The organism is Arthrobacter sp. NPDC056727 (assembly GCF_042790555.1).
Taxonomy (GTDB): domain Bacteria; phylum Actinomycetota; class Actinomycetes; order Actinomycetales; family Micrococcaceae; genus Arthrobacter.
In genome coordinates this window covers 171454-215585 of the sequence record NZ_JBHTZA010000008.1, presented here as the reverse complement: position 1 = coordinate 215585, position 44132 = coordinate 171454, and the positions used below count along the sequence as shown (strand labels likewise).

At 65.7% G+C, this 44132-nt stretch carries 36 protein-coding genes, 2 tRNA genes and 1 riboswitch (1 of these 39 running past the window's edge); of the genes, 28 read left to right on the top strand and 10 right to left on the bottom strand.

Annotated features, from left to right (window positions below):
• Positions 1–173 precede the first annotated feature (173 nt).
• Positions 174–854 carry a vitamin K epoxide reductase family protein gene (locus ACFRAH_RS10770; protein WP_377990870.1) on the bottom strand — a complete coding sequence of 227 codons (681 nt, stop codon included), beginning with the start codon at positions 852–854 and terminating at the stop codon, positions 174–176.
• 458 nt (positions 855–1312) lie between these two features.
• On the opposite strand from ACFRAH_RS10770, the gene ACFRAH_RS10765 reads away from it, so the two are divergent.
• The 18 genes from ACFRAH_RS10765 (at position 1313) to ACFRAH_RS10680 (ending at position 20590) form a co-directional block, all read left to right on the top strand.
• Positions 1313–4612, top strand: a complete 3300-nt coding sequence (locus ACFRAH_RS10765; RefSeq protein ID WP_377990869.1) for an Rne/Rng family ribonuclease — start codon at positions 1313–1315, stop codon at positions 4610–4612.
• Positions 4613–4800: 188 nt separating this feature from the next.
• Positions 4801–4897: riboswitch (TPP riboswitch) on the top strand.
• Positions 4898–4987: 90 nt separating this feature from the next.
• Entirely contained in the window at positions 4988–6457 is a 1470-nt protein-coding gene (locus ACFRAH_RS10760) for a bifunctional hydroxymethylpyrimidine kinase/phosphomethylpyrimidine kinase (protein ID WP_377990877.1), read from the top strand.
• 326 nt (positions 6458–6783) lie between these two features.
• Positions 6784–7092 carry a 50S ribosomal protein L21 gene (rplU, locus tag ACFRAH_RS10755; RefSeq protein ID WP_003803420.1) on the top strand — a complete coding sequence of 103 codons (309 nt, stop codon included), beginning with the start codon at positions 6784–6786 and terminating at the stop codon, positions 7090–7092.
• Between the two features lie 59 nt (positions 7093–7151).
• On the top strand, positions 7152–7415 hold the full coding sequence (rpmA, locus tag ACFRAH_RS10750) for a 50S ribosomal protein L27 (RefSeq protein WP_003803426.1): 264 nt from the start codon (positions 7152–7154) through the stop codon (positions 7413–7415).
• 117 nt (positions 7416–7532) lie between these two features.
• A complete protein-coding gene (obgE, locus tag ACFRAH_RS10745; protein ID WP_377990868.1) occupies positions 7533–9122 on the top strand; it encodes a GTPase ObgE in 1590 nt (529 codons plus the stop codon).
• A 64-nt stretch (positions 9123–9186) separates the two neighbouring features.
• Positions 9187–10284 carry a glutamate 5-kinase gene (gene proB / locus ACFRAH_RS10740; protein WP_076803855.1) on the top strand — a complete coding sequence of 366 codons (1098 nt, stop codon included), beginning with the start codon at positions 9187–9189 and terminating at the stop codon, positions 10282–10284.
• A gap of 26 nt (positions 10285–10310) precedes the next feature.
• Positions 10311–11660 carry a glutamate-5-semialdehyde dehydrogenase gene (locus ACFRAH_RS10735; protein WP_377990867.1) on the top strand — a complete coding sequence of 450 codons (1350 nt, stop codon included), beginning with the start codon at positions 10311–10313 and terminating at the stop codon, positions 11658–11660.
• Positions 11661–11738: 78 nt separating this feature from the next.
• Positions 11739–11963, top strand: a complete 225-nt coding sequence (locus ACFRAH_RS10730) for a hypothetical protein (protein WP_377990866.1) — start codon at positions 11739–11741, stop codon at positions 11961–11963.
• Positions 11964–11976: 13 nt separating this feature from the next.
• Positions 11977–12633, top strand: a complete 657-nt coding sequence (nadD, locus tag ACFRAH_RS10725; protein ID WP_377990876.1) for a nicotinate-nucleotide adenylyltransferase — start codon at positions 11977–11979, stop codon at positions 12631–12633.
• Positions 12634–12640: 7 nt separating this feature from the next.
• Positions 12641–13978 carry a hypothetical protein gene (locus ACFRAH_RS10720; protein ID WP_377990865.1) on the top strand — a complete coding sequence of 446 codons (1338 nt, stop codon included), beginning with the start codon at positions 12641–12643 and terminating at the stop codon, positions 13976–13978.
• Positions 13979–14026: 48 nt separating this feature from the next.
• A complete protein-coding gene (gene rsfS, locus ACFRAH_RS10715; RefSeq protein ID WP_236803635.1) occupies positions 14027–14428 on the top strand; it encodes a ribosome silencing factor in 402 nt (133 codons plus the stop codon).
• A gap of 132 nt (positions 14429–14560) precedes the next feature.
• Positions 14561–14636 (top strand) — tRNA-Ala (locus ACFRAH_RS10710).
• A gap of 555 nt (positions 14637–15191) precedes the next feature.
• Positions 15192–15267: transfer RNA gene (locus ACFRAH_RS10705), tRNA-Ala, on the top strand.
• A 136-nt stretch (positions 15268–15403) separates the two neighbouring features.
• Positions 15404–15931 carry a hypothetical protein gene (locus ACFRAH_RS10700; RefSeq protein WP_377990864.1) on the top strand — a complete coding sequence of 176 codons (528 nt, stop codon included), beginning with the start codon at positions 15404–15406 and terminating at the stop codon, positions 15929–15931.
• A gap of 217 nt (positions 15932–16148) precedes the next feature.
• Positions 16149–16700 (top strand): hypothetical protein, encoded by a 552-nt coding sequence (locus ACFRAH_RS10695; protein WP_377990863.1) that lies wholly within the window; start codon positions 16149–16151, stop codon positions 16698–16700.
• 122 nt (positions 16701–16822) lie between these two features.
• Entirely contained in the window at positions 16823–17977 is a 1155-nt protein-coding gene (locus ACFRAH_RS10690; RefSeq protein ID WP_377990862.1) for an FAD-dependent oxidoreductase, read from the top strand.
• A gap of 71 nt (positions 17978–18048) precedes the next feature.
• On the top strand, positions 18049–19197 hold the full coding sequence (locus ACFRAH_RS10685; RefSeq protein ID WP_377990861.1) for a class I SAM-dependent methyltransferase: 1149 nt from the start codon (positions 18049–18051) through the stop codon (positions 19195–19197).
• A 139-nt stretch (positions 19198–19336) separates the two neighbouring features.
• Positions 19337–20590, top strand: coding sequence for an ROK family transcriptional regulator (locus ACFRAH_RS10680; protein ID WP_377990860.1), 1254 nt, complete (start codon positions 19337–19339; stop codon positions 20588–20590).
• A 23-nt stretch (positions 20591–20613) separates the two neighbouring features.
• Here the strand turns inward: ACFRAH_RS10680 and ACFRAH_RS10675 are convergent, their stop codons facing one another.
• Entirely contained in the window at positions 20614–20811 is a 198-nt protein-coding gene (locus tag ACFRAH_RS10675) for a hypothetical protein (RefSeq protein WP_377990859.1), read from the bottom strand.
• A gap of 84 nt (positions 20812–20895) precedes the next feature.
• Positions 20896–21990 carry a hypothetical protein gene (locus tag ACFRAH_RS10670; RefSeq protein ID WP_377990858.1) on the bottom strand — a complete coding sequence of 365 codons (1095 nt, stop codon included), beginning with the start codon at positions 21988–21990 and terminating at the stop codon, positions 20896–20898.
• A gap of 679 nt (positions 21991–22669) precedes the next feature.
• Here ACFRAH_RS10670 and ACFRAH_RS10665 point away from each other — a divergent pair.
• Positions 22670–23635, top strand: a complete 966-nt coding sequence (locus ACFRAH_RS10665; protein ID WP_377990857.1) for a methylenetetrahydrofolate reductase — start codon at positions 22670–22672, stop codon at positions 23633–23635.
• A gap of 53 nt (positions 23636–23688) precedes the next feature.
• Positions 23689–26034, top strand: coding sequence for a 5-methyltetrahydropteroyltriglutamate--homocysteine S-methyltransferase (gene metE, locus ACFRAH_RS10660; protein WP_377990856.1), 2346 nt, complete (start codon positions 23689–23691; stop codon positions 26032–26034).
• Between the two features lie 71 nt (positions 26035–26105).
• On the opposite strand, the gene ACFRAH_RS10655 is transcribed toward metE, so the two are convergent.
• Together ACFRAH_RS10655 and ACFRAH_RS10650 are read right to left on the bottom strand one after the other, a co-directional pair.
• Positions 26106–26615, bottom strand: coding sequence for a DUF2004 domain-containing protein (locus ACFRAH_RS10655; RefSeq protein WP_377990855.1), 510 nt, complete (start codon positions 26613–26615; stop codon positions 26106–26108).
• Between the two features lie 45 nt (positions 26616–26660).
• On the bottom strand, positions 26661–27578 hold the full coding sequence (locus ACFRAH_RS10650; RefSeq protein ID WP_377990854.1) for a LysR family transcriptional regulator: 918 nt from the start codon (positions 27576–27578) through the stop codon (positions 26661–26663).
• A gap of 130 nt (positions 27579–27708) precedes the next feature.
• On the opposite strand from ACFRAH_RS10650, the gene ACFRAH_RS10645 reads away from it, so the two are divergent.
• The 8 genes from ACFRAH_RS10645 to ACFRAH_RS10610 all read left to right on the top strand — a co-directional run bounded on the left by ACFRAH_RS10645 (position 27709) and on the right by ACFRAH_RS10610 (position 37183).
• Positions 27709–29106, top strand: coding sequence for an NAD(P)/FAD-dependent oxidoreductase (locus ACFRAH_RS10645; protein ID WP_377990853.1), 1398 nt, complete (start codon positions 27709–27711; stop codon positions 29104–29106).
• A complete protein-coding gene (locus tag ACFRAH_RS10640; protein ID WP_377990852.1) occupies positions 29103–29828 on the top strand; it encodes a DUF1365 domain-containing protein in 726 nt (241 codons plus the stop codon). Before ACFRAH_RS10645 ends, ACFRAH_RS10640 begins: the two co-directional genes overlap by 4 nt.
• A gap of 80 nt (positions 29829–29908) precedes the next feature.
• A complete protein-coding gene (locus ACFRAH_RS10635) occupies positions 29909–31183 on the top strand; it encodes a class I SAM-dependent methyltransferase (RefSeq protein ID WP_377990875.1) in 1275 nt (424 codons plus the stop codon).
• A 463-nt stretch (positions 31184–31646) separates the two neighbouring features.
• Positions 31647–31892: a glutaredoxin-like protein NrdH gene (gene nrdH / locus ACFRAH_RS10630; RefSeq protein WP_076802586.1), complete on the top strand. Its 246-nt coding sequence runs from the start codon at positions 31647–31649 to the stop codon at positions 31890–31892.
• Between the two features lie 55 nt (positions 31893–31947).
• Positions 31948–32454, top strand: a complete 507-nt coding sequence (gene nrdI, locus ACFRAH_RS10625) for a class Ib ribonucleoside-diphosphate reductase assembly flavoprotein NrdI (RefSeq protein WP_377990851.1) — start codon at positions 31948–31950, stop codon at positions 32452–32454.
• 26 nt (positions 32455–32480) lie between these two features.
• The gene (gene nrdE / locus ACFRAH_RS10620) at positions 32481–34637 is read left to right on the top strand and encodes a class 1b ribonucleoside-diphosphate reductase subunit alpha (RefSeq protein ID WP_377990850.1); all 2157 of its coding nucleotides are present in this window, start codon (positions 32481–32483) and stop codon (positions 34635–34637) included.
• A 90-nt stretch (positions 34638–34727) separates the two neighbouring features.
• Entirely contained in the window at positions 34728–35702 is a 975-nt protein-coding gene (gene nrdF, locus ACFRAH_RS10615) for a class 1b ribonucleoside-diphosphate reductase subunit beta (protein WP_003801014.1), read from the top strand.
• A gap of 542 nt (positions 35703–36244) precedes the next feature.
• Complete coding sequence (locus ACFRAH_RS10610) at positions 36245–37183, top strand: MinD/ParA family protein (protein WP_377990849.1); 939 nt, start codon at positions 36245–36247, stop codon at positions 37181–37183.
• 5 nt (positions 37184–37188) lie between these two features.
• On the opposite strand, the gene ACFRAH_RS10605 is transcribed toward ACFRAH_RS10610, so the two are convergent.
• The 5 genes in view from ACFRAH_RS10605 to eccD are tightly spaced (at most 4 nt apart) and all read right to left on the bottom strand, a layout consistent with a single transcriptional unit that may run on beyond the window.
• Positions 37189–38121, bottom strand: coding sequence for a DUF6177 family protein (locus tag ACFRAH_RS10605; protein ID WP_377990848.1), 933 nt, complete (start codon positions 38119–38121; stop codon positions 37189–37191).
• Positions 38118–38498, bottom strand: coding sequence for a hypothetical protein (locus tag ACFRAH_RS10600; RefSeq protein ID WP_377990847.1), 381 nt, complete (start codon positions 38496–38498; stop codon positions 38118–38120). The genes ACFRAH_RS10605 and ACFRAH_RS10600 overlap by 4 nt, the downstream gene beginning before the upstream one ends.
• Positions 38488–42447, bottom strand: coding sequence for a type VII secretion protein EccCa (gene eccCa / locus ACFRAH_RS10595; protein WP_377990846.1), 3960 nt, complete (start codon positions 42445–42447; stop codon positions 38488–38490). The genes ACFRAH_RS10600 and eccCa overlap by 11 nt, the downstream gene beginning before the upstream one ends.
• A 4-nt stretch (positions 42448–42451) precedes the next feature.
• Positions 42452–43528 carry a hypothetical protein gene (locus ACFRAH_RS10590; protein ID WP_377990845.1) on the bottom strand — a complete coding sequence of 359 codons (1077 nt, stop codon included), beginning with the start codon at positions 43526–43528 and terminating at the stop codon, positions 42452–42454.
• Positions 43521–44132, bottom strand: partial view of a type VII secretion integral membrane protein EccD gene (eccD, locus tag ACFRAH_RS10585; RefSeq protein WP_377990844.1) — the final stretch only. The gene runs 735 nt beyond the window's last position; the window shows 612 of its 1347 coding nt (coding positions 736–1347); the start codon falls outside the window, past its right edge; it ends in the stop codon at positions 43521–43523. Before eccD ends, ACFRAH_RS10590 begins: the two co-directional genes overlap by 8 nt.

The following is a 44132-nucleotide window of genomic DNA, read 5'->3' as shown; positions in this document are numbered from 1 at the left end:
CAAAACACGACCTGCTCCCAGCCCAAACCCTCCCCCCCCCTGCGCGCCACCGACCTGTTGTGGCCCCTCACTCCGCGGAGTCAGGGGCCACAACTGTACGTTCGCGCTGTTTGAAACCTTCGCTGTCAGAAACCTGCGCTGTCAGAAACCTGCGCTGTCAGAAACCTGCGCTGTCAGAAGCCTGAGGTGCCGACGAAGACCTGGATGAAGGCGAAGAAGATCGTCGCGATCACGGCCACATAGAGCAGCGCCGTGACGATCCAGCCGGACTCGCCCACGATGCGGGCCAGGCCAGCCGGGGCGGGAATGGCCCCGTGGACGACGTTGCGGACAGTCACCCAGACGAAGAGCGGGATCATGGCCGCCCAGACAATCATGCAGAACGGGCACAGGATATGGATCGAATAGAGAGCCTGTGACCACAGCCAGACCACAAAGATGAAACCGAGGGTGATCCCGGCCTGCAGGCCGAGCCAGTACCAGCGGGCGAACCGGGCACCTGACAGCAGGGCCATGCCCACGGTGATGGTGACGGCGAAGGCCACGATGCCAATGAACATGTTGGGGAAGCCGAACACCGAACTCTGCCACGTCTGCATGACCTGGCCGCAGGAAATCCAGGGGTTCACGTCGCAGACGGTGGTGTGTTTGGGATCCTTGAGGACCTCGAGTTTCTCCAACACCAGGGTTCCGGACGCGAGCCAGCCGATGACTCCGGTGATGACCAGCAGCCAGCCGAACGGACGGTCGCGAGTCATGGCCGGTACGGCGGCACCGGCGGATGCCGCGGGCGCGGGACCGTCCCCGTGGTCCTGTTCGTAGTCCGTGCCCGTGGAAGGCGAAATGCGTGGCATGGGATGGCGTCCTTTGTCTGGGGGTGCTCCTGCCCAGATTGTATCGCCGCCAGCTTGCGGCAGCCTGTACCCGCAGGCCGCGGGCGCATTGACCGGCGTTGTCACACATTTACCGCGTATTTGAACAGCAATATGAGAGAATGAACGTGGCTGGAGCGCGAACCACATTCGAACTCCAGTCCGGTGGCTTGTTCCCAAGACCGCCAATGAGCAGTGGTGCAGGCTTTGGAAAGAAGATCCAGCCTCCCGCGTTCCATTGGACGGCACCTGGTTGTGGATGTCAGAAACAACGGGTTCCAGTAACAATCCCGCCGGCCTGTCAGGCCTGCCGCACCCCACTGCCGGTGCGAGCCTGCTGGTATCCAATTGACTTCTGTCAATGCCTGCGGGTTTTGACAATATGTGCCCCAATGGGTGCCGAATGTGGCGGCATGTCAGGGGCAGGAGTGTCGCCACATATGGATAATGACCAGGTCATAGCAGTTAACGAAGATCCGGCTGCCGCCGACGAGGCCGCCGAGGCTCCCAAGAAGGCCACCAGGACCCGGCGGAAGGCTGCCCCGAAGGCTAAGGCAGCGGACGCTGAGTCCGGGGCGCCGGAAGCCGCAGCGCCTGAAACTGCGACGCCGGAAGCCTTGACCGACGGCGCTGCGGCTGAAGCCGTTGCGCCCGAGGCTGCCGCCGCGGACGCCGGAGAAGCCCCGGCGAAGGCCCCGGTGCGCCGGACCCGCGCCCGGAAGAAGGTTGCCGAGGAGCCGTTGCCCGCGTTTGCCGAGGGCGCCGGGGCCGAAGTTGTTGTTCAGGAAGTTGGTGCGGGGGCAGCCGCCACAGCACCGGCTGCCGAGGCTGCAGCAGGGGAGCCGGTAGCCGAATCCAAGCCTGTGCGCCGCCGCCGGGCAACGAAGCCGAAAGCCTCGGAGCCGGCCGAAAGCCCGGCAGAATCACCGGAGTCCGCAGAGGCCCCCGCGGCAGGCACCCCTGCGGCAGCCCAGGCAGCGCCTGAAACCCAGGTTGCCCCTGAAAACCAGGCAACCCCTGAAAGCCAGGCAGCACCGGCAGAAGCGGCCGCCGCTGAACCCGTGGCTGCGCCGGAAGCCGCCGTCGAGGAAGAAGCCGAAGAAGAGGCTGCCGGGCAGTCGCCCGTCGGCTCGCTTTTCCTGGAGCCCGCCTCCGTTACATCGATCATCTTCCAGGCACCTGACCTGAACACCGTCATCCGCCCCGCCGCCGCCAAGGAAGAGGCGGCCGACGAGGAGGGCGAGGACGAGCTGGAGGACGAGGGCGGCCGTCGCCGCCGGCGCAGCCGCGGACGCCGTGGCCGCAGCCGTTCCGACCGTGAGATCACCGACGGCGATGAGGGGACAGACGTTTCCGACGAAGCCGCCGAGGACGAGGAAGCGCAGCCGGAAGACGGCGTGACCTCCCGCCGCCGCCGTCGCCGCCGCCGCGGCGACCAGGACCTGGAACTGACCGGCGGGGGAGAAGACGATCCCCCCAACACGGTCACCCGCGTCCGCGCCCCCCGGACCATCAGCGAGGCGCCGGCGAGCAACCGCGTGACCAGCGTCAAGGGGTCCACCCGCCTGGAGGCCAAGAAGCAGCGCCGCCGCGAATCGCGGGACACCGGCCGCCGCCGCACGGTGATCACCGAGGCCGAGTTCCTGGCCCGCCGGGAATCCGTGGACCGCCAGATGATCGTCCGCCAGCGCGACGACAGAATCCAGATCGGCGTCCTGGAGGACGGCGTCCTGGCGGAGCATTTCGTCTCCAAGACACAGCAGGATTCCCTGATCGGCAACGTCTACCTGGGCAAGGTGCAGAACGTTCTGCCGTCCATGGAGGCCGCCTTCGTCGACATCGGACGCGGGCGCAACGCCGTACTGTACGCCGGTGAGGTCAACTGGGATGCAGCCACCCTCGAGGGCAAGCAGCGCCGGATCGAGAACGCGCTGAAGTCCGGCGATTCCGTCCTGGTCCAGGTCACCAAGGACCCGGTGGGCCACAAGGGTGCACGGCTGACCAGCCAGATCTCCCTGCCCGGCCGGTACCTCGTGTACGTCCCCGGCGGGTCCATGACGGGCATCTCCCGCAAGCTGCCCGACGTCGAACGCAACAGGCTGAAGCGGATCCTCAAGGACCGACTCCCAGAGGACGCAGGCGTCATTGTCCGCACCGCTGCCGAAGGCGCCTCCGAGGAGGAACTGACCCATGACATCAACCGCCTCCGCGCCCAGTGGGAGGGGATTGAAAGCCAGGCCAAGTCCACCAAGGTCCTCGCCCCCGAGCTGCTCTACGGCGAACCGGACCTGACCATCAAGGTTGTGCGCGACGTCTTCAACGAGGACTTCTCCAAGCTGATCGTGTCCGGCGACGAAGCCTGGGACACCATCGAGGCGTACGTCACCTACGTTGCCCCGGACCTGGTGGGCCGGCTCGAAAAGTGGACCAAGGACGAGGACATCTTCTCGGCCTGGCGCATCGACGAGCAGATCCACAAGGCGCTGGACCGCAAGGTGTTCCTGCCATCCGGCGGCTCCCTGGTCATTGACCGGACCGAGGCCATGACGGTGGTTGACGTTAACACCGGCAAGTTCACCGGCAGCGGCGGCAACCTCGAAGAGACCGTCACCAAGAACAACCTCGAGGCTGCCGAGGAAGTTGTCCGCCAGCTGCGGCTGCGCGACATCGGCGGCATCATCGTCATCGACTTCATCGACATGGTGCTGGAGTCCAACCGCGACCTGGTCCTGCGCCGGCTGGTGGAGTGCCTCGGCCGCGACCGGACCAAGCACCAGGTTGCCGAGGTCACCTCGCTGGGGCTCGTGCAGATGACCCGCAAGCGCATGGGCACCGGCCTCCTGGAAGTCTTCGGCGAGCAGTGCGAGGCGTGTGCGGGCCGGGGCGTCGTTACCCATGACGAGCCCGTTGAGCACCGCCGCGCCAACACCGTGGCCGCAGAGCACCACGTACACCGCGCGGAGGTTCAGCCCCCCGCCCGGCCGGAGCGGAAACGCCGCCGCGGCAAGGGCGGACAGCCGTCAGAGTCTGCGCCGGCCGTCCCCGCGGCGCTGCACCACCCCGAACCGTCGGAAGCCGAGCGCCACGCGAAGGCAGAAGCGACGCGCGCTGCCCTCGCCAACATCGCAGCAGCCGCGCACGCCGCACACCTGCACGAGGAGGCAGCGCACAGCGCCGCAGCGCCAGGGGAAGCCACGCGCCCGGCCGCACCTGCGGCCGCCGCGCCGGAAAGCCCTGTGGTGCACCGTGCCCCGGAAACGGAGAGCGTCTCCGGGCGTCCCGGAGCCGTCCTGACGTTCGGCGGCGAGAAAGTGATTCTTCCGTTTGTGGATCACAGCGAAGAGCCGGCCAAGGAAGCGCCGGCCCTGACGCTGGACCGCCTGGAGGAGGCCTTCGCGCACCTCGGCAGCCCGGTTGCCCCCGCCGAGAAGGAAGAAGCGCCGGTACAGCCGGCAACTCAACTGCCGCCGGCCCGGCAGCCGGAAAGCCAGCCTGCCGAAAGCTCCGCCGTGCCGTCCCGCGGGCGACGTCCGCGCCGCAACCGCAGCGCCAGCCGCCCCCAGGGTGCAGCCAACGAAACATCCGTGGAGCACCACGAGGTTGCTCCGGCAGCCGCCGCCGGGCACTCGCACGAGGCCAAGGCACCCGAGGCGGGCGATTCGCACGCGGCCAAGGCGGCTACGCGGCCGGCCGGCGAGCCGATCATTCTGGGGGTCGGTGTTCCCGCCTCCGAACTCTGAGCCGGCCGGGGTCCGGAATGACTGACCCCTGAGTCCACAAGGAAGGTCCGGCGCCGCCGTTGCGGTGCCGGACCTTTCGTGTACCAGGCCTTTCGTGTTCCGGGACTTTTCGGCTCCTTGCCTTCTGGCCGCCGGTCTGTCGCAAACACGAAATTCGGTGCCTTGTGCCGGACGACCGGCTAGGCTGGAGGACTGACACGGGGTGCCGCGCACGGGCCGGCTGAGATCCAAACCCGTTGAACCTGTCCGGTTAGCACCGGCGAAGGGATGTCTTCTTTGTCAACAGCACTGTCATCAGCATCGCTCCTGCCCGCACCCGCGGCCGCCGCCAATTCACTGCTGGAAACCGCGGCACCGGTCGTTCCGGCCTCCCGCATGGTTCCCCGGGTCCTTGCGATCGCAGGCTCGGACCCGTCCGGCGGCGCAGGCATCCAGGCCGACCTGAAGAGCATCGCTGCCCACGGCGGCTACGGGATGGCGGCGATAACCGCCCTGACCGCCCAAAACACCACCGGCGTGAGCGGCGTGCACGTTCCGCCGGCCTCATTCCTCTCAGCCCAGCTGGACGCTGTCAGCGACGACATCCGGGTGGACGCCGTAAAGATCGGCATGCTGGGCGATGACAAGGTGATCGGCGCTGTCCGCAGCTGGCTCGAAAAGGTGCGGCCCGGCGTCGTGGTTCTGGACCCGGTGATGGTGGCCACCAGCGGTGACCGGCTTTTGCAGGAGTCCGCGGAGGCTGCCCTCCGGCAGCTGCTGCCGCTCGCGGACCTGATCACCCCCAACCTTCCCGAACTGGCCATGCTGCTCGGGGAACCGGAAGCCGCGGACTGGGCCGCCGCCCTCGACCAGGGCAGGCGCCTCGCGGACCAGACAGGTGCCACGGTGCTCGTCAAGGGCGGGCACCTGAACGGCTCAACCTGCCCTGACGCCCTCGTCAACACCGCCGGGCTTCTGTCCGCGGAGGTGGTGGAGGTTGCGGGCGAGCGGATCCCCACGCGGAACAGCCACGGCACCGGATGCTCACTCTCGTCGGCCATGGCCACCGCGCAGGCACGGCTGGGTGACTGGGAGGCGTCACTGCGTGCAGTTAAGCCATGGCTCGCCGGGGCGCTCCGCACATCCGGGCTGCTGGAGGTCGGTGCCGGCAACGGACCGATCAACCATTTCCACCATCTGGCCCAGCCCGAACGGAGGGGCGCGTTCGCAGAACAGCTGCGTGGCGAGACCTTGGCCGATCTGGAAGCCATCTACGGCCTGGGCTTCATCCGCGGGCTTGCCGAGGGCACTCTTGCAGAGAAGGAATTCGCCTACTACCTCGCCCAGGATGCCATCTACCTCAACGGCTACTCCCGCGTCCTCGCCCGGGCCAGCGCCCTGGCCCCGACCGAGGCCGAGCAGCTGTTCTGGGCACGGTCGTCCCAGCAATGCCTGGAAGTTGAATCGGAACTGCACCGCAACTGGCTCAGCACGCGCACAGTGCAGACGGAGCTGGGACCGGTCACGAAGGCCTATGTCGACCATCTCCTGGCGGCCTCGGCGGGCGGCAGCTACGCCGTGCTGGTGGCCGCGGTCCTGCCCTGCTTCTGGCTGTACGCCGAAGTGGGGGAGACGCTGCAAGCGGAGTACGTGGCCGCCGGGGCGCATGCCGGGCATCCGTACGCCGAGTGGCTGCGGACATATGCCGATGAGGACTTCGCTGCGGCCACCCTGCGGGCCATAGAAATAGCCGACGACGCCGGCCGCGCCGCGTCGGCGGGGGAGCGGAACGCGATGATCACCGCCTTCCGGCAGTCATGCCGGTTCGAAGTGGAGTTCTTCGACGCGCCGACCCGGCACAGCTGAACGAAAGCGGGTCCTCCTACGGGTAGGATAGTCGCGCACGGCACCGGATGTCCGGAACGGCGGCCTCTGTGGCGCCTATCACGGGCAACCCGCCGGTGCCAGCCTCATTTGCGGCCGACGACGGAATTAGCGTATTCTGGATCTTCGGTGCTTACGCCAACACTTGGGTTATGACCCGGGACGTCCAGTCGGACTTGTTCCTGGGATAGCTCACGGGTTCCCCCGGGAAATCCACGGCGTTGAGGCACAGCGAGAACCAGGCCAATTCCGGACCCGGGTTCCGCACGCAAATTTAGTAATAAACGTCGAGAGAAGTGAGTTCCCAAGTGGTGTACGCGATTGTCCGCGCAGGCGGCCGCCAAGAGAAGGTTTCTGTTGGAGACTTCGTTACCCTGAACCGCGTCGCCGGTGGAGCTGGCAGCACCATTGAGCTGCCCGCGCTGCTCCTGGTAGACGGTGACAAGGTCACGTCCGCAGCTGCTGACCTGGCCAAGGTGACTGTTACGGCTGAGATCCTCCAGGACCTCCGTGGTCCGAAGATCGTCATCCAGAAGTTCAAGAACAAGACCGGTTACAAGAAGCGCCAGGGTCACCGCCAGGAACTGACCAAGGTCAAGATCACCGGCATCAAGTAACCACCGGTTACTGAACAGGCTCCCAGCAGTTTCACCAGAATTAAAGGCAGGCATTTCAAATGGCACACAAAAAAGGCGCGAGCTCCACTCGCAACGGTCGTGACTCCAACGCCCAGTACCTCGGCGTCAAGCGCTTCGGCGGCCAGGTAGTTTCCGCTGGCGAGATCATCGTCCGCCAGCGCGGCACCCACTTCCACCCCGGTGCGGGCGTTGGCCGTGGCGGCGACGACACCCTGTTCGCACTGCAGGCAGGTGCCGTTGAATTCGGCACACGCCGCGGCCGTCGGGTCGTCAACATCGTTGCTGCTGCAGCTGCAGAGTAACAACAAGTTCTGAACCGGTGGAGCGGGCCATGATGGCTCGCTCCACTGTTCTTTTAACCGCATTACAATCGATTTGGACGTCCAGGGCGGCCGGATTCAGCAACAGAGGAGATTCACGTGGCGAGCTTTGTAGACCGGGTAGTACTGCACGTATCCGGCGGTACCGGCGGCCACGGCTGTGTCTCCGTTCACCGTGAGAAGTTCAAGCCGCTCGGCGGACCCGACGGCGGCAACGGCGGCGACGGGGGCGACGTCATCCTTCGCGTTGATTCGCAGACCACCACGCTGCTGGACTACCACCACGCCCCGCACCGGCACGCCACGAACGGCGGCCCCGGCATGGGCGACTGGCGCGGCGGCAAGAACGGCGAAACCCTGGTGCTCCCGGTACCCGAGGGCACCGTCGTCAAGACTAAAGACGGAAAGGTCCTGGCTGACCTCGTCGGCGAAGGCACCGAGTTCATCGCGGCCTCCGGCGGCCAAGGCGGCCTGGGCAACGCCGCGCTGTCCTCGCAGAAGCGCCGGGCGCCAGGTTTCGCGCTGCTCGGCATCGAGGGTGACGCCAGTGACATCGTCCTGGAGCTGAAGTCGATCGCGGACATTGCCCTGGTGGGTTTCCCCTCCGCCGGCAAGTCCAGCCTGATCGCGGCCATGTCCGCCGCCCGTCCGAAGATCGCCGATTACCCCTTCACCACCCTCATCCCCAACCTGGGCGTGGTCCAGGCCGGCGACGTCCGTTTCACCATTGCCGACGTTCCGGGACTCATCGAGGGCGCAAGCGAAGGCAAGGGCCTGGGCCACAACTTCCTCCGCCACGTCGAGCGCTGCGCGGCTTTGGTGCACGTTTTGGACTGCGGTACGCTGGAATCTGACCGAGATCCGCTCTCCGACCTCGCAATTATCGAAACCGAACTCGAAAAATATGCGGTGGACTCGAGCTACGCCGGCACGAACGGCGAAGTTGTCCCGCTCAACCACCGCCCCCGGCTCGTGGCACTCAACAAGGTGGACCTGCCGGACGGCAAGGACATGGCCGAGTTCGTCCGGCCGGAGCTGGAGTCCCGCGGCTACCGTGTATTCGAAATTTCAGCCACGAGCCATGAAGGCCTTCGCCAGCTCGGCTTCGCCATGGCAGAGATCGTCAAGGCCGCCCGTGACACCGTGGAAGCCGCACCACCGAAGGTACATGCCCCGGTACTGCGGCCCCGCGCCGTCAACGAGACCGGCTTCCGGATCCGCCGCGAGGAAAAGAACCTGGAGCCGCTGTTCCGCGTCCTGGGCGAGAAGCCCGTGCGCTGGGTCAAGCAGACGGACTTTACCAACGAGGAAGCCATTGGTTACCTCGCTGACCGCCTGGCCAGGCTCGGCGTCGAAACCGAGCTGTTCAAGCAGGGCGCCAAGCCCGGCGACACCGTGGTGATCGGCGAGGACGACGGCGTGGTGTTCGACTGGGAGCCCACCATGATGGCAGGCGCCGAGCTGCTCGCCTCGCCGCGCGGCACGGACGTCCGGTTCGCTGACATCGGTGACCGTCCCACCCGCAGCCAGAAGCGCGAGGAACAGATCGAACGGCGCGAGGCGAAGGCGGCGGCACGGGCAGAGCTGGAAGCCGAACGCAAAGCCGGCATCTGGACCGAGTCCGTCAGCGCCCGCCGGGCTGCCCAGCCCCTCAAGGAGAGCGGGCTGAACACCGAACATGAGGAGTGAACCCGCACACGTGACCGATTCTTCCGCAATTGTCATCGAGGAACCCAGGACCGACGACCGCAGCATGCTCGCCAGGGCACGCCGGATTGTGGTCAAAGTAGGATCGTCGTCCCTTACCAGCATCAAGGGCGGAATATCGGAGGAGGCGCTCACCGAGCTTTCGGACGTGCTGGCCGCCAAGTGCAACGCGGGAACCGAGATCATCCTCGTCTCCTCGGGAGCCATCTCGGCCGGCCTGGCACCGCTGGGCCTGGCCAAGCGCCCCCGCGACCTCGCCACGCAGCAGGCCGCGGCCAGTGTGGGGCAGGGTCTGCTGATGGCCCGTTACACCCACGCCTTCGCCGCCCACGGTGTCACTGTCAGCCAGGTGCTCCTCACCGCCGATGACCTCATGCGGCGCAGCCACCATCAAAACGCATTCCGTGCCCTCAACCGGCTGCTGAATCTCGGCGTCGTTCCCGTTGTCAACGAGAACGATACGGTGGCCACCCACAAGATCCGTTTCGGTGACAACGACCGCCTGTCAGCTCTCGTAGCGCACCTCGTGCGCGCCGATGCGCTGGTGCTGCTGTCCGACGTCGACTCCCTGTATGACGGCCCGCCCGCCCAGGGCGCCAAGCGGATTCCCCAAGTGGACGGTCCGGAGGACCTCGACGGCGTCTCCATCGGCAAGACCGGCAAAGCCGGCGTGGGGACCGGTGGCATGCAGACCAAGGTGGAAGCGGCCCTCATGGCTGCTGATTCGGGCATCCCGGCGCTCGTCACGTCCACCTCGAACGCCGCCGCGGCGCTGGCCGGCGATGACGTTGGGACCTGGTTTACTGTCAACGGCGCACGCAAGTCCGTCCGGATGATGTGGCTCGCGCATTTGGCCCACGTGCAGGGCAGGCTGTTCCTGGACGCCGGCGCCGTGCGGGCCGTGCGGGACAACCACACCTCGCTGCTGCCTGCAGGCATCACCTCCGTTGAAGGCAACTTCGAGAGCGGCGACGCCGTCGAAATGGTTTCGCCGGACGGCACCGTCATCGCCCGCGGACTCGTGAACTACTCCGCAGCCGAACTCCCGCAGATGCTCGGACGGTCCACCGTGGAGCTCGGCGAGGCCCTGGGCCGCGGGTTCGACCGTGAAGTTGTTCACGTTGACGACCTGGTTCTGGTCTAGGCGCCGGACTCGCCTAGACTTGAATGATGACTGAGGCACTGATGAACCAAGCAGCTGAGACATCCAACGACGCTACGAAGGTCCCCACCCTGCCGGCAGACAGCCAGCCCACGCCTGCAGAGGTCGAATCTGCCGTCCACGCAATTGCCGACCGTTCCCGCCAGGCCGCCCGCAGCATGGGCCGTGCCAACCGGGCCTGGAAGGACAAGGCCCTGCGCGCCATCGGCAGCGCCCTGCTCGCGAACAAGCAGCAGATCCTGGCCGCGAACGCCAAGGACGTGGAGGCGGGCCGCGCCAACGGCACGTCCGCGGCCCTCCTGGACCGGCTGACGCTCACCGACACCCGCATCGCCGCCCTCGCCGACGCCCTGGAGAACCTGGCCGGGCTGCCCGATCCCGTGGGCAACGTGGTGCGCGGCCAGACCCTGCCCAACGGCCTGCGCCTGCGCCAGGTCAACGTTCCCATGGGCGTGGTGGCAGCCATTTACGAGGCGCGTCCCAACGTGACCGTGGACATCGCCGGCCTGGCACTCAAGAGCGGCAACGCCGTGATCCTGCGCGGCGGTTCCGCGGCCGCCTTCACCAACGAGGCCCTCATCCGTGTGCTGCGCGATGCCCTGGAGTCCGTGGGCCTGCCGGCGGACGCCGTGCAGACCGTGGACCAGTTCGGCCGCGAGGGCGCCAGCGTGCTCATGCGTGCCCGCGGTCGCGTCGACGTACTGATCCCGCGCGGCGGCCGTGAACTCATCCAGACCGTCGTCAACAACTCCTCCGTTCCGGTCATCGAGACCGGGGAGGGGAACGTCCACATTTTTATCGACGAATCAGCCAGCGAAGACATGGCAGTGGAGATTCTCCTGAACGCCAAGACGCAGCGCCCCAGCGTCTGCAACACGGTGGAGACGCTCCTCGTGCACTCCGGCTCCACGGTTCTGCCCGCGGTGGCCGCCGCGCTGACCAAAGCGGGTGTCCGGCTGCACGCCGATGACCGCGTCCGGGCAGCGCTCCCCGCATCGGTGGATTCCCTGCCGGCCACGGAAGAGGACTGGGCCACCGAGTACATGGACCTGGACCTGGCCGTGGCCATGGTGGACAGCCTGGACGACGCCGTGAAGCACATCCGCACCTGGTCGACGGGGCACACCGAAGCCATCCTGACGAACGACCTGCGAAACGCCGAGCGCTTCATCGCGGAAATCGATTCCGCCGCGGTGATCGTGAACGCGTCCACGCGGTTTACCGACGGCGGCGAGCTGGGCCTGGGTGCCGAGGTCGGCATCTCCACGCAGAAGCTTCACGCCCGTGGCCCGATGGGCCTGACCGAGCTGACAACCACGAAGTGGATTGTCCAGGGCGAGGGCCAAGTCCGCTCCTGACATAGCGGTAACATAGTAAAGAAGTCCAGACCGGCGGGAATTTCCGCCGTCGTCATCCTTTTATTCCTAGGGGAGAAAATGCTGCTCCAGCAGATTGCCGCGTCAGTTGCCGAACACGAGGAAAGGGCGCCCCTGTGGGCCGAGCCGTGGGTCTTCGGTCTCTCGATGTTCGCCCTCTTCGTGGTGCTGATGTTCGTCACCCTCTCCTACACCAACCTGGGCAACCGCCACACCGCGGTTGACGAGCACTCGGACCCGCACCGCCAGCACCCCAACAAGCACGACCACGGCCAGGGCCACTAAGATTTCCGCTGCACTGCACCACAAGGATACGCGGCGCCGGCTGCGGCTGGGCGTGATGGGCGGGACGTTCGATCCCATCCATCACGGCCACCTTGTGGCCGCGAGCGAAGTGGCCGCCAAGTTCGGCCTCGACGAAGTCGTTTTCGTGCCCACGGGCCAGCCATGGCAGAAGTCCACCAAGAAGGTTAGCGAACCGGAGCACCGTTATTTGATGACGGTGATCGCCACGGCGTCGAACCCGCGGTTTACCGTCAGCCGGGTTGATGTGGACCGTCCCGGGCCCACGTACACCATCGACACCCTCCGCGACCTGCGGACGCAGCGGCCTGACGCAGATCTGTTCTTCATCACCGGCGCTGACGCACTGGCGCAGATTCTGTCGTGGAAGGACATCGACGAGCTGTGGTCGCTGGCCCACTTCGTGGGGGTCACCCGGCCAGGCCATGAGCTCGATGGCATGGGCCGAAAGGACGTCAGCCTGCTCGAGGTCCCCGCGATGGCGATCTCGTCCACTGACTGCCGCGCCCGCGTTGCCGCGCACAACCCTGTCTGGTACCTGGTGCCGGACGGCGTGGTGCAGTACATCGCGAAATACGGGCTCTACGCCGCACCGGCCGGGAACAGCAGCTCCGAAACTACCGAGACAAACGATCCAGCCAGCACTGAATGAGTTTGAGATGAGTCAGGAACAGCCACCGATCCGCAGCCGCCGAGAACTGCGCAAGGCCCGGGATGAAGCCCTGGCCGAGAACCGGAACGCCGCCCCTCCGGGTGCCGGCGAGACAGCCCCTGCCTCAAAACCGCCTGCCTCGAAGCGTCCAGCCACCACGGGCCCGGGCGCGTCAGCTTCCGCAGGCCCGGAGAAGACCGGCTCGCCGCGTGCCGGCGGAGACGGAACACGGGAAGACGCCACAGGCCGCGTGCGCCGGGTCGCCCCTGGCCCCGTCGACTCGCCGCCGGCCGGTTCAGCCGCCGAACGCTCGTCCCAAATCCGTGCCCGCGACAGGGCGGCCCTGCGGACCATCAAGGAGCTGGCCGAAAAGGAAGAGCAGCTTTCCGGCGGCGGCCCGCCCACGCGCCGCCAGCTGCGGTTGATGCAGCTCAAAGAGCAGGCGGTTACGTCGGCAATGCCTGTGGTGCCAACGGCCGACGGCGGGGCCTCCACCGGGTCATCGCCCGCCGCGGCGTCCGACAATTCGTCCGGTACGGCCAGCAAATCCGCTCCCGCCGCCGGATCCAGGCCGGCAGGCCAGCCCTCCAGCGGTCCGGCTGCGCGGCCCGCGGCTGAGGCCGGAGGCGAACTGCCCGAAGGCATGACGGTGGAGCAGGCACTTGAGGCGCGTGCCCTCCTCGCCGAACAGGCCAAGAACCAGATCGCCAAGATGGAGCACATCGCGGCAACTGATCCGGAGGCCGTGGATCCGGAAATCCTGGCCCAGCAGATTGCCCTGGCCGAGCGCGCCGCTGTGCTTAACAAGCGGGCCATGGCCAAACAGAAGCTCGCCGAAAAGACCACGCCCCAGCAGGGCGGGCAAGACGGTCCGTCCACCGCCAGCAACCTCGCCATGGTGACGCCCCTGGAATTCGAACAGGTGCCCGGTGTGGACCGTCCCGTCATGAAGCGGCCGGCCACCTCGCATGTTCCCGTGGTGACCAACCCCGGTCCGCGGGTCCCGGCGCGTGGCAACCGGTCAGCAAAAGCCTCCCGTTCAGGCGGTCCGTCCACCGGCCGCTCGCGGGTCATAGCCCGCGCGGAAGCGGCGGCCCGTTCGGCGGCTGCGCCGCAGGCCGGCGCCCGTCAAAACGCGGCCTGGACCGAGGAGTCCGGCGAGAACGTTACTGCGCTGCCGCCGGTGTCCGCGAAAACGGCCTACGGGCTGGAGCCACTGGACGCCGCAACGGCCGGGCTCGCCCGTGCCAACCGGTTGAGGCTGATTCAGATTGGCGTCCTGGCGCTGGGCGCCATCGCCCTTGTCGCCGGCGTCATCATGATCATCAGCGGCCTCTCACGCTGATTTCATCCAGTACCACCATCTACGCTTTTCATCACCACAAGGAGTCCCGTGACCGCATCCGAATCGTCCGTCACCATAGCCCGGCACGCAGCCAGGGCCGCGGCGGACAAGATCGCCCAAAACATCGTCGCCCTTGACGTCAGCGAACGACTGGCGCTGGCGGACGTGTTCCTCATTGCCTCAGCACCCAGCGAACGGCAGGTCAACGCCATCGTCGACGGCATCGAAGAGGAGCTCATCAAGCAGGATCTCCGCCCGGTCCGCCGGGAAGGCCGTTCGGCTGGCCGGTGGGTCCTGCTGGATTACGCCGACGTCGTCATCCACGTGCAGCATGAGGAGGACCGTGTCTTCTATGCCCTGGAACGTCTCTGGAAGGACTGCCCGGTGGTGGACCTGCAGCTCGGAGATGACGCCTCGGCAAAGGCCGCCGCAGCCGCCGAGCAGGAGTAGCCGCGGGGCCGAATATGCCCGATTTGGAATTTTCGGAAACGCTGTTCTAAGATATTTGAGTTGCTTCGGAGAGATCCGGACAGAAGAACGGATGGCAAGGGTTCAGGCCTTGGTCCGAAGCAGCAAGAATATGGGGCTGTGGCGCAGCTGGTAGCGCACCTGCATGGCATGCAGGGGGTCAGGGGTTCGAGTCCCCTCAGCTCCACCAAGAAAACCGCTGGACCAAGGAATGCATCCTTGGTCCAGCGGTTTTTTATTTGTATGCGCCTATCCACTTAGGTGTAGGCCATGCTCACCAGGAGCGTCTTGAGCTGCGCGTATTGGGCGGTTGCACCATGACGCGACGTTTTCGCCCGCCTCCAGGGAGCGGGGATCGGCCAGCCCCATGACGTACGCAACGCCGCCGCCAGTCCCGTAGCTTTCCACGGCGAACCCGAAGGTCGGCTCCGTGCCGTCGGGTGCAGGCATTCCCTGAACTTCCGCTTGGTCGAGCACGCGACGTGACACGGGCCCGCTCGATGACCAGGTTTCCGGAAGCTCGCCAGGAGTTACCGTCAGAACCACGAAACGTCGTTTCGGGCCGTGCCGGGGCGAGTGTGACGAGCCCGCTTCGCGCGTCCGATCCGGGGTTCGTGCCGGTGTTTTTAGCCCAGGAATTGAACGTGACCGAAGCCACATGCTGCCGATTAGGATCCTGATGGATTCTGGACTACGCTGGTCGGGTTGCTTCGGGAAAACACAAAGATTCCGAAGGGAACAGTTTGGGGCTGTGGCGCAGCTGGTAGCGCACCTGCATGGCATGCAGGGGGTCAGGGGTTCGAGTCCCCTCAGCTCCACCAAGTGGCCGCCGGATCATGGAAACACCATGATCCGGCGGTTTTTCGTTAAGGCCAGCAGTGCCGGTGCCGCAAATCTTGGACGAATCTTGGATATTCGTGGGCCCCTTCTTTCCTGCTTTGCCTCTAGAGTGGAGCCATGAAAACGGGAGCGGCCCTGGTGCTGTCCGTTGCAGGGATACTCGCAGCGGGCTCGGCGGCGCTTGCCGTCAATACACAGGTGCTCAATGTCTCGCCCACCGGCACTGGAAATGCCAACATCGTCCTCCTGCCGAATGGTGCCGTGCCGCCTGCTCCTGCCGGAACGGCCGGGCAGAAGGCCGCGCCGCCGGCAACTGGCACGGCAGCCGGTGCGCAGAAAACGTCCACCCCGTCGAAATCCACCCCGGCAAAGCAGGGCTCCGCGAAATCCGGTGCAGCGGCTTCAAATGCAGCGAAACCGAGTCCGGCACAGTCCGCCCCGGCCACCGTGCCCGGGACTGCCGGCGGCACCGCGGCGGCACCGTCGTCATCCGGCCCTGGCGGCGGATCGGGTGGAGCAGTGACGGTCCAGCCCGCTCCCGTGCAGGGCGGCGTGTCCCCCCTTGAGCCCGGGGACGACAAGGGCGGCCTGCGCAAGGCGCCCGAGCCCGGCGATGACAGCGGCGGCCACGGCGCCGACGACTGATCCCCGGCATCGTTCCTGTGCGCTGGTTTCCCCTGCGCATCTTCCTGCCCGGGGCGCCTCTGCCTGACCGGCCACTCCTGTCTGGCCTGCAGCGGACGCGCGCACCTGCCCGCAGTCCGGACGGCGTTGCCTACAAGGAGAACCGGGAGGGCAATCTTGGACAACTCTTGGATTTCCACTGCACCTATCCTCGACGGCGGGTTCCTAGTGTGGAGCCATGAAAACAAGAGCAGCCCTTGCACTGTCCGTCGCCGGCATCTTCCTCACCGGAGGTGCCGCCTTCGCCACCAACCAGACGCTCAACAACCCGGGCGCCGCTGTCAACGACGACGCCCCGAGCGTCGTCGTAGCCGACGACTCTGCCACCACAACACCAGCCCCCGCCGTCAGCTCTGCCCAGGCCACCACGAAGACGACCGATGACACAAAGGCCGACGACAAGAAGGCGGCCAAGAAAGCGTCCAAGCCAGCCGAGCCCGGCGACGACAAGGGCGGATCCGCGGCAACTCCTGCGGAGAACTTCGCCGGCAGCGGTTCCCTCTCCGTGGAACCGGGTGACGACAAGGGCGGCCTCCGGACCACACCTGAGCCCGGTGACGACAACGGGGGCCTGCGCTCAGACCAGGCACCACGGGTGGCCGAACCCGGCGATGACCACGGCGGGCTGCGCACAACGCCTGAGGCGGGCGACGACAAGGGCGGAGACCGCAAGGCCGTTGAACCCGGCGACGACAGCGGCGGCAGCGGCGGCCACGGCAGCGACGACTGATCACGACGACGGGGCAGACTGACAAATCGACCACCAGCCAAGGGTCCTCCCGCATAAGGGAGGACCCTTCGTATGCAGACGGCGTGCGCCAGCGAGGCCGGGCCGGCGCCTAGGATGAAGACGTGGAGCGGATATTCAGCGGCGGAACGGTCCGCAATGCCGACGTCGTCGTCATTGGCGCAGGGCAGGCCGGCCTCTCCGCGGCGTTCCACCTGGCACGCCGCGGTTTCACGTCCGCCATGGCCGCGGAACAGCCGGCAGATGCAGTGGCGGCAGCCGGGACGGGGCTGACCTATGCGGTGCTGGATGCCGAGGACGGGCCGGGCGGAGCCTGGCGGCACCGGTGGAAGAGCCTGCTCATGGCCACTGTCAACGGCATCAGCGACCTTCCAGGGATACCGCAGCCGGACGTCGACCCGTCGGAACCGAGTTCCGCTTTTCTGAGCCGCTACTTCGCCGCGTACGAGCATCAGGTCGGGCTGGCCGTCGAGCGGCCCGTCAAGGTACTCGCCGTCGAACGCGAGGACACAGACCCGGCCGGGCGGCTAATGATCACCACGTCCGACGGCGGCTGGACCGCCCGGGCGGTCATCAACGCCACCGGTACCTGGACCAGGCCGTTCTGGCCGATTTATCCGGGCCAGTTCACCTTTGCGGGCCGTCAGCTGCATGTGGCCGACTATGTGTCCGCCGAGGAGTTCCGGGGGATGCACGTCATCGTGGTGGGCGGAGGCATTTCCGCCGTCGGGCTGCTGGACGAGATCTCCAAGGTCACCTCCACGAGCTGGTTCACGCGCCGCGAGCCGGTGTGGCGGGAAGGCTTCGACCGGCAGGCCGGTCACGACGCCGTCGCCCTGGTGGAGGACAGGGTCCGTCTGGGGCTGCCGCCGCAAAGCGTCGTGGCAGCCACCGGGCTCATCTGGACCCCACCCCTCCGCGCGGCCGCCGCACGCGGGGTGCTGGACCGCCGGCCGATGTTCACGTCGATAGAGCCCGGCGGTGTCCGGCTGGCGGACGGCGGCTTCCTGGCGGCGGATGTGATCCTGTGGGCCACCGGCTTCCGGGCCGAGCTGGAGCACCTCGCGCCGCTGCACCTGCGGGGACCCGGCGGCGGCATTGCCATGGACGGAACGCAGGTGGCGTCGGAACCGCGGGTGCACCTGGTGGGCTACGGCCCGTCGTCGTCCACCATCGGCGCAAACCGCGCCGGGCGGGCAGCGGTGACCGAAATCCTCAAACTCCTGGCTGCACCAGCGGCCGTTCCCGATCCACGGTAGATTTGCACAGGCAAATTTGAACAGGCGGAGATCTGCCCGGGCAACCAGCAAGGAAGAGGCGGCGGCAACACGTGACAGAAAACGGTCTTGGACAAATCCTGGGCTCGCTTCGAAGGCACCCTGACGTCGAGGCCGCCAACCTCCAGGCATGGGACGCCACCGATTCCCTGCTTCTGGACGCCGCCGCGGACCTGCTGACGCCGGAAAGCACTGTGGCCGTCGTCGGGGACAACTACGGGGCACTCGCGCTCGGGCTGCTCGCGGGCGCTGCCGGTCAGGTTCCCGCCGCGGTAAGGGTGCACCAGGACCTGGTCACGGGGGAGCGGGCCCTTCGCAACAACGCAGCGGCGCTGGGACTTACGGAAGGCTTTGCACAGTTGCCGCTCGGCGCAGAACTCCTGTCCGGCGCGGACCTGGTGCTGCTGCAGCTGCCCAGGACGCTCGCCGAACTCGACGAGATTTCCGACGCCGTTGCCCGGTACGCGCCTGCCGGCGCTGTTTTGCTTGCCGGCGGCCGGGTGAAGCATATGTCCGTGGGCATGAATGCGGTGCTGGGCAAGTACTTCGGCACGGTCCAGCCGCAGCTGGCCCGGCAAAAGTCGCGCCTGCTCATCGCCTCCGGCCCGGTGCGTCCGGAAGGTAATCCGCCATTCCCCGTGACGGAACACAACGCTGAACTCGATCTCGACATCTGCGCGCACGGGGCGGTTTTTGCGGGCACCCGGCTGGACATCGGGACGCGCTTCCTGCTGACCTTCCTGCCGGAGATCCCGGACGCCGCCAGGGCCGTGGACCTGGGCTGCGGCACCGGGATCCTGGCAGCAATGTATGCCCGCCGGCACCCCGAAGCCGAAGTTCTGGCCACGGACCGGTCCGCGGCCGCGGTGGCCTCAACAAAGGCAACCGCGCGGGCAAACGGCCTGGCCGGCAGCATCACCGCTGTCCAGGATGATGCGATGAGCACACTTCCGGCCGGAAACGCGGACCTGATCCTCCTGAACCCGCCGTTCCACCTTGGCTCCAGCGTCCACGCCGGCGCTGGGCTGAAGCTGTTCGAAGCAGCCGGCCGCGTGCTTGCCCCGGGAGGCCAGCTCTGGACGGTATTCAACAGCCATCTGCGCTATCTGCCTGCCCTGGAGCGTCTGGTCGGCCCCACCACGGTGCGGGGCCGGAACCCCAAATTCACGGTGACCGCCAGCGTTCGGCGGGCTGCCTGGTGAACGCCGAGGGCCGCCGTCGAACGCCCCTGCCCCGCCCTGCGCGTGGGGCGTACCCGTTACCCGGGGCGTAACGTACGATTCAGACATTGGGGAGATTCAGACATTGGGGGAGTGGCCAACAGAAATGTTAGGGGAATCCTTGACCGAGATCCGCCAGCCCTCGCCGAGGCGCGGAACCAACCTGCCCCGGATGGGCGACTTCAACCTGACCGTCATTCTCGATGCAATCCGCCGTACCACCGGCGGCCTCAGCCGTGTGGAGCTGGCTCAGATAGTTGGCCTGTCCCCACAGACCATTTCGAACATCTCCCGCCGGCTACTGGACCAGAACCTCATCGTGGAGGCGGGCAAGGAAGGCAGCGGGCCCGGCAAGCCGCGGACCATCCTCCGCCTGAATCCAGCCGGCATGTATGCGGTGGGCGTGCACCTGGACCCTGCCGTTGCCACGTTCGTCGTGCTGGATCTGCTGGGCGCAGTGGTGCAGCACTCAAGCGTGAAAACACCGGACAGCTCCCGCCCAGAGGCGGTCATTCCCGCCATCGCCGAGGAAATCGACAAACTGATTGAGGCCTCGGGTGTGGACCGGGCCAAGATCGCCGGCCTCGGCATCGCGGCGCCGGGCCCCATCGACCATGACAACGGAACGGTGGTGGAGCCTCCGCTCCTGGACGGCTGGGACAGTGTTCCGCTCCGGGATGCGCTGGCCGAAGCCACAGGCCTGTCCGTGCTGATGGACAAGGACGTCACCAGCGCTGCCGTCGCCGAAACCTGGGCCGGCGGTGCCTCCGGGGCCGGCAGCTTTATTTTCATGTACATGGGCACCGGCATCGGCTGCGGCATCGTCCTAAACGACGAGGTTGTGCGTGGCACGTCGGGTAACGCCGGCGAGATCGGCCACATCATTGTTGACCCGGACGGAGCACCGTGCGACTGCGGGCTGCGCGGCTGCGTCAAGTCCACCTGCATTCCCCAGGTCTTGGTCGCGCAGGCCCAGGCCGCAGGCATCCTGGATGGGCCCGGTATCGCCGCCAGCGGCTCCGCCGTGCAGGAGCGGTTCGCCCTGCTTTGCGAGGCCGCCGACGCCGGCAACAGCGCAGCGGCTGCCATCATCGACAAATCAGCCGAACTCGTGGCCCGGGCGGCATCGGCGGTGGCCAACACCCTGGACGTGGACCGGGTGGTGTTTGGCGGCCCATTCTGGCCGCTGTTGTCCGCGCGCTACCTGGAGAAGGTTCCCGGCCTGATTCAGCAAAGCAGCGATACCGGCAACATCCACGCCGTCGAGGTGGTGGGCACCGGCGTGGGAGAGGACGTGGGAGCTGTGGGCGCCGCCTGCCTGGTCCTGGAGCACACCCTCGCGCCCCGGGCCCAGCGGCTGCTTCTGGAGGGCTGAATCTGTTGCCTGAGCGCTAAGCCTCAGTCGATGTCCTCGACGATCGTGCCGTAGGGGATCGTATCGTCGAGATGGGCCTGGTGTCCCCGGGGTACGAAGAGCACCCGGACGCCATGCAGCCTGTCCGCTGCCGACTGGAGGAGGACCGGACGGACCATGTCAACGAAGCTCGGGTCCTTGCCAACGAGATATTCCTCGTAGCTGGCTGGTAGCTGGATCATGGCATCAGAATAGACCGGATCATGGGCTAAGGGGAGGGTGCCCGGCAACCTGCCGGGCACCCTTTCCCGTATCCGGACGGTCGGCTAGTAGCCGGGCTGAACAGTCGGTTTGTCAGTAGCCGGGCTGCTGGCAGGCACAGAGGTTTCGGTGGCAACCTCGGCCGGGTCCGTCTTGGCGTAGACGTTCTTGCTGACCTGGTAGGCATGCTTGTCCAGCTTGAGTGCCTCCTGGTTGATTTCCTTCAGCTTGGCGTCGGTGAGCTGTTCGATCTTGGCGAGCTCCAGCGTCTCCTGATCCTTACCGCCCACGGCAGTCACCTTCACCAGGCCCGTCCCGGCGGAGTAGAACTTCCGCTGGTGGCCCACCGCCGGTTCCAGCGGGTTGCGTTCGTCAATCACCAGCACATCGTCGTAGCAGCCGGTGGCGACGCATACATGGTCGTTTTGCTTGAAGACCTGCCCGCAGTCCAGGAAGTCGACGCTTGCGGCGTGGGCCTGGACGTAGCTGGGCGTGCTGGTCTGCGGGTCCGCCTGCATGGCGATGCCGGCCTGGGCTTCATCCAGGCTGTGGATGAAGGTGGAGGGTGCGCCGGTGAACTTCCCGTTTTCATATTCCTCGGGGTATTCGCCAAAGAGCCAGACAGTGCCGCTGTTGGTCTGGGCGAAGAACGCAAGTTCGGATTCCACCAGCTCATCGCCTGCGTAGTCCCGGTCCCACATGACCTGGGTCTTCACGCCGTCAATGACCTTGGTCAATCCCGTGATCGAGTGCACCACCGTGCGTTTGACGTCTCCCTCGGCACTCTTGACGTCTCCCGTGGTGGTGTACTGCATGCCAGGCTTGAGCGGGAACCACTTGTTGTCCACATTGGGGGAAGACTGGAACTGGGAGATGTCAAAGTTGATCGCGGAGCCGGGGCCGCAGAGTTCATCGGCGCCGGCTGTCCCGGTTGAACCTGGGGTGGCGGTTCCCGAAGCCGCAGATCCGGTCGCAGTGGCCGGTGCCGACGTCGCTGTCGGTACGGCTGAACCGGAGGTTGCCTGCGGTGCGTTGTTTTGCTGCGGGGCGCAGGAAGTAACGGTGGCCAGCGCCACCAGGAGCACGAGGGCGGAGCCCGGGCCGGACGATGACTTGGAAGCCGGTGATGTGGAAAGCGGTGGTTTGTGAAGCTGGAACATCTCGATGGCCTTTCGCCGTGGGGATTTCTGGCTTCCAGCAACTCCACCGTGCCGTCAGTGCCGTGCCCGGCCGCGACAGAAGGCTGGCCAACCGCGCCCTGCCGGCGGGCGAATCAAGGACGGTGCGACGCAGGGTTCCAATGGGCGCGGAATATGTTCTCTCGGGACGATTCACCGAGGAAGAACCAGAAGGAGCATCCAGCCTCCTCAACCTGAGACCTTGCCGAATCCGATACGACGTGACAAAAGAATGGACTAATTTGCGCGGTTTGAAAAGGGGTAGGCGGGCCCGCTCCGGGCGGCCAATCAACGCCAGAGACCCTTTCAGCGAAGATAATTCTGACCGAGGCATCCAACCGGGCGTAAAGCAGCGTCTTAATTCGGTGCCAACTTGAAGGCGTCCCCGGCCGCCTTCTAGAGTTCTATACAAGTTACCGAGGTAACGTGTCAGCGATCCTCCGCTGCGGATGTGCCGCCTGCCGGCCGCCAAGGAGGGTGTGGGTGCCCCCATGTGGGCCTGACATTTGCTCACGGTGGACTTCTTTACAGGCGTAACAGTCGCGGCTGCGCCCTGCCGAAGTCCGTCCCGTGTTCCCCAAACTCAATTCATTGACCGCAAGCTGCTTCGGCTTTACGCCACGGCAGCGCAGCCTTCAATGGCCCAAAGCCAAGGACGCAAATGTCACCGCCAAGCCTTATTGAAACACATCCAAATCTCTCCGACACCGCGCCGGTGGCGCTCTCCTATGAGCTGTTTCCGCCTCGTTCGCCCGCTGCCGCCGAGACCCTGTGGACCACCATCCGGGAAATCGAAGCCACTGACCCCGACTACGTGTCGGTCACGTACGGTGCCAGCGGATCCAACCGGGACACCGCCGTCGAACTGATCAACCGCCTGGTGCTGGAGACCACCCTCCGCCCGCTTGCCCACCTGACGTGTGTTGGCAACACGCCGACGGAGCTCGCGGAAATCATTGGCGAACTGCTCGACGCAGGCGTCCGCGGCATCCTCGCGCTCCGGGGCGACCTGCCGAAGGACAGCGCCAAACCGGTCAGCGGTTCGCTGCGTTACGCCCAGGACCTGATTGAGCTCATCCGCAGGGTGGAACAGCGGCGCTCGGCCCTGCTGTGCGCCGGCAAGGTGGCCGTTGGTGTGGCCGCCTACCCCACACGGCACCCGGAATCGCCCAGCGAAGCCCATGACGTCGAGGTGCTGCTCGCCAAGCAGCGGTCGGGCGCCGACTTCGCGATCACCCAGGTGTTCTTCCGCACGGAGCAGTACGCGGACCTCGTCAGCAGGGCACGCAGGGCCGGTGTCACCATTCCCATCATCCCCGGCGTCATGCCGCTCACGAGCCTGCGCCGGCTCAAGCGCCTCGGGGAGCTGACCGGCGTCGAACCCGCACCGGAACTCATTGACCGGCTGGCAGCGGCAGATACCGACGCCGAGCGGCTCCGCGTCGGCGTCAGCGCAACAGTGGACCTGGCCAATGCAGCCCTGGACGCCGGAGCGCCCGGACTCCACATCTACACCTTCAACGAACACCAGAGCGCGCTGGAGGTGCTGGACAAGCTGTCGCTTGCCCGGCCGGCACGCTCCACGAGCCGCCTCAACGCGCTCGCCCGCCGTCAGCTCGCCAGCTGAACGCATTCCTCCCCAAGACATTCACAGCTTTTCCACGACTTTAAGGAATTCCCATGCCTGAACAGACTTCCGTGCAAAACGCCTCGCCGTTCCCGTCCGCATCCATCCTCGGCTACCCCCGCATCGGCCGCCGCCGCGAGCTGAAGAAGGCCGTTGAAGCCTACTGGGCCGGCAAGATCGACGCCGCCGCACTCGACGCCGCCGCCAAGGAAATCCAGCTGGGCACCGCCAAGCGCCTGCAGGGCCTCGGCCTCACCGAAGCCGCTGCGGTTCCGGGCACGTTCTCCTTCTACGACCAGGTGCTCGACGCCGCCGCCCACGTCGGCGCCGTTCCCGCCCGCTTCGGCAACCTCCTCAACGCCGAGGGACAGCTGGACATCGATGGCTACTTCACCCTGGCGCGCGGCAACAAGGAACAGCAGCCGCTGGAAATGACTAAGTGGTTCGACACCAACTACCACTACCTCGTGCCGGAGATCGGCCCGGAGACCAACTTCTCGCTGACCTCCAACCGCATCGTTGAAGAGTTCGAGTACGCCCTCGCCAATGGCGTTCAGACCCGCCCGTACATCGTGGGACCGGTCACCTTCCTGCTCCTGAGCAAAGCATCCGACGACGCCCCCGCCGGGTTCAGCCCGCTGTCCCGCCTCGAGGACGTCCTGCCGGTCTACACCGCGCTGCTCGAGAAGCTGGCAGCTGCCGGCGCCAGCTGGGTCCAGCTGGACGAGCCCGCGCTGGTTGTGGACCAGGACACCCCTGAGCAGGAGATCCAGGCCGCCGTTGCCCGTGCCTACGGGGTCCTCACCGCTGCCGCCAGCCGCCCGCAGCTGTTCGTCTCCACGCCGTACGGCGCACTGAACGGCCAGCTCGGCACCCTCGCCGCCACCAACATTGACGCCCTGCACATTGACGTCTTCAAGGGCGAGGTTCCCTCCGCCGCAGCACTGGCTGCGCTGGGCAGCAAGACCCTGGTCGCCGGTGTCGTGGACGGCCACAACATCTGGCGCAATGACCTGCAGGCCTCGGCCAACAAGATCGCTGAGCTGCAGAAGAGCGTCGCCAAGCTGGCCATCAGCACCTCCACCTCCACCCAGCACGTCCCGCACGACGTCGAGGAAGAAGTCCAGCTGTCCGAGCAGCTCCGCAGCTGGCTGGCATTCGCCGACCAGAAGGCCGTGGAAGTTGTCACCCTGGCGGGCCTGCTGACCGACGCATCGGCCGTGCAGCCGGCCATCGACGAGGCCACCCGCGTCATCGCTTCCCGTGCCGCAGCCGAAGGTGTCCGCCGCGCCGACGTCCGCGCCCGCACCGAGGCGCTGACTACGGCCGACTTCAACCGCTCCGAGTACCCGGTCCGCGAAGCCGCCCAGGAAGCAGCACTGCACCTGCCGCCGCTGCCCACCACCACCATCGGCTCCTTCCCGCAGACCTCGGAAATCCGTTCGGCCCGCGCCCGCAACAACAAGGGTGACCTGACCAACGAGCAGTACGAGCAGCTCATGAAGGACGAGATCAAGCGCGTTGTTGAGCTGCAGGAAGAGCTCGGCTACGACGTCCTGGTGCACGGCGAGCCCGAGCGCAACGACATGGTCCAGTACTTCGCGGAGAACCTGGAAGGATTTGACGTCACGGTCCACGGCTGGGTCCAGTCCTACGGCTCGCGCTGCACCCGTCCGTCCATCCTCTGGGGCGATGTCACCCGCAGCGCTCCCATCACGGTGGAATGGGCAAAGTACGCCCAGTCGCTGACCAACAAGCCGATGAAGGGCATGCTGACCGGTCCGGTCACCATCCTGGCCTGGTCCTTCGTCCGCGACGACCAGCCGCTCGGCGAGACCGCCAACCAGGTGGGCCTGGCGCTGCGCGACGAAATCGCCGACCTCGAAGCCGCCGGCATCCAGATCATCCAGGTTGACGAGCCGGCCCTGCGCGAACTGCTTCCGCTGCGCAAGGCCGACCAGCCGGCTTACCTCGACTGGTCCGTCAACTCCTTCCGCCTGGCCACCGCCGGCGCGGCTGACGCCACGCAGATCCACACCCACCTGTGCTACTCCGAGTTCGGTGTGATCATCGACGCCATCGACGGCCTGGACGCCGACGTGACCTCGATCGAAGCCGCCCGCTCCCGCATGGAGGTCGTCCACGACCTCGAGTCCCACGGCTTCGGCCGGGGCGTCGGTCCCGGTGTTTACGACATCCACTCGCCGCGCGTCCCGGGCGAACAGGAAGTCACCGAACTGCTGAGCACTGCCGTGAAGCACGTTCCGTCCCGCCAGCTCTGGGTCAACCCGGACTGCGGCCTGAAGACCCGCGGTTACGCCGAGACCGAAGCGTCCCTGCGCAACCTGGTCGCGGCCACCAAGACGGTGCGCGCCGGCCTGCTGCAGGAAGCTAAGTAGTAAAAAGCGAGCGAACGGAAGCGGCGCCCGTCACCAAAAGGTGACGGGCGCCGTCGTTCTTTAAGCAGTGCTCAGGATTCCCAGACGATCTCGTCGTCGACCACGCCGTCCTCGTCCGCGGATGCCACCAGGACCTCGTCGGTGAAGTGCTCGCCGAGGGTGAAGTCCATGACGAAGTACCGTTCGGGCTGGCCCGGGTAGATTCCCACGTGGCCGAGTTTCAGTGCCTTCAGGAACACGGCATTGGTGAGCTGGCTCTTGTCCTGCACGCCGAAGACCTTCTGCAGGTGCTCGTCCTTGATGGCGTTGCAGTGGAAGCGGAGGTATTCCTGCGGGCTGGTGCCCTCCTGCTCAAGCTCCTCGGCAATCATTTCCCGTACTTCATCCACGAGTTCGGGGAGGTAGCGGAGGCGGTAGTCCACCTTGTGCATGGCCGCTTCGTCGAAGTGGTCGTGGGCGTTGATGTTGAGATCCAGCTCAAGGCGTTGGCCGGCCAGCTCGTGCTCCGCGGCAATGTTATGGTCCCTGCCGTGGTTCAGCTCGATTACTCCGAAGTGCTGGCTCGCTACCTTGGTGGTCATATCTTCAACATAGACCCGAAAAGCAGAGCATTCCAGCATCGGGGGTCATTTAACTGAGGACCCCAGGCCGCCCAGTGTTTCCGCCAGCAGGTCCACGAACAGCTGCACCCTGGCGGTCTTCTTGTCGTTGATCAGCAGTGCGAAGACGTTGCGGGCCAGCCGGATTTCCGGGACGTCCAGCACCACGACGCCGGCCGGCCGATGGAGCAGTGCAAGCTCCGGAACCAGGGCTGCCCCCAGGCCGGCGGCGGCCATCTCGAGGCTGGCATGGAAGTCGTCGCTGTAGGCCACCACGCGGGGGTGGAGATTGCAGCCCGCGAAGAGCCGCTCAATGACGGTGGCGTCGCTGGTTCCCGGGTGGTGCATGATCCACGGCATGTCCGACAGGTGGTCCGCCGCCACCTTCGCATCGGTGCGGAATCCCCACCCGGAGGGAAGGACCACCCGGAAGTTGTCGTCGCCGATCCATTGCCGGTTGATCGTGTGGGGCCAGGCCAGGCCGGACTGACCCACCTGGTAGACGAGGGCCACATCGACGTCGCCGCCCGTGCGCAGCCCCTGGATGGTCTGCGCGGGTTCGGCCACCGAAACCCTCAGGTCGATGCCGAGGCCCTTCCACGCGGGACTCCGCAAAATGCGCGGCAGCACGTAAGTGGCGAGGCTCGGGAAAATCCCCAGCCGGAGCTCCTGGCTCGTAGAGTCCTGCGTCTTGGAGGCCGCGGCCATCAGCGCCTCGATGTCGGTGAGGACCTTCGCCGCATGGCGCGCCATCACTATTGCAGCATCGGTGGGCACCACACTCCGTGCAGAGCGCTGGAACAGGCGGACGCCCGTGTCCCGCTCCAGGGCGGACATCTGCTGGGACACGGCTGAGGCGGTGTAGCCAAGACGGCTGGCGGCGGCCGCGAAGGAACCCAGCCGCGTGACCTCAAGGAGCGTCCTCAAATGCACGGGGTTGACCACCAGCCAACCTTACTCCGGGGCCCACCGGCGGAAAAAGCGCATGCAAAACAACCCATCCGGCACGCCGGACTGCTCCGAATAGCCCGTGACGACCCACATCAGCGGCGACTGTTCAGCAGAGGAGCAACGATTGTCACCGAACCCAGCACGGAGTGGCGGCGAAAAACGGCAGGTCGCCGTCGTCGGAAGCGGGGTGGCGGGCCTGACGGCCGCGCATATCCTCAGCCGCCGGGATCACGTGACCCTGTTCGAGGCGGATTCCCGGCCCGGCGGACATGCCCACACGCACCACGTGCGGCAGGACTCGGGGATCCTCGCGGTGGACACCGGCTTCATTGTGCACAACAACCGGACCTACCCAAACCTCATCCGGCTGTTCGGCGAGCTGGGTGTGCAGACGCAGGATTCGGACATGACCATGAGCATCCGCTGCGATGGCTGCGGCCTGGAGTACGCCGGGGCCATGGGCGCCCGGGGTGTCTTTGCCCGGCCGGCCAACCTTGCCCGGCCCCGCTTCCTGCTGATGCTCGCCGAGATCCTGCGGTTCTGGCGGAAGGCGCGGGCCCTGCTGGCCAGCCCGGCGGACGGCAAAGGACAGGAGGAAACGCTGGGTGAGTTCCTCGACCGGGAACGCTTCAGCAGCTATTTCACCGCGCACTTCATGGCGCCCGTGGTCAGCGCGGTCTGGTCGTGCGACCCCACCACCGCCCTCGCCTATCCCGCCCGGTACCTGTTCACCTTCCTGGAACACCACGGCATGCTCGGCGTTAAAGGCTCGCCGCAGTGGAAGACGGTGAAAGGGGGATCGCGGCGCTACGTTGATCGCGTGGTCCAAGGCCTCCAGGAGGTCCGCCTCTCCAGTCCCGTCCTTGCCGTGCGCCGCAGCCCAACCGGAGTGGAGATTACGACGGCGGCCGGAACCGAACACTTCGACGCTGCGGTCATCGCCGCCCACCCCCGCGAGGCGCTCGCCATGATGGCCGAGCCCGCGCCGGCGGAAGTCACGGTACTGGGGAACATCCCGTATTCGGTCAACCACATCAAGTTCCACCGTGATCCCGCGGTGCTGCCGCGCCGCCGGGCCGCCCGCGCGTCCTGGAACTACCGGCTGCCCTCGTGTGCCGCGCGCCCCGGCAACGTGCTGGTCAGCTACGACCTCACCCGGCTGCAGCGCCTCAACCCCGACGACGGCGGCAGCTACATCGTGAGCCTCGGCGAGTCGGAGCTGATCGAACCGGAAACCGTGCTGGCGGACCTCGTGTACGAGCACCCCCAGTACACGCCCGAATCCGTGGCCGCCCAGGGGCGTCTGCGGGAGCTGGGCGACCACCGTCTCGCCTTTGCGGGTGCCTACCACGGCTGGGGATTCCACGAGGACGGCGCGGCCTCCGGGGTGCGGGCGGCCGCCCAGCTGGGCCGCGAGTGGGAGGACCCGTTCGCGGCGGCGCCTGATGCCGACGCCCCGGATGCTGCTGCATCGGATGCCGCCGTATCGGAGGCCGGGCAGGACGCGGAGCTGGTGCCATGACCGCGGCCATTTACAGGACGCGGATCCGCCATGTGCGGCAGGATCCGCTGAGGAACGCGTTCACCTACCGCAGCTACAGCTGGTACGTCGACCTCGACGACCTGCCCAGGCTGACCTGGTGGCTGCGGCCGCTCGCCGGATTCCACGCGAAGGACCATCTGGGGGATCCCACCGCAAGCATCCGTGAGAACGTGGACCGCTTCCTCGCCGTGAACGGCGAAGCGCACGACGGCGGAACCGTCACCATGCTTGCCAACGCCAGGGTACTGGGGCATGTCTTCAATCCGATCAGCGTCTTCTGGTGCCACGGCGCCGACGGGGCCCTGCACGCTGTCATCGCCGAGGTCCACAACACGTACGGTGAGCGGCACTGTTACCTCCTGCACCCGGACAGTGCCGGGCGGGCCCGCACCGACAAGGAATTCTTCGTCTCGCCTTTCAACGAGGTGGACGGCAGTTACCGGATGAGCCTGCCCGAACCGGCGGACAAACTGGCCGTGGCAGTGGTGCTGGAGCGCGCCGGACGGAAGCCCTTTACCGCCACCATGACCGGCGACCGCCGGCCCGCCACACCCCGCAGCATCCTGGCTGCTGCAGCGGCGGTCCCGCTCGCACCGCTCCGCGTTGTGCTGCAGATCCGCTGGCAGGGAATCAAACTCTGGGCGCGCGGTTTGCCTCTCGCCAACCGTCCCGACCACCGAGCACAGGAGGCCGTCTCGTGACCCTCACTGATCCGTCATACACCAGTCCCGCTCACCCTGAGCCAACAGGGCAGGGAACCACGCCGGGCGGGGCCCACCGGGTGCCGGCCGCGCCGGCGGCCATCGACGCGCAGGTGTGGCCCGGCGTCGCCCGCCCCCCTGCGGGGATCAAGGCGCAGGCGGCCGGCAAAGCCGCCGATTCGCTGTTCCGGGCCGCGGTCCGTCGCCTGCCGCTCCGGGTGGAATACCCCGACGGGACGATGCTGGGCACCGGCGGCGACCGCGCTCCGGTAATGACCATGGTGCGTCCGGAGGATTTCGCGGTCCGAATCGGGGACAACGGACTGATCGGGCTGGGGGAGTCCTTCATGGCCGGGGACTGGGAAGCCTCAGACCTCGCCGCCGTCCTGGAGGTCTTCGCGGCTTCGGTGGACACGCTCATCCCCAAGCCGCTGCAGAAACTCCGGAGCGTGTATCTGCCGCGCGCGCCCCGGCAGGAGCGGAACACCGAACAGAATACGCGCGGCAACATCTCCCGCCACTACGACCTCAGCAACGAGCTGTTCGCCAACTTCCTGGACAGCACCATGAGCTACTCGTCGGCACTGTTCCCGGCGTCAGCGGGCCAACTGGCAGAGGTGGGCTGGGATGCCCTTGCCGGAGCGCAGCAGGTCAAGATCGACAGGCTGCTGGACAAGGCCGGCGTGGGGGAGGGCACCCGGTTGCTTGAGATCGGCACCGGCTGGGGCGAACTGGCCCTGCGGGCAGCCGGCCGGGGTGCCACCGTGTACACGGTCACCCTCTCCAGCGAGCAGCAGGCGCTCGCGGAGCAGCGGATTGAGGAAGCGGGCTTCTCCGGCCAGGTCACTGTGGGACTGCAGGACTACCGTGCCGTGGAAGGCGAGTATGACGCCGTCGTGTCCGTGGAAATGATCGAAGCCGTGGGGTACGAGTACTGGCCCGTCTACTTCCAGACCATCGACCGGGTCCTGGCGCCGGGCGGCAAGGTGGCCATCCAGGCGATCACCATGCCGCACGGGCGGATGCTGGCGACGCGCAACGCGTACACCTGGGTGCATAAGTACATCTTCCCGGGAGGGTTCCTGCCGTCGGTGCGGGCGATCGAGAGTGTCACGGAGCGGCACACCACACTCCGGGTGCGTGAGCGGCGGGGGATGGGTGACCACTACGCCGCTACCCTGCGGCTGTGGGAGGAGCGTTTCCTGCAGCGTGCGGCTGAAGTGCGCGGGCTCGGGTTCGACGAGGTCTTCCAGCGGATGTGGCTGTTCTACCTGTGCTATTCACGTGCCGGCTTCCAGTCCGGTTACCTGGATGTGCAGCAGATCGTCCTGGACCGCCGGGAGGCACAGCTGTAGTCCAGCTCTGGTTCTGCGTTCGCTTAGTCACAGTGGGGGTCCCGAAGCATCCTGCGGGACCCCCACGGCTGTGTTCCGGAGCACTCAAACGGCGCCATCAGGGGTGCCGCGACACGCCGTCTTCGGCACGACACGCTGGCGTTTAAATGTGTCTAACTACTCCACAGGGTGTGGATTCCGTCCGCCAAAATGCCGGAAATCCGGACATTTTGAGGGTCCCTGCCTGTGGATTAAAAGTGCATTAAATGACATACTTGTAATACATCATCTTGGGGTCCCATCCGGGGCCGCGCACTACATGTAGTATCGACATACAGATTGAGCGGGAGACCGGCGCAGCCAGTACCGGACAGTAGGTCCGGGCAGAGTCCACCGCAACGATGCCAGAGATTTAGATACAGAGACACGAGCAAGGTCTCAGAAGAGTGCAGCAGCAGTGACTTCAACAAAGGGGACAGGAATCATGACAGTTACGGTTTACACCAAGCCGGCCTGCGTACAGTGCAACGCCACCTACCGTGCGCTGGACAAGAAGGGCATCGCCTACCAGAGCGTTGACATCTCGCAGGATGCGGACGCCCTTGAGCGCCTGAAGTCACTCGGCTACATGCAGGCTCCGGTCGTTGTCACGGACCAGGACCACTGGTCCGGTTTCCGCCCGGACAAGATCGAAGAGCTGGCGCTGAGCGCTTCCGCTTCCGTGGCCTAAGGCTGCGCCCGCGCCGTTTCCGGCAGAGAATTCCCAAGTAGGTGAGGTGACTCCCATGGCTGCGCCGGCACTTGCCGATGCGCCGGCCGCAGCCCGTGCTGCGAGCACGACGCCCGTCAACCAGACACCGCCCGTGAACCAGACCCACAGCCGCCTCATCTACTTTTCCTCGGCCTCCGAGAACACCAGGCGCTTCATCGAGAAGCTTGGTGCGGAGGCCGCCAGGATCCCGCTGCACGCGAAGGACGAACCCCTCGCTGCCTGTGAGCCGTTCGTGCTCGTGGTTCCCACCTACGGCGGGACAGGCGGCGAGGGTTCAGTGCCCAAACAGGTCATCAGGTTCCTGAACAACCCGGACAACCGGCGCCTGCTCCGGGGCGTCATCGGGGCCGGAAACACGAATTTCGGGGACAACTACTGCATGGCGGGCGACATCATCGCCGCCAAGTGCAAGGTCCCCCACCTTTACAGGTTCGAACTCATGGGTACGCCGGAAGACGTCTCCCGTGTACAAGAAGGATTGGAAGAGTTTTGGACACGACTGTCGCAGACACAGAAGTAACCAGGCCCGAAGGAAAGGACGCGTCCATGGACACGGCTGTTGAAAAGCAGGAGAAGCCGGCGCTCCCCGCTGCCTACAAAGGCCTGGGCTACCACGAGCTGAACGCGATGCTGAACCTGTACGGCCCGAACGGCGAGATCCAGTTCGAGGCGGACCGCGAGGCAGCCCACCAGTACTTCCTGCAGCACGTGAACAACAACACGGTCTTCTTCCACGACCTCGAGGAAAAGCTCGATTACCTGGTGAAGAACCAGTACTACGAGCGCGAAACCCTCGACCAGTACACGATGAACTTCATCCGTGACCTGTTCAACCGCGCGTACAAGAAGAAGTTCCGCTTCGAGACCTTCCTGGGCGCCTTCAAGTTCTACACCTCGTACACGCTGAAGACCTTCGACGGCAAGCGTTTCCTGGAGCGCTACGAGGACCGCGTCTGCATGGTGGCCCTGCACCTGGGCCGCGGCAACGAGGAACTTGCCGCCCGCCTCGTGGACGAGATCATCGACGGCCGTTTCCAGCCGGCCACACCCACATTCCTCAACGCCGGCAAGGCCCAGCGCGGCGAGCTCGTCTCCTGCTTCCTGCTGCGCATCGAAGACAACATGGAGTCGATTGCCCGCGGCATCAACTCGGCGCTGCAGCTCTCCAAGCGCGGCGGCGGTGTTGCCCTTTCGCTGACCAACATCCGCGAGCACGGTGCCCCGATCAAGCAGATCGAAAACCAGTCCTCCGGCGTTATCCCGGTGATGAAGCTCCTCGAAGACAGCTTCTCCTACGCCAACCAGCTCGGTGCCCGGCAGGGCGCCGGTGCCGTGTACCTGCACGCCCACCACCCGGACATCTACCGCTTCCTGGATACCAAGCGGGAGAACGCGGACGAGAAGATCCGCATCAAGACCCTCTCCCTCGGCGTCGTGATCCCGGACATCACGTTTGAGCTGGCCAAGAAGAACGAGGACATGTACCTGTTCTCGCCGTACGACGTCGAGCGCGTCTACGGCATTCCGTTCTCCGACGTCTCGGTCACCGAGAAGTACTACGAGATGGTGGACGACTCCCGGATCAAAAAGACCAAGATCAGTGCCCGCGAGTTCTTCCAGACCCTCGCGGAGATCCAGTTCGAGTCCGGCTACCCGTACATCATGTTCGAGGACACCGTAAACCGGGAAAACCCGATCGACGGCAAGGTCACCATGAGCAACCTCTGCTCGGAGATCCTGCAGGTTTCCACGCCGTCCCTCTACAACGAGGACCTCACCTACCAGACGGTCGGCAAGGACATCTCCTGCAACCTCGGGTCCATGAACATCGCCAAGACCATGGACTCCCCGGACTTCGGTGCTTCGATCGAGACGGCCATCCGCGCCCTCAGCGCCGTGTCGGACATGTCCTACATCAACTCCGTGCCGTCCGTGGCCGAGGGCAACCTGCAGTCGCACGCCATCGGCCTTGGCCAGATGAACCTTCACGGGTACCTTGCCCGTGAGCGGGTCCACTACGGTTCCGAAGAGGGCCTGGACTTCACCAACATCTATTTCTACACCGTGCTGTTCCACGCCCTGCGTGCGTCGAACAGGCTCGCCATCGAGACGGGCCAGACGTTCGGCGGCTTCGAGAAGTCCAAGTACGCTAGCGGCGAGTTCTTCGACAAGTACACGGAGCAGGAGTGGGCCGCGGAGACGGAGCGCGTCCGTGAGCTGTTCGCCGGCACCCACATCCCCACCCAGGATGACTGGCGCGAGCTGAAGGCCTCCGTCATGGAGCACGGCATCTACAACCAGAACCTGCAGGCCGTTCCGCCGACGGGCTCGATCTCCTACATCAACAACTCCACCTCCTCGATCCACCCGGTGGCGGCGAAGATTGAAATCCGCAAGGAAGGCAAGATCGGCCGCGTCTACTACCCGGCGCCGTACCTGACGAACGACAACCTGGAGTACTACCAGGACGCGTACGAGATCGGCTACGAGAAGATCATCGACACCTACGCCGCTGCCACCCAGCACGTGGACCAGGGCCTGTCGCTGACGCTGTTCTTCAAGGACACCGCCACCACGCGTGACATCAACAAGGCGCAGATCTACGCCTGGCGCAAGGGCATCAAGACGCTCTACTACATCCGCCTCCGCCAGCTCGCGCTGGAGGGGACTGAGGTTGAGGGCTGCGTCAGCTGCGCGTTGTAGCTTCAAGTAAATCGTGACCGTACGACGGCGGGTGCCCGCCCGCCGTCGTACGCTTTAAGTAAGAACCCACCCAACTTTTTAGGGGATGACATGACCGAAAAGGTCAAGCTGCTGAGCCACGTCGAGGCCATCAACTGGAACCGCATCCAGGATGACAAGGACGTGGAGGTCTGGAACCGCCTCGTCAACAACTTCTGGCTGCCGGAGAAGGTGCCGCTGTCCAACGACGTCCAGTCCTGGAACACGCTGACCCCGGCCGAACAGCAGCTGACCATGCGCGTGTTCACCGGCCTGACCCTGCTGGACACCATCCAGGGCACCGTCGGCGCCGTCAGCCTGATCCCGGACGCGCTCACGCCGCATGAAGAGGCCGTGTACACCAACATCGCCTTCATGGAGGCCGTGCACGCCAAGAGCTACTCCTCGATCTTCTCCACGCTGTGCTCCACCAAGGAGATCGACGACGCTTTCCGCTGGTCCACGGAGAACGAGAACCTTCAGAAGAAGGCGCAGATCGTCATGGACTACTACCAGGGCGACGACCCCCTGAAGCGCAAGGTGGCCTCGACGCTGCTCGAGAGCTTCCTGTTCTACTCCGGCTTCTACCTGCCGATGTACTGGTCCTCGCGCGCCAAGCTGACGAACACGGCAGACCTGATCCGCCTGATCATCCGCGACGAGGCCGTGCACGGCTACTACATCGGCTACAAGTTCCAGAAGGGCCTGGAGAAGGTTTCCGAGGCACGCCGGCAGGAAATCAAGGACTACACGTTCGAGCTGCTTTTCGAACTGTACGAAAACGAGGTCCAGTACACGCACGACCTCTACGACGGCGTCGGCCTGGCCGAGGACGTCAAGAAGTTCCTGCACTACAACGCCAACAAGGCGCTGATGAACCTGGGCTACGAGGCCATGTTCCCGGCTTCCGTCACGGACGTGAACCCGGCCATCCTCTCGGCCCTGTCGCCGAACGCCGACGAGAACCACGACTTCTTCTCGGGGTCGGGTTCGTCCTACGTCATCGGCAAGGCTGTCAACACCGAGGACGAGGACTGGGACTTCTAGTTCTTCGCTTCTTCTACTTGCACGAAACAAAGGGCCGCACGCTGAGCGTGCGGCCCTTTTTGTAGCCGGTGTGATCGCTGCTGGAACCGCCTGAAAGTCTTCATGACATGACCGCCATGTGTTGCGACGACTAGGATCACTAGGAGGCGCCACTTGGGGTGTGTTGATGTTGAGGAGCAGTAATGGAACTGGGGGCCACTCGGGTTGAAGTCTTCGCCGACGGCAGGCTGACTGTCGGGGGTGAAGCGATCTCCGCTCCTCCTGGCGTGGACCCCTACTCCGCGGCGATTGCGGTGTTGGCGGACTTCGCGCAGACCTCCGGCGCTCCGGTTGTTGCGGAGGCTACCGACCACACCAACGGTCAACAGGGCCTGTTTCAGGTCCACCCGGATGGCCGCGCCGAACCGGTAGCTCCCGATTCGCCGCCTCCGAGTGAAGGTTCAAGCCAGGATCTTTCCCCGCAAACAGTTGCTCCGACAGCAAGCGCGGCCACGCCATCGGCTCCGGCCCGCGATTCGTTTCCGACTGGTAGTGTTCCTGTATTGGATACCCCGTATGGAACTCCGGTTGCCGAGACTCAATTCGTGCGCCCGGACCGTCCCCGGCCTGCGTCCGGTTTCCGCGGCGCCATCTACTCGGCTACCGGCGGCCTGGTCAATCTCGGCCCCAGTGCCAAGGATCAGGACGAAGCGGAACTGGAGCGTCGGATTGCCCGGCCCTTGTCCGGAAGTTTCAATACCGCCATTCTGAGCCTGAAGGGCGGGATCGGTAAGACGTCCACCACGGTGGGCGTGGGCATGATTCTGGCCGAGTACCGGGGTGATCACCCCTGCGCTATCGATGCGAACCCGGACAGCGGCGACCTCGCGGAGCGGGCCCTGGGCGAAATGCTCTATCAGAAAGTCAAGCCCCGCACCGTGACGGACATTGTCCGCGACATCGGACAGATCAAGTCATTGACACAACTGACCGATTACATGCACCATGCCAACCGGCTGCACCTGATCGCGGGGGAACAGGATCCGGCTCTTTCGGACGCCCTTACGCCTGGGGAATACCTGCAGATCAAGCAGTTGGTCTCCCTGTACTACTCGGTGACGTTGACCGACTGCGGTACGGGCGTTTCCCACCCGGCAATGGCTGGTGTGCTGCCTCAGGCCACCAACCTGGTGATCGCCTCTGGCTACGCCGTCAGCGGCGCCAAGCGCGCCCGCAACACGCTGCAGTGGCTCGCCGCCCACGGCTATGAAGGTCTGGCCCGGAACGCCATCGTGGTGGTCACGGACAAGGACCAGGTTTCCAGCCGCGTCAATAAGCGGGCGATCGAAGAACACCTGGCCGGCTATTGCCGTCAGCTGATAACCGTCCCGCACGACCGTGGCGTCGCTGACGGGGACCGCATTTCCCTCGACAAGATCTCCGCAGCTACCCGGCGGGCTTACAAGGAAATTGCGGCCGCCATCGTGGACGGCTACGTCTAAGACACTTACAGCCCTTCTGTTCGGGCCAGCTCGCTGAGCATCCGCTGTTGGAGGTCCCGTGTCCGTCCGCCGTCCCAGACCGCACTCTCGGGGTAGCGGATCGCCAGGTGCTGGAAGGGGGCGGTGCCGATGACCTTGCTGTTGACTTCTGGCACGGACAAATGTTCGGGGTGGATACGTCGCTGAAGTGCAGGGCCAAGCACCATCATCTGCGGGACCCGGAAGGCATCTCTCCCAGCTGGTACCGCGAGGCCATCGACGCCGAAATGCAGATCCACGCCGAATTCCTGGACGTTCGCCTCTATCGCAGCGCCCTCCACTTCTGCCCGTCTGGCGGCATTCGAGAGGAGAACCCCTGGCGGCCCGGGGTTCGCCGAAGGCTCGGCCGAGAGCAGCACGTCAAAGGATTCGATGACGCCGGCATCCGTGCGGTGGGCAGTGATCGCACCGGCGAAGTGCGGCCCGGACAGCAGCAGGGTTCCCAGCGGCATATGCTGCCGAAGCCATGCAGTCACGGCAACGGAATCCCAGGGATTTTCGAGCGGCTCTGTCGACCCCATGTGCGTCGGAGCGCTTCCCGAGCTGGCGAGGAGCATGCTGGCGGTGAAGGAGCCGATCACCAGTTCTTCGGTGGCAGCGTGGAGCACGCTGCCATAGATTCTGGTGGCAGCTTGTGTGGAGGGCGCACGGCCCTCATCGGCCGCGGTGAGGGCGTTCTCCATCCCGCCGCCGGGGCTCGCCGTGACCCAGGGGATTCCGGCTGCTTTCAGGTAGGCCAGCAGTGGATAGCTGAGTGCCGCCTCAGGGGCGGTCTGCAGCGCGACGATACCTTGACGGGGCGCATTGATGGTCGCTTCGCGCAATCCTCTGAGCAGCGTGCGGCTCAACCAGGGCCGGATGGCGGGGCTTGGTACCAGGACCAGGGGCGCCGCAGTCATGCGCCCCAGCCGGCGTTCATGACCTCATTCGCTTGCGGGTCGATCAGCACTCCCTTGGTGCCAGTCACTGTGATTGTCAGGAATGCGCGCACGGCTTCGGCGATGTCCTTCTCGTGCGGGCAATTGACCTCCGATACCCATGCCTCTCCCTGAAGTTGGGTGGCCACCTGCTCGCCGAAGATCCTCTGGGCTTCGGAGTTCGGAACCTTTTGTGGAGCGGCTATGAAGGCGAGGTCCTCGCCGTTGAAACCCAGGGTGAGGTTCTTCGAAGCCTCAACGGGAATCAGCCTGAATTTGTTCTCGAACTGTTCTGACGCGCTGTCAAAGAGCCCCAGCCTTGGGTCCTGGTCACAGATGAGGTGGAAGTCATAACTCACAGTCGGGGACCCCGCCGTCGTAATGGAAGGTTTGGAGCATTACCGGCGGGCGGCCCGAGCGCAGGATCCTGGCCCGTCCTGTTGCCAGGGGAAGAGGCCTTTCACCATTGGCGATGACCCCTTCGGACCGGTCACCGGAAAACATAATTACGGGGGCTCCTGCTGCCCTGAGACTGGAGATGAAGGGATCGTGCACGGTCAATGCGGCGCCGCTGGTCCTGCCGGTGACCAGCGCAAAGAGCCCGATGTCGGCGCCGGACGGAAGGTAGGCAGCCAGGGATCGCAATGGCTGGTTGCCGGTTGCCGCGAGGATGTCGTAGTCATCGACAAGCAGCACGATGCGGGGTGTGCGGACCGGTGTGCTTTCCCCGTCTCCAAGCCGGTCGCGGGCCTGTCCGGCAACGAAGTCGGCGAGTTGTGCGGCACGCTGGCCGTTCGCGGCGTATTCGCCCAGATAGGAGTCAGGAATGAAGTCCTGCAGTTGCTGGCGCGGGTCGAAGACGGCGAAGGCGAGCTCGCCGGGTTTGTGGGAGGCGATCAGTTGGGCTGCGGCGGCCCGCAGCAGGTTGGTTCTGCCTGTTTCCGGGTCCCCGAAGATGACCGCGCCACGGTCGGCGGTGAAGAGGTCGAGCTCCTCTGTGCCGGCGTCGTGCTCCCGCACCCCGAGCGCAATTCTGCCGCCCGCAGGCGCATACTCCTGCGGCAACCGTGCGAGCTGGGGAAGGACGCGCACTGGCGGCGCGGTCTCGGTGGTGTACTTCCGAAGGATGGAGGCGAGGTCCGCGAGTTCGCGTCCGGCCTTATCCGGATCAGGGGTGTCGGACAAGGAGGGAAGTGCGAAGTGACCTATGGTCTTGTCGGTTGTCAGTGCGCGGCCGGGGCGGTGGGCGCCCAGTGTACTGGCGAGCCTGCGGTCGATGGAGTCTGCCGGATCGGCGAGGTGCAGTTCGATACGGTTGCCCAGCAGTGATTGCCTGGACATGCGGACTTCCGACCAGCTACGGACGCTGGCTATCACGTGGACGCCCAAAGTGCTGCCTCGCGTCATGACGTCGTGAACGGTGTCCTCCAGTTCCGGGAATTCAGAGTTGAGGCTTCCGAACCCGTCGATGAACAGGAAGACATCCGTGCATCCCAGCTCGTTTAGGGCCCCCTTGCTTCGCAGCGACCGCATGGCCTGGAGGGAGTCCAGCTTGTGATGGTCGAAAATGGTCTGCCGGACGTTCAAGAGACTTTGAACCTCTTCCACGGTCCTGCGCACGAGTTCCCGGTTGCCGCGTCCTGCTGCCCCGCCGCAGTGCGGCAGATCTGCCAGACCAGCGAGGGCGTTGCCCAAGAGGTCCACGGCAAAGATGTTGACTTCCTGCACGCTGTGGCTGAGGGCGAGCGAGGCGGCGATGGTGCGAAGGGCTGTTGACCTCCCGCTTTGCGGGGCGCCGATCACCGCCAGGTTTCCGCCGCGCGCGGACAGATCCAGGTGCCATGGTCCCTGCCACTGCCGGGCAGGGTCGTCCAGGATCCCGACGGCGGGGCGCAGGTGAGCCGGTTGGGCGAGCCGTGGTCCGGTTGAGGTGAGGTCCAGTGACGCGCCGGTTCGGGCGAGGGAAACGGCGGTCGGCAGTGGGGGAAGCCAGATGGGAGGGGTTTGGCGTGGTTGCGCGGCGGCGAAGCCGACGATCGTTGACAGGATCGTTGCCGTTCCAGGTTTTATCTCCGGCTGCGGGTTGTTGCGCTTTGCGGCGGTGTGAGAAGCTTCGGCGTCTGCGTTCCGCTCGCCGTTACCCGCCAATTGAAAGAATTCCACGGGCGCTGCTGTGGGCATGGCGGGGGCGGTCTCGTCCGCCTGTGAGGGGAGGGCCCCGGAAACGTACGCCGCCCGGAACCTCTTGAATACGGATGTGTCCACTTTCAGGATTGCGTTCCCGGGGCTGGTGGGCAGGTGATAGGCGTCGGGCACATCGATGATGGTGCGGCTTTCACCCTCGGAGTTCGTGTGCAGTGCGATCCGGTATGCAAGGTAGGTATCGAGGCCGCGAAGCATGCCGGTCTCCACCTTTTGCGAGGCGAGGAGCAGGTGGATGCCGATCGAGCGGCCGATCCTGCCGATGGACAGCAGCAGGTCGATGAAGTCGGAGCGGGCCGTGAGGAGTTCGCCGAATTCGTCAATGCAGACGAACAGGTAGGGCAGAGGCTCCTGTAGTGCAGCCTTGCCGGGGTCCCGTTCCCGGGCCAGCCTGTAGTCGTTGATGTGGGCGAAATCGCCGCCGTTCCGGAGGAGCTCCTGCCGCCTCTTAACTTCACCGGACAGGCTGGAATAGATCCTGTCCACCAGGCTGGCGTCGCTGACGAGGTTGGTGACGAGGCCGGAGACGTGGGGAGCGTCCTGAAAGGGGGCAAACGTGGCGCCGCCCTTGTAGTCCACGAGGACCATGTTGAGGTCTCGGGGTGAATGGGTGGCGATCAGGGACAGCACGATGGTGCGCAGCAGTTCGGATTTGCCCGAGCCCGTTGCTCCCACGCACAGCCCATGAGGTCCCATGCCTTGCTGCGCCGGTTCCTTCAGGTCAAGGTGCACGGGCGTACCGTTCTCGTCCTGGCCTAAAGCGACGCGAAGGAAATCCGGGCCCCGCTGGGCCTGCCAGAGCCCGAGCATTGCTTCGGCCGTGTAGTCGCCAAGACCAAGGGCCTCGGCGTAGGTGCGGGAGGACTTGTGTTCGCCGAATTCGTGGGACAGCTCGGAGAGTCGCAGGGGAGCGAGGCTGCGGGCCACGGCATCTGCTATCACGGGCGGCACGTCGTCGGGGGTGCCCCTGGTCGTTTGCCCAGTGGCTGTCATTTCAAGAGTGAGGGAATCCGGTGCCACGGTGAGTCGAAGGTCAACGTGTTCCGGTTCCTGCTGCTGCTCGGTGAGCAGATGGATCCGGGTCACGGCAAGCTTGGAGAGGGGAAGGTCGGTTGGCAAACCGGGAATCGGGTCGGCGTTCTGCCCGGGCAGGTCCGTGATGATGACCAGCCGGGGAAGGGCCTCTGGAGGCAGTTGCTGGAAGTTCCTGGCGGCGCTGTTCAGGGCGGCCGCCCTGGTGTCCAAGGAGCCACGCAGCAGCACCGCCAGTTCCTCGGGAGAGCCGGCCCGGCGAAGGATTCCAGGTTCCTGGAGATGCGGCAGCCATTTGGTCCATTCCCAGGCTTCCAGCTGGGCATCGGGGGTAACAAGGGCCAGTTCCACGTCCTCGGGTGACTGCGTTGCTGCGAGCTGGCAGACCAGGTTCCGGGTCAACGCCAGGGCAGTGGCGCGGTCACCCACAATGGACACGTTTGAAACGGTGCCGAGCGGCAGAGTCAGGGGCATATCGGGGGTGTTGCTGAACCTTCGGTGCAGCTCTTCGGCCTCGGACAGCATGAACGCGTCCGGGCGTTCGACGGAGTCCCCGCTGTCCTGAATGCTGATTCTGCGCCGGGGCACGGTGCCCGTACCGATGCGGGTGACGAGGAAATCAGGGCTGGTCCGACGACGTTCCCAAAGCCGGTGCGGGTCGTTGACGATGTTTTCAACCAAGCGGTCGACCGGGGGATGGGCGGCATTGGCTTCCGCACGGGCCAGTTGCTCTTCCGCTTCGAGGTCCAGCCGGCGGCGTCGGAGGTAGTCCATGTAGAGACGGCGTTTGGCTGCCCGCTGCCGCGTGGCCTTGCCGCGCTGGGAGAACATCAGCGCCACGGATGCCAGCACCGTTGCCACCATCATGAGCGCCCCGATGCCAGCCAGCGAGGAACCCCTGAACAGCATCATGACAGTCACCGACGTGGCGGCGCCCAGCATGGGAACCAGGGCCAGCAGGTTCATCCCGCCGGCCCCCGTGGCAAGCTGTGGGGGTGGGTCCAGTTGCACTGCCTCGGGGGTTCGTTCGGGCAACGTGGTCCGTGCGGGCCTGTGCACAATTCGAGTGGTCATGGCGTTAGTCTCTGTTGGCTGCCAGAAGGGCCATGCCAGCAATTTCGGTGGCTGCGATCCTCGTCCTGGCGCCCAGCCTGCTGAGCTGTAGCCCGCCTCCCGCAGCGAGGTGCCGGTCGAACGGCAGCACCCCATCAGCCAGGAACCGGTCCTGAGGTTCCCTGGACCGCACCGTGACCTCCAACTGCTGTAGGTGCGGGAACGTTCCGGTGAAAGCGTCCCTGATGGACGCGCGCCGTGCCATTGCAGAGTCTCCCGGAGGCGAGACCAGTACGACCGCGTGGGCCGTTTCCAGGAGGGCGGCGGAGTGGCGGGACTGCGGGGCGTTGCCGGCATCGACCAGTGTCACAGCCATGAAGCGGGACAGCGCGGAGGATACGTCCGTCCACTCTTTGGGGTTGATCGGGTTGTCCGCCAATGCGGGCACGTTGTGGCGGTTCACCGCAAAGACCTGGTTGCCGCAGGCGGCGGCGTTGGCAGTGGCTTCGGGAAGGCTTCGGACCGGCTGGATCTGGATCTGTTGTATTAGGGCGGACACTGTAGCCGATCCGGGAGCACCCAGATAGTGGAGCAGGTTCCCGGCCTGATCCGTGGCGTCCACGGCCATGATGGGCTCCTGGCGGATGCTGCCCAGAAGCTTGGCCAGCACGGCTGTGATCGTGGACGTTCCCACGCCTCCCGCGGTTCCGATGACCACGATGCGGCGTCCCGTGGTTATCGGCGCTTCAACCGCCGCGCACGCCCGGATAAGCCGTTCGGACAAGGCCCCGGATGTGACGGCATCGGTGACTTCAAAACGGATGCGCTCCCACAGGGTGTCCCCGCCGTTCCTGCGGGTCTTTGCGGGGCGGGCCGTGGCAGCCGGGGTTGGCCGCGGAGCGCTTGGGACGTGCGTGGCTGCAGGCACGTCGGCCCGCGTGGCCGGTGCCAAGCTGTCTGTCATCCGGTTGGCCGTGGGGGTCATGCCCGGGAACCCGCCAAGGGGCGTCGGACGCTGCGGGGTCTGGCCCGTCTCCGGTGAAACCGGTGCCTCGGTTGCGGGACTGCCAAGCGGGAATCCTGTGCGTGGTTGGTCAGCCAAAGGTCTGTCCTAGTTGTGTGTAGGCCCCGGACAGTCCCAGGACCAAGGGGATGGTCGAAAGTACACAGAGCACTTCCAGGCGGGACGCCGTTACCCGGAGACGTGCGGCTGCCTGAGGGCGGACACGAACCATCGCGGCAACCAGCACGAGCACGGCCAGAACGGCGCCGCCGCAGAGCAACAGTGGCTGCCCGAGCGTGAGCGCAAAAACTGCTGTTACGCCCAGGCAGGCGGCCGCTGCTGCCACGTAAATTCCTGCCCGCTGCGCCAGCAGCGGTAAGGAATACCCGCGGAACGTCAGCGATCCGAGCAGGGCGATGGACAACAGGGCCGCCCATGGAAGCCGGTCCGTGGCAGAGGCGGTGACGATCGCTGAAGCCGCGGCAATCGCTGCCGCCGTCAGGGTCCACCCGGTCAGTGTTGCATGGGCTGAGTGGACGGCGTCGAGGGTGTTGCTCCGGGAAATGCGTTTGCCTTGCCGCTGGTCGTCGTCCAGTCCGCTCAGGCCTGTCAGGACGGTGCTCAGTCGAGGGGCGATACCCAGCGCGAAGATCGCGGCGATGCCGGCCAGCCCTGCCGCCACTGCCCGATCGCCTGTGCTCCA

Coding starts and splice junctions, on each gene's coding strand:
- ACFRAH_RS10770 (WP_377990870.1), bottom strand. CDS start 854: ATGCCACGCATTTCGCCTTCCACGGGCACGGACTACGAACAGGACCAC.
- ACFRAH_RS10765 (WP_377990869.1), top strand. CDS start 1,313: ATGGATAATGACCAGGTCATAGCAGTTAACGAAGATCCGGCTGCCGCC.
- ACFRAH_RS10760 (WP_377990877.1), top strand. CDS start 4,988: ATGGTTCCCCGGGTCCTTGCGATCGCAGGCTCGGACCCGTCCGGCGGC.
- rpmA (WP_003803426.1), top strand. CDS start 7,152: ATGGCACACAAAAAAGGCGCGAGCTCCACTCGCAACGGTCGTGACTCC.
- proB (WP_076803855.1), top strand. CDS start 9,187: ATGCTCGCCAGGGCACGCCGGATTGTGGTCAAAGTAGGATCGTCGTCC.
- ACFRAH_RS10735 (WP_377990867.1), top strand. CDS start 10,311: ATGACTGAGGCACTGATGAACCAAGCAGCTGAGACATCCAACGACGCT.
- ACFRAH_RS10730 (WP_377990866.1), top strand. CDS start 11,739: ATGCTGCTCCAGCAGATTGCCGCGTCAGTTGCCGAACACGAGGAAAGG.
- ACFRAH_RS10720 (WP_377990865.1), top strand. CDS start 12,641: ATGAGTCAGGAACAGCCACCGATCCGCAGCCGCCGAGAACTGCGCAAG.
- ACFRAH_RS10700 (WP_377990864.1), top strand. CDS start 15,404: ATGAAAACGGGAGCGGCCCTGGTGCTGTCCGTTGCAGGGATACTCGCA.
- ACFRAH_RS10695 (WP_377990863.1), top strand. CDS start 16,149: ATGAAAACAAGAGCAGCCCTTGCACTGTCCGTCGCCGGCATCTTCCTC.
- ACFRAH_RS10675 (WP_377990859.1), bottom strand. CDS start 20,811: ATGATCCAGCTACCAGCCAGCTACGAGGAATATCTCGTTGGCAAGGAC.
- ACFRAH_RS10670 (WP_377990858.1), bottom strand. CDS start 21,990: ATGTTCCAGCTTCACAAACCACCGCTTTCCACATCACCGGCTTCCAAG.
- ACFRAH_RS10665 (WP_377990857.1), top strand. CDS start 22,670: ATGTCACCGCCAAGCCTTATTGAAACACATCCAAATCTCTCCGACACC.
- metE (WP_377990856.1), top strand. CDS start 23,689: ATGCCTGAACAGACTTCCGTGCAAAACGCCTCGCCGTTCCCGTCCGCA.
- ACFRAH_RS10655 (WP_377990855.1), bottom strand. CDS start 26,615: ATGACCACCAAGGTAGCGAGCCAGCACTTCGGAGTAATCGAGCTGAAC.
- ACFRAH_RS10640 (WP_377990852.1), top strand. CDS start 29,103: ATGACCGCGGCCATTTACAGGACGCGGATCCGCCATGTGCGGCAGGAT.
- nrdH (WP_076802586.1), top strand. CDS start 31,647: ATGACAGTTACGGTTTACACCAAGCCGGCCTGCGTACAGTGCAACGCC.
- nrdI (WP_377990851.1), top strand. CDS start 31,948: ATGGCTGCGCCGGCACTTGCCGATGCGCCGGCCGCAGCCCGTGCTGCG.
- nrdE (WP_377990850.1), top strand. CDS start 32,481: ATGGACACGGCTGTTGAAAAGCAGGAGAAGCCGGCGCTCCCCGCTGCC.
- nrdF (WP_003801014.1), top strand. CDS start 34,728: ATGACCGAAAAGGTCAAGCTGCTGAGCCACGTCGAGGCCATCAACTGG.
- ACFRAH_RS10605 (WP_377990848.1), bottom strand. CDS start 38,121: ATGACTGCGGCGCCCCTGGTCCTGGTACCAAGCCCCGCCATCCGGCCC.
- eccCa (WP_377990846.1), bottom strand. CDS start 42,447: ATGACCACTCGAATTGTGCACAGGCCCGCACGGACCACGTTGCCCGAA.